At 71.3% G+C, this 54,164-nt stretch carries 56 protein-coding genes and 5 pseudogenes (2 of these 61 running past the window's edge); 30 read left to right on the forward strand and 31 right to left on the reverse strand.

Going from position 1 to position 54,164, the window contains the following annotated elements:
* The 7 genes from ACIQCJ_RS25495 to ACIQCJ_RS25525 form a co-directional block, all read left to right on the forward strand.
* Positions 1-595 carry the end of an FAD-dependent oxidoreductase gene (locus ACIQCJ_RS25495; protein WP_355334782.1) on the forward strand. Its footprint begins 1,043 nt before the window's first position, so only the last 595 of its 1,638 coding nucleotides appear in the window; the start codon falls outside the window, past its left edge; the stop codon is at positions 593-595.
* A gap of 36 nt (positions 596-631) precedes the next feature.
* On the forward strand, positions 632-2,284 hold the full coding sequence (locus ACIQCJ_RS25500) for an NAD(P)/FAD-dependent oxidoreductase (RefSeq protein WP_402712625.1): 1,653 nt from the start codon (positions 632-634) through the stop codon (positions 2,282-2,284).
* The gene (locus ACIQCJ_RS25505; RefSeq protein ID WP_391047680.1) at positions 2,274-2,858 is read left to right on the forward strand and encodes a flavin reductase; all 585 of its coding nucleotides are present in this window, start codon (positions 2,274-2,276) and stop codon (positions 2,856-2,858) included. Before ACIQCJ_RS25500 ends, ACIQCJ_RS25505 begins: the two co-directional genes overlap by 11 nt.
* A 2-nt stretch (positions 2,859-2,860) precedes the next feature.
* Positions 2,861-4,690 (forward strand): fatty acyl-AMP ligase, encoded by a 1,830-nt coding sequence (locus ACIQCJ_RS25510; protein ID WP_402712626.1) that lies wholly within the window; start codon positions 2,861-2,863, stop codon positions 4,688-4,690.
* Positions 4,691-4,724: 34 nt separating this feature from the next.
* The gene (locus ACIQCJ_RS25515; protein ID WP_391162578.1) at positions 4,725-6,326 is read left to right on the forward strand and encodes a carboxyl transferase domain-containing protein; all 1,602 of its coding nucleotides are present in this window, start codon (positions 4,725-4,727) and stop codon (positions 6,324-6,326) included.
* Positions 6,323-6,553 (forward strand): acyl-CoA carboxylase epsilon subunit, encoded by a 231-nt coding sequence (locus ACIQCJ_RS25520; protein ID WP_391047672.1) that lies wholly within the window; start codon positions 6,323-6,325, stop codon positions 6,551-6,553. Before ACIQCJ_RS25515 ends, ACIQCJ_RS25520 begins: the two co-directional genes overlap by 4 nt.
* A gap of 106 nt (positions 6,554-6,659) precedes the next feature.
* Complete coding sequence (locus tag ACIQCJ_RS25525) at positions 6,660-8,420, forward strand: acetyl/propionyl/methylcrotonyl-CoA carboxylase subunit alpha (protein WP_402712627.1); 1,761 nt, start codon at positions 6,660-6,662, stop codon at positions 8,418-8,420.
* Between the two features lie 25 nt (positions 8,421-8,445).
* Here the strand turns inward: ACIQCJ_RS25525 and corA are convergent, their stop codons facing one another.
* Positions 8,446-9,429 (reverse strand): magnesium/cobalt transporter CorA, encoded by a 984-nt coding sequence (gene corA, locus ACIQCJ_RS25530; RefSeq protein ID WP_355347640.1) that lies wholly within the window; start codon positions 9,427-9,429, stop codon positions 8,446-8,448.
* A 193-nt stretch (positions 9,430-9,622) separates the two neighbouring features.
* Here corA and ACIQCJ_RS25535 point away from each other — a divergent pair, with 193 nt between their 5' ends.
* The 3 genes from ACIQCJ_RS25535 (at position 9,623) to ACIQCJ_RS25545 (ending at position 12,073) form a co-directional block, all read left to right on the forward strand.
* Positions 9,623-10,819, forward strand: a complete 1,197-nt coding sequence (locus ACIQCJ_RS25535; RefSeq protein ID WP_402712628.1) for an AAA family ATPase — start codon at positions 9,623-9,625, stop codon at positions 10,817-10,819.
* A 118-nt stretch (positions 10,820-10,937) separates the two neighbouring features.
* Positions 10,938-11,579 carry an HAD-IIIA family hydrolase gene (locus tag ACIQCJ_RS25540; protein WP_355347634.1) on the forward strand — a complete coding sequence of 214 codons (642 nt, stop codon included), beginning with the start codon at positions 10,938-10,940 and terminating at the stop codon, positions 11,577-11,579.
* 152 nt (positions 11,580-11,731) lie between these two features.
* A complete protein-coding gene (locus ACIQCJ_RS25545) occupies positions 11,732-12,073 on the forward strand; it encodes a hypothetical protein (protein WP_391164284.1) in 342 nt (113 codons plus the stop codon).
* 64 nt (positions 12,074-12,137) lie between these two features.
* On the opposite strand, the gene ACIQCJ_RS25550 is transcribed toward ACIQCJ_RS25545, so the two are convergent.
* Together ACIQCJ_RS25550 and ACIQCJ_RS25555 are read right to left on the reverse strand one after the other, a co-directional pair.
* A complete protein-coding gene (locus tag ACIQCJ_RS25550; RefSeq protein WP_402712629.1) occupies positions 12,138-12,764 on the reverse strand; it encodes a TetR/AcrR family transcriptional regulator in 627 nt (208 codons plus the stop codon).
* 113 nt (positions 12,765-12,877) lie between these two features.
* Positions 12,878-13,129: a hypothetical protein gene (locus ACIQCJ_RS25555; protein ID WP_355347625.1), complete on the reverse strand. Its 252-nt coding sequence runs from the start codon at positions 13,127-13,129 to the stop codon at positions 12,878-12,880.
* Between the two features lie 213 nt (positions 13,130-13,342).
* Here ACIQCJ_RS25555 and ACIQCJ_RS25560 point away from each other — a divergent pair, with 213 nt between their 5' ends.
* The gene (locus ACIQCJ_RS25560) at positions 13,343-13,936 is read left to right on the forward strand and encodes a hypothetical protein (protein ID WP_402712630.1); all 594 of its coding nucleotides are present in this window, start codon (positions 13,343-13,345) and stop codon (positions 13,934-13,936) included.
* Positions 13,937-14,090: 154 nt separating this feature from the next.
* Here the strand turns inward: ACIQCJ_RS25560 and tkt are convergent, their stop codons facing one another.
* The 6 genes from tkt to ACIQCJ_RS25590 all read right to left on the reverse strand — a co-directional run bounded on the left by tkt (position 14,091) and on the right by ACIQCJ_RS25590 (position 20,690).
* A complete protein-coding gene (tkt, locus tag ACIQCJ_RS25565; RefSeq protein WP_402712631.1) occupies positions 14,091-16,205 on the reverse strand; it encodes a transketolase in 2,115 nt (704 codons plus the stop codon).
* Between the two features lie 52 nt (positions 16,206-16,257).
* The gene (locus ACIQCJ_RS25570; RefSeq protein ID WP_355347616.1) at positions 16,258-17,025 is read right to left on the reverse strand and encodes a glucose 1-dehydrogenase; all 768 of its coding nucleotides are present in this window, start codon (positions 17,023-17,025) and stop codon (positions 16,258-16,260) included.
* Positions 17,022-17,732, reverse strand: a complete 711-nt coding sequence (locus tag ACIQCJ_RS25575) for a nucleoside/nucleotide kinase family protein (RefSeq protein ID WP_355347614.1) — start codon at positions 17,730-17,732, stop codon at positions 17,022-17,024. The genes ACIQCJ_RS25570 and ACIQCJ_RS25575 overlap by 4 nt, the downstream gene beginning before the upstream one ends.
* On the reverse strand, positions 17,729-18,514 hold the full coding sequence (locus ACIQCJ_RS25580) for an ATP-binding cassette domain-containing protein (RefSeq protein WP_391128062.1): 786 nt from the start codon (positions 18,512-18,514) through the stop codon (positions 17,729-17,731). The genes ACIQCJ_RS25575 and ACIQCJ_RS25580 overlap by 4 nt, the downstream gene beginning before the upstream one ends.
* A gap of 137 nt (positions 18,515-18,651) precedes the next feature.
* A complete protein-coding gene (locus tag ACIQCJ_RS25585; protein ID WP_355347608.1) occupies positions 18,652-19,665 on the reverse strand; it encodes an ABC transporter permease in 1,014 nt (337 codons plus the stop codon).
* Positions 19,662-20,690, reverse strand: a complete 1,029-nt coding sequence (locus ACIQCJ_RS25590) for a substrate-binding domain-containing protein (RefSeq protein WP_355347605.1) — start codon at positions 20,688-20,690, stop codon at positions 19,662-19,664. Before ACIQCJ_RS25590 ends, ACIQCJ_RS25585 begins: the two co-directional genes overlap by 4 nt.
* Positions 20,691-20,868: 178 nt before the next feature.
* Here ACIQCJ_RS25590 and ACIQCJ_RS25595 point away from each other — a divergent pair, with 178 nt between their 5' ends.
* Positions 20,869-22,101 carry an ROK family protein gene (locus tag ACIQCJ_RS25595; RefSeq protein ID WP_402712632.1) on the forward strand — a complete coding sequence of 411 codons (1,233 nt, stop codon included), beginning with the start codon at positions 20,869-20,871 and terminating at the stop codon, positions 22,099-22,101.
* A gap of 16 nt (positions 22,102-22,117) precedes the next feature.
* Here the strand turns inward: ACIQCJ_RS25595 and ACIQCJ_RS25600 are convergent, their stop codons facing one another.
* Positions 22,118-22,672, reverse strand: coding sequence for a TetR/AcrR family transcriptional regulator C-terminal ligand-binding domain-containing protein (locus ACIQCJ_RS25600; protein WP_355347598.1), 555 nt, complete (start codon positions 22,670-22,672; stop codon positions 22,118-22,120).
* Between the two features lie 75 nt (positions 22,673-22,747).
* Between ACIQCJ_RS25600 and ACIQCJ_RS25605 the strand changes: the two genes are divergently transcribed.
* A complete protein-coding gene (locus ACIQCJ_RS25605) occupies positions 22,748-24,046 on the forward strand; it encodes an MFS transporter (protein WP_402712633.1) in 1,299 nt (432 codons plus the stop codon).
* 67 nt (positions 24,047-24,113) lie between these two features.
* On the opposite strand, the gene ACIQCJ_RS25610 is transcribed toward ACIQCJ_RS25605, so the two are convergent.
* The 4 genes from ACIQCJ_RS25610 to ACIQCJ_RS25625 are packed head-to-tail and all read right to left on the reverse strand — an operon-like array spanning position 24,114 to position 28,821.
* A complete protein-coding gene (locus ACIQCJ_RS25610; RefSeq protein WP_402712634.1) occupies positions 24,114-25,709 on the reverse strand; it encodes a glycoside hydrolase family 3 protein in 1,596 nt (531 codons plus the stop codon).
* Positions 25,710-25,716: 7 nt separating this feature from the next.
* The gene (locus ACIQCJ_RS25615; RefSeq protein ID WP_355347589.1) at positions 25,717-26,553 is read right to left on the reverse strand and encodes a carbohydrate ABC transporter permease; all 837 of its coding nucleotides are present in this window, start codon (positions 26,551-26,553) and stop codon (positions 25,717-25,719) included.
* Complete coding sequence (locus ACIQCJ_RS25620) at positions 26,550-27,530, reverse strand: carbohydrate ABC transporter permease (protein ID WP_402712635.1); 981 nt, start codon at positions 27,528-27,530, stop codon at positions 26,550-26,552. The genes ACIQCJ_RS25615 and ACIQCJ_RS25620 overlap by 4 nt, the downstream gene beginning before the upstream one ends.
* 1 nt (position 27,531) lies before the next feature.
* Entirely contained in the window at positions 27,532-28,821 is a 1,290-nt protein-coding gene (locus ACIQCJ_RS25625; RefSeq protein WP_402712636.1) for a sugar ABC transporter substrate-binding protein, read from the reverse strand.
* A 264-nt stretch (positions 28,822-29,085) separates the two neighbouring features.
* Between ACIQCJ_RS25625 and ACIQCJ_RS25630 the strand changes: the two genes are divergently transcribed.
* Entirely contained in the window at positions 29,086-30,108 is a 1,023-nt protein-coding gene (locus ACIQCJ_RS25630; RefSeq protein ID WP_402712637.1) for a MurR/RpiR family transcriptional regulator, read from the forward strand.
* A gap of 186 nt (positions 30,109-30,294) precedes the next feature.
* Here ACIQCJ_RS25630 and ACIQCJ_RS25635 read toward each other — a convergent pair whose 3' ends face one another.
* Both ACIQCJ_RS25635 and ACIQCJ_RS25640 read right to left on the reverse strand, forming a co-directional pair.
* On the reverse strand, positions 30,295-30,762 hold the full coding sequence (locus tag ACIQCJ_RS25635; RefSeq protein WP_391052476.1) for a MarR family transcriptional regulator: 468 nt from the start codon (positions 30,760-30,762) through the stop codon (positions 30,295-30,297).
* Between the two features lie 142 nt (positions 30,763-30,904).
* Entirely contained in the window at positions 30,905-31,834 is a 930-nt protein-coding gene (locus ACIQCJ_RS25640) for an AraC family transcriptional regulator (RefSeq protein ID WP_402712638.1), read from the reverse strand.
* A gap of 143 nt (positions 31,835-31,977) precedes the next feature.
* Between ACIQCJ_RS25640 and ACIQCJ_RS25645 the strand changes: the two genes are divergently transcribed.
* Entirely contained in the window at positions 31,978-32,730 is a 753-nt protein-coding gene (locus ACIQCJ_RS25645; RefSeq protein WP_402712639.1) for an SDR family NAD(P)-dependent oxidoreductase, read from the forward strand.
* A 139-nt stretch (positions 32,731-32,869) separates the two neighbouring features.
* Here the strand turns inward: ACIQCJ_RS25645 and ACIQCJ_RS25650 are convergent, their stop codons facing one another.
* Entirely contained in the window at positions 32,870-33,058 is a 189-nt protein-coding gene (locus ACIQCJ_RS25650) for a hypothetical protein (protein ID WP_402712640.1), read from the reverse strand.
* An 81-nt stretch (positions 33,059-33,139) separates the two neighbouring features.
* Positions 33,140-33,730 (reverse strand): TetR family transcriptional regulator, encoded by a 591-nt coding sequence (locus tag ACIQCJ_RS25655; RefSeq protein WP_402712641.1) that lies wholly within the window; start codon positions 33,728-33,730, stop codon positions 33,140-33,142.
* 213 nt (positions 33,731-33,943) lie between these two features.
* Here ACIQCJ_RS25655 and ACIQCJ_RS25660 point away from each other — a divergent pair, with 213 nt between their 5' ends.
* Positions 33,944-34,867 (forward strand): zinc-binding dehydrogenase, encoded by a 924-nt coding sequence (locus tag ACIQCJ_RS25660; RefSeq protein WP_402712642.1) that lies wholly within the window; start codon positions 33,944-33,946, stop codon positions 34,865-34,867.
* 81 nt (positions 34,868-34,948) lie between these two features.
* Here ACIQCJ_RS25660 and ACIQCJ_RS25665 read toward each other — a convergent pair whose 3' ends face one another.
* From ACIQCJ_RS25665 to ACIQCJ_RS25675, 3 genes and pseudogenes are all read right to left on the reverse strand, one after another.
* Positions 34,949-35,359 carry a (4Fe-4S)-binding protein gene (locus ACIQCJ_RS25665; protein WP_402712643.1) on the reverse strand — a complete coding sequence of 137 codons (411 nt, stop codon included), beginning with the start codon at positions 35,357-35,359 and terminating at the stop codon, positions 34,949-34,951.
* 37 nt (positions 35,360-35,396) lie between these two features.
* A complete protein-coding gene (locus ACIQCJ_RS25670; protein WP_391127975.1) occupies positions 35,397-35,705 on the reverse strand; it encodes an N-acetyltransferase in 309 nt (102 codons plus the stop codon).
* Positions 35,706-35,944: 239 nt separating this feature from the next.
* Positions 35,945-36,989 (reverse strand): annotated as a pseudogene (locus tag ACIQCJ_RS25675) (alpha/beta hydrolase); the annotation flags it as partial.
* A gap of 438 nt (positions 36,990-37,427) precedes the next feature.
* Here ACIQCJ_RS25675 and ACIQCJ_RS25680 point away from each other — a divergent pair.
* The 4 genes from ACIQCJ_RS25680 to ACIQCJ_RS25695 all read left to right on the forward strand — a co-directional run bounded on the left by ACIQCJ_RS25680 (position 37,428) and on the right by ACIQCJ_RS25695 (position 41,004).
* Positions 37,428-38,498, forward strand: coding sequence for an Atu2307/SP_0267 family LLM class monooxygenase (locus tag ACIQCJ_RS25680; RefSeq protein ID WP_391127969.1), 1,071 nt, complete (start codon positions 37,428-37,430; stop codon positions 38,496-38,498).
* Positions 38,495-39,154, forward strand: a complete 660-nt coding sequence (locus ACIQCJ_RS25685; RefSeq protein ID WP_401314553.1) for an NADPH-dependent F420 reductase — start codon at positions 38,495-38,497, stop codon at positions 39,152-39,154. The genes ACIQCJ_RS25680 and ACIQCJ_RS25685 overlap by 4 nt, the downstream gene beginning before the upstream one ends.
* A gap of 135 nt (positions 39,155-39,289) precedes the next feature.
* On the forward strand, positions 39,290-40,075 hold the full coding sequence (locus ACIQCJ_RS25690; protein WP_402712644.1) for a glutaminase: 786 nt from the start codon (positions 39,290-39,292) through the stop codon (positions 40,073-40,075).
* A gap of 86 nt (positions 40,076-40,161) precedes the next feature.
* Positions 40,162-41,004: an alpha/beta hydrolase gene (locus ACIQCJ_RS25695; protein WP_355347567.1), complete on the forward strand. Its 843-nt coding sequence runs from the start codon at positions 40,162-40,164 to the stop codon at positions 41,002-41,004.
* Between the two features lie 107 nt (positions 41,005-41,111).
* Here ACIQCJ_RS25695 and ACIQCJ_RS25700 read toward each other — a convergent pair.
* Positions 41,112-41,387, reverse strand: a pseudogene (locus ACIQCJ_RS25700) (MarR family winged helix-turn-helix transcriptional regulator); the annotation flags it as partial.
* Between ACIQCJ_RS25700 and ACIQCJ_RS25705 the strand changes: the two are divergent.
* Entirely contained in the window at positions 41,352-41,705 is a 354-nt protein-coding gene (locus ACIQCJ_RS25705) for a VOC family protein (protein ID WP_402712737.1), read from the forward strand. The pseudogene ACIQCJ_RS25700 and the gene ACIQCJ_RS25705 overlap by 36 nt on opposite strands.
* Before the next feature lie 115 nt (positions 41,706-41,820).
* Here the strand turns inward: ACIQCJ_RS25705 and ACIQCJ_RS25710 are convergent, their stop codons facing one another.
* Positions 41,821-43,020: an anhydro-N-acetylmuramic acid kinase gene (locus ACIQCJ_RS25710; protein WP_402712645.1), complete on the reverse strand. Its 1,200-nt coding sequence runs from the start codon at positions 43,018-43,020 to the stop codon at positions 41,821-41,823.
* An 89-nt stretch (positions 43,021-43,109) separates the two neighbouring features.
* Between ACIQCJ_RS25710 and ACIQCJ_RS25715 the strand changes: the two are divergent.
* Together ACIQCJ_RS25715 and ACIQCJ_RS25720 are read left to right on the forward strand one after the other, a co-directional pair.
* Positions 43,110-43,295, forward strand: a pseudogene (locus ACIQCJ_RS25715) (sensor histidine kinase); the annotation flags it as partial.
* A pseudogene (locus tag ACIQCJ_RS25720) lies at positions 43,283-43,484 on the forward strand (response regulator); the annotation flags it as partial. The pseudogenes ACIQCJ_RS25715 and ACIQCJ_RS25720, both read left to right, overlap by 13 nt.
* Before the next feature lie 84 nt (positions 43,485-43,568).
* Here the strand turns inward: ACIQCJ_RS25720 and ACIQCJ_RS25725 are convergent.
* The 3 genes from ACIQCJ_RS25725 to ACIQCJ_RS25735 form a co-directional block, all read right to left on the reverse strand.
* Positions 43,569-44,474, reverse strand: coding sequence for an aminoglycoside phosphotransferase family protein (locus tag ACIQCJ_RS25725; RefSeq protein ID WP_402712738.1), 906 nt, complete (start codon positions 44,472-44,474; stop codon positions 43,569-43,571).
* A 147-nt stretch (positions 44,475-44,621) separates the two neighbouring features.
* Positions 44,622-45,515, reverse strand: coding sequence for a virginiamycin B lyase (locus ACIQCJ_RS25730; RefSeq protein ID WP_355347561.1), 894 nt, complete (start codon positions 45,513-45,515; stop codon positions 44,622-44,624).
* 203 nt (positions 45,516-45,718) lie between these two features.
* Entirely contained in the window at positions 45,719-46,585 is an 867-nt protein-coding gene (locus ACIQCJ_RS25735; RefSeq protein WP_402712646.1) for a haloalkane dehalogenase, read from the reverse strand.
* Between the two features lie 91 nt (positions 46,586-46,676).
* Between ACIQCJ_RS25735 and ACIQCJ_RS25740 the strand changes: the two genes are divergently transcribed.
* Positions 46,677-47,171 (forward strand): MarR family winged helix-turn-helix transcriptional regulator, encoded by a 495-nt coding sequence (locus ACIQCJ_RS25740; protein WP_401314568.1) that lies wholly within the window; start codon positions 46,677-46,679, stop codon positions 47,169-47,171.
* 36 nt (positions 47,172-47,207) lie between these two features.
* Here ACIQCJ_RS25740 and ACIQCJ_RS25745 read toward each other — a convergent pair whose 3' ends face one another.
* On the reverse strand, positions 47,208-47,738 hold the full coding sequence (locus tag ACIQCJ_RS25745) for a GNAT family N-acetyltransferase (RefSeq protein ID WP_402712647.1): 531 nt from the start codon (positions 47,736-47,738) through the stop codon (positions 47,208-47,210).
* A 183-nt stretch (positions 47,739-47,921) separates the two neighbouring features.
* Between ACIQCJ_RS25745 and ACIQCJ_RS25750 the strand changes: the two genes are divergently transcribed.
* Positions 47,922-48,365, forward strand: a complete 444-nt coding sequence (locus ACIQCJ_RS25750) for a glutaredoxin domain-containing protein (RefSeq protein WP_355347549.1) — start codon at positions 47,922-47,924, stop codon at positions 48,363-48,365.
* Here the strand turns inward: ACIQCJ_RS25750 and ACIQCJ_RS25755 are convergent.
* Both ACIQCJ_RS25755 and ACIQCJ_RS25760 read right to left on the reverse strand, forming a co-directional pair.
* The gene (locus tag ACIQCJ_RS25755) at positions 48,355-48,840 is read right to left on the reverse strand and encodes a GNAT family N-acetyltransferase (protein WP_355347546.1); all 486 of its coding nucleotides are present in this window, start codon (positions 48,838-48,840) and stop codon (positions 48,355-48,357) included. The two genes, ACIQCJ_RS25750 and ACIQCJ_RS25755, sit on opposite strands and share 11 nt — an antisense overlap.
* Before the next feature lie 80 nt (positions 48,841-48,920).
* Positions 48,921-49,181 carry a hypothetical protein gene (locus ACIQCJ_RS25760; RefSeq protein WP_402712648.1) on the reverse strand — a complete coding sequence of 87 codons (261 nt, stop codon included), beginning with the start codon at positions 49,179-49,181 and terminating at the stop codon, positions 48,921-48,923.
* Between ACIQCJ_RS25760 and ACIQCJ_RS25765 the strand changes: the two genes are divergently transcribed.
* Positions 49,180-49,485, forward strand: coding sequence for a hypothetical protein (locus ACIQCJ_RS25765; protein WP_402712649.1), 306 nt, complete (start codon positions 49,180-49,182; stop codon positions 49,483-49,485). The two genes, ACIQCJ_RS25760 and ACIQCJ_RS25765, sit on opposite strands and share 2 nt — an antisense overlap.
* Before the next feature lie 64 nt (positions 49,486-49,549).
* On the opposite strand, the gene ACIQCJ_RS25770 is transcribed toward ACIQCJ_RS25765, so the two are convergent.
* Positions 49,550-50,473 (reverse strand): NmrA/HSCARG family protein, encoded by a 924-nt coding sequence (locus ACIQCJ_RS25770; protein ID WP_402712650.1) that lies wholly within the window; start codon positions 50,471-50,473, stop codon positions 49,550-49,552.
* 109 nt (positions 50,474-50,582) lie between these two features.
* Here ACIQCJ_RS25770 and ACIQCJ_RS25775 point away from each other — a divergent pair, with 109 nt between their 5' ends.
* Entirely contained in the window at positions 50,583-51,149 is a 567-nt protein-coding gene (locus ACIQCJ_RS25775; RefSeq protein ID WP_391052431.1) for a TetR family transcriptional regulator, read from the forward strand.
* Positions 51,150-51,387: 238 nt separating this feature from the next.
* Here the strand turns inward: ACIQCJ_RS25775 and ACIQCJ_RS25780 are convergent, their stop codons facing one another.
* Positions 51,388-51,810: a winged helix-turn-helix transcriptional regulator gene (locus ACIQCJ_RS25780; RefSeq protein ID WP_402712651.1), complete on the reverse strand. Its 423-nt coding sequence runs from the start codon at positions 51,808-51,810 to the stop codon at positions 51,388-51,390.
* Between the two features lie 101 nt (positions 51,811-51,911).
* Here ACIQCJ_RS25780 and ACIQCJ_RS25785 point away from each other — a divergent pair, with 101 nt between their 5' ends.
* The 3 genes and pseudogenes from ACIQCJ_RS25785 to ACIQCJ_RS25795 all read left to right on the forward strand — a co-directional run.
* On the forward strand, positions 51,912-52,766 hold the full coding sequence (locus tag ACIQCJ_RS25785) for an alpha/beta fold hydrolase (protein ID WP_402712652.1): 855 nt from the start codon (positions 51,912-51,914) through the stop codon (positions 52,764-52,766).
* 349 nt (positions 52,767-53,115) lie between these two features.
* A pseudogene (locus tag ACIQCJ_RS25790) lies at positions 53,116-53,484 on the forward strand (hypothetical protein); the annotation flags it as partial.
* Positions 53,485-53,619: 135 nt separating this feature from the next.
* Positions 53,620-54,164, forward strand: partial view of a chitobiase/beta-hexosaminidase C-terminal domain-containing protein gene (locus ACIQCJ_RS25795; RefSeq protein WP_391164289.1) — the 5' portion only. It continues 1,333 nt past the right edge of the window; only the first 545 of its 1,878 coding nucleotides appear in the window; its start codon is at positions 53,620-53,622; its stop codon lies off the right edge, out of view.

The raw sequence follows: 54,164 nt of genomic DNA on the forward strand, positions 1-54,164 counted from the left end.
CCTGGGCTACCGGCTGCTCGACGCGATCCGCGACGACGACTTCTCCCGCGAACGCTTCGCCTTCGTCGAGCAGTTGGAGCAGGGCCTGCTCAGCGCCAACGACGACCTGGTCAACAGCTCCTTCATCGCCTTCCGCGACTACGAGATGTGGAACGCGGTCTTCAGGACCTGGGCGATCTCCACTGTGCTCGGCACCTTCCACCTCGAAGGCGTCTACGACCGGCTGCGGCGCGGCGGCGACACCGGCCCGCTGCGCGAGATGGAGCACTCCAAGTACCTCGGCTCGCCCTTCCCCACCCACGACGGCTGCAACGAACTGCTGCGCCACACCACCGCCGTCAGCGAGCAGGTGGAGAACGGCACCATCACACCGCAGGAGGCGACCCGGCGGCTGTTCGCGCAGCTCTCCGCCGCCGACTTCATCCCGCCGCCGCTCAACCTCGACAAGCCGGGCAACCACTTCTTCCACGCGACCCCCGCGCGCATGGCGCGCACCGTCGCCTGGGCCCGGACCAAGGCACCCGCCGACATCGCGGGCACGGTGACCCACGCCATGCGCGGCTTCGCCATGGAACGCGTCGCGCACGGCGGCTGACCCATCCGTATCCGACCCGAACAGGTGATGGGCACCATGAGAACCGACCCCGACCACATCGGAGACGACCAGCGTGACCCGGACGTCACCGTCCTGGGCACCGGGATCACGGCCACCTCGCTGGCCGTGATCCTCGCCCGGCACGGCCTGCGCGTCCTGCTGCTCGGCGAGCACGACACGTCCGGCAGCGAGCCGGGTGAGATGACGCTGCCGTGCACCTCGTTCCTCTACGAGGTGATCGCCGAGCGCTTCCGGGTGCCGGAGATCGCGCTGCTCGCCGACGCGGGACGGGTCGGACGCGAACTGTCGTACAACTGCGGCGTGCAGCGCACCCTCGGCTTCGTGCACCACCACGAGGGCGCCGGGCACCGGCGGGCCGACTCCCTCCAGTTCAACATCCCCTCGGAGCACGGCGAGAGCCGCTTCTACCGGCCCGACCTGGACGCCTGGATGCTCGCCGCGGCCGTCGGGTACGGCGCCCGGGTACGGCAGCGGGTCCGGGTCGACAAGGCCGTCCCCGAGGACGACCGGGTACGCCTGACCCTGGCCTCGGGCGAGGAGATACGCACCCGCTTCGTGGTCGACACCGGCGGCCCCGACTCGGCCGTGGCCCGCGCGCTCGGCGCCGAGCGGGTCTCCGGGGGCACCGGCACGCGGGTGATCGGCGCGCACGCCGTCGGCGTACGGCCGTACGAGCGGGTCGCGCCGGTCCTCAAGGGCTCGCACCCCTGGTCGCAGGGCACCTTGCACCACGTCTTCGACGGCGGCTGGATACAGGTCGGCCACTTCCGCAACGGCTCGGGTACGCCGGCCGGCTCCGCGCTCGCCACCGTCACCCTGTCGCTGGACGCCGCCCGCTTCCCCCGGCAGGGGACCGACGGCTGGGAGGAGATCCTCGCCCGCGCCGCCCGCCACCCGGCCATCGCCGCCCAACTCGCCGACGCCCAGCCGATGTTCTGCTGGACGGCCGACTCCGGCCAGTGGCACGCCTCGCGCACCGTGGGCGACCGCATGCTGCTGCTCGACGGCTCCGCGCTCGGCGGCGACCCGGTCCTCGGCCGCGACCTCTACACCTCCGCCCAACTCGTCTACTCCGCGGCCTCCGACATCCTCGCCGCGGCCAGGGACGACGACTGGTCGGCGGGCCGCTTCCGTTATCTGGAGCGTTTGCAGCACGGCATGGCGGACCGTCAGGACCGCCTGGTGGACGCCGCGTTGACCGCCAGCTCGCACCCCGCGCTGTGGAGTGCGACGGCCAGGGTCTGGCTGCTGGGCACCATGTTCGACGCGCTCTCCCTCAAGCGGAGCGCCAAGACGATGGCGTCGGGCGCCGCCGAGGCCGCCCTCACCTCGCTGCGCGCCGACCCCGCCACCGGTGTCTGCCACGAGACGCTGCCGGAATACCGCGAGCTGCTCGACTTCACCCTCGCCGCCTGCCGCGACACCGCCGAGGGCCGCGCCACCGCCCGCCAGAGCGCCGACCGGATCTTCGTCCGCCTGCGGAACGAGGCGATGGTGCCGCCGATCTACGGCTTCGGCGACCCCACCGACCGCGAGTACGTCCTCACCACCCCGCAACGGGTGCGCACCCTGCTGTGGGCGCGCAAGGAAGCACCACCGGGAGTGCTGCGCCTGGTGCGGCCCTACGGCGCGCGCGGCGGCGGAAAAGACCTCGGCCATGACGACTGACCAGGAACAGGACATCCGACGCAGACTCGCCCACCTGGGGATCGTGGACATGGAAGCAGACACCGGAACCAAGAGGTTCCCCGCCCAGGCCCTGCCGCCGGAGCCGTCCGCCATGCGCCAGGTGTGCGGGCACTTCACCACCGGCATCACCGTCGTCACCAGCGTGATCGACGGGCAATGGGTCGGCGCCACCGTCAACTCCTTCACCTCCGTCTCGCTGGAACCGCCCCTGGTGCTGTTCTGCCTGCGGCACGACTCCCGGCTGCTGGCGGCCGTCCGCGCCACCGGGACCTTCGCCGTGAGCATCCTCGGCGCGGCACAGGGCCCGGTCGCCATGGGCTTCGCCGCACCGGGACCGACTCGCTTCGACGGGCTGGACTGCCTCAGCGGCAGCGCAGGCGCGCCCATCTTGCGCGACGCCATCGGCTACCTGGAGTGCAAGGTCGCCGACGAGTACCACGGCGGTGACCACCGGATCGTGGTCGGCGCCGTCACCTCGCTCGGCACGCTGGAGGACGACGGCCCGCTCACCTTCTACCGCGGACGGCTCGCCCGGCTCGACAAGGAGCGCTGACCATGAGCATCGACCTGACGCGACAGCCCGTCGCCGAGGCCGTGCCCCCGTACCCCGACCCCTCCGCGCCGCTCGACCTGCGCACCCTGCCCGAGGTGCGCACCCTGGTGGACGCGCTGCGGCTGCGCGCCGCGACACGGCCGGACGACACCGCCTTCGTCTTCCTGCACGACGGCGAGGAGCCGCAGGACCCGCTGACCTACGGCGCCCTCGACGCCGACGCCCGGCGGCACGCCGCCGCGCTCACCGCGGCGGGACTCGCCGGCCGCAACGCCGTACTGCTCTACCCCTCAGGATTCGATTTCGTCCGCGCCCTGCTCGGCTGCATGTACGCGGGCATCGCCGCGGCGCCGGTCCAGGTGCCCAGCCGGGTCAGCGGACTCCAGCGGCTGCGCGGCATCGCCGACGACGCGGACACCCACGCCGTCCTCACCACGGCCGCCGTGGCACGCGAGCTGCGGGAGCGGTTCGGCGACCGCCCGGAGCTGACCGGCCTGACGCTGATCCACACCGACGAACTGCCCGAGGACGCCGCCGGGGGCGCGGACCCGGAGCAGTGGCACGGCACGCTGCCGGGACCGGGCGACACCGCGCTGCTCCAGTACACCTCGGGGTCGACCGGCGACCCCAAGGGCGTGATGGTCACCCACGCCAACTTCATGGCCAACGCGCGGGAGACCGACGACCTGTGGCCCTGCGGCCCCGGCGCCACCGTGGTGTCCTGGCTGCCGCTCTTCCACGACATGGGCATGCTGTTCGGGATCGTGCTGCCGCTGTGGGCGGGCCCGACCTCGTACCTGATGACACCCGAGGCGTTCATCCGCCGCCCGGCCCGCTGGCTGGAGGCGATCTCGCGGTTCCGCGGCACGCACGCCGCCGCGCCCGGCTTCGCGTACGACCTGTGCGTGTCAGCCGCCGCGGAAGGCCGGATCGGCCCCGGCCTCGACCTGTCCAGTTGGCAGGTCGCGGGCAACGGCGCGGAACCGGTGCGCTGGCGGACCATCGAGAACTTCGCCGCCGCCTTCGCCCCCGCGCGCTTCGACCCGCGCGCGATGTGCCCCGGCTACGGGCTCGCCGAGAACACCCTGAAGGCCACCGGCGACCGCGTCGACCGGGAACCCGCCGCCCTGTGGGTCTCCGACGACGCCCTGCGGGACGGCGTGGTCCGGCAGGTCGACGCGGACGCGCCCGGCGCCGTGCCGATCGTCGGCTGCGGCGCGCCGGAGCCCGGGACCCGGATCAGGATCGTCGACCCCGCGACCCTGAACCCGCTGCCAGACGGCCGCGTCGGCGAGATCTGGATCAACGGACCCTGCGTCGCGGCCGGCTACTGGGGCCGCCCGGAGGCGAGCAAGGAGACCTTCTGGGCCCGCACCGCCCCCGCCGCCGACGACAGCCACGAATACCTGCGCACCGGCGACCTCGGCTTCCTCCACGACGGCACCCTGTACATCAACGGGCGGCTCAAGGACCTCGTCATCCGCGCGGGCCGCAACCACTACCCGCAGGACATCGAACTGTCCGCCGAGACCGCCGCCCCCGGCCTGCGCCCCAACTGCGCGGCGGCCTTCTCCGTGGACGACGGCAGCACCGAGAAACTGGTCGTCGTCGTGGAGGCCGACGGGCGGACCTTGCGCGAGACCGGTACGGAACGGCTGCACAGGCTTGTACGTGAGGCGGTCTGGGACAATCATCGGCTGGAGGCGGACGACGTACTGCTGGTGCGGCGCGGCACTCTGCCCAAGACCTCCAGCGGCAAGGTGCGACGCCGCGCCTGCCGACAGCTCTACACGGACGGATCGCTGGCCGACGCCGTCGTACGAAGCGGCTGACGTCCGGGCCCCGCGACGCCCGCACGGCCAGGTCATGACGCACCGAGGAGACACCGTGTCCGCAAGCCCAGGAAGAGGAACCACCGCCGAGCGGCTGTCCGAACTCACCCGCAGGCGGGCCGAGTCGGCGCGGCTGGCGACCGACGCACCAGCCGTCGCGCGCCAGCACGACAAGGGCAAGCTCACCGCCCGCGAACGCATCGACGCCCTGGTCGACCCGGGCAGCTTCGTCGAGCTGGACGCCATGGCCAGGCACCGCTGCCACGACTTCGGCATGGACCGCCAGCGTCCGCTCGGCGACGGCGTGATCACCGGATACGCCACGATCGACGGCCGCCGGGTCTGCCTGTTCGCCCAGGACTTCACCGTCTTCGGCGGCAGCCTCGGCGAGGTCTACGGCGAGAAGATCCTCAAGGTGATGGACCTGGCGCTGCGCACCGGCTGCCCCATCATCGGCATCAACGACTCGGGCGGCGCCCGCATCCAGGAGGGCGTGGTCTCCCTCGCGCTCTACGCCGAACTGGTCAAGCGGCACGTCCAGGCGTCCGGTGTCATCCCGCAGATCTCCCTGATGACCGGCCCCTGCGCGGGCGGCGCCGTCTACGCTCCGGCGATCACCGACTTCATCGTCATGGTCGAGGGCATCTCCCACATGTTCGTCACCGGGCCCGACGTGCTGAAGACGGTGACCGGCCACCAGATCGACCGCGAGGAACTGGGCGGCGGCTACAGCCACAACGCCGTCTCGGGCAACGCCCACCACCTCGCGCGCGACGAGAAGGAGGCGTTCGAGTACGTCCGCCTGCTCCTCGGCTACCTCCCGTCGAACAACATGGACGACGCGCCCGACTACGAGGTGCGCGCCGCGGAGGAGTACACCGCCGCCGACCTCGCGCTCGACGAGCTGATCCCCGACGAGGCCAACCGGCCCTACGACATGCACCAGGTGATCCACACCGTCCTCGACGACGGCGAGCTCCTCGAAACGCAGGAACTGTTCGCCCGCAACATCATCTGCGGTTTCGGCCGGGTGGAGGGCCGCAGCGTCGGCGTGGTCGCCAACCAGCCCTCTCACATGGCCGGGGCACTCGACATCGACGCCAGCGAGAAGGCCGCCCGCTTCATCCGCACCTGCGACGCCTTCCACATCCCCGTCCTCACCTTCGTGGACGTCCCCGGCTTCCTGCCGGGCCTGGAGCAGGAACGCGGCGGCATCATCCGGCGCGGCGCCAAGCTGATCTACGCCTACGCCGAGGCCACCGTCCCCATGGTCACGGTCGTCACCCGCAAGGCGTACGGCGGCGGGTACGGCGTCATGGGCTCCAAGCACCTCGGCACCGACGTCAACCTCGCCTGGCCCACCGCCGAGATCGCCGTCATGGGCGGCGAGAGCGCGGTCACCGTCCTGCACCGCCGCGCCGTCGAGCAGGCCGAGGACCCGGCCGCCGAGCGCGACCGGCTGCGCGCCGAGTACGAACAGGCGCTGTGCAACCCGTACGTCGCCGCCGAGCGGGGCTACGTGGACGCGGTGATCATGCCGCACGAGACCCGCGGGCAAGTGGCCCAGGCGCTGCGGGCGCTCGCCGACAAGCGGGTGACGCGGCTGCCGCGCAAGCACGGGAACATCCCGCTGTGAGCGGCGCGCGCGACCCCGACATCCGGGTGGTGCGGGGCGAGCCCACCGCCGAGGAGCTGGCCGCGCTGCTCGCGGTGTGGGCGGGCGCCGGCGCCGCGCTCGGTGACGAGCCCGCGGCGCGGCGGTCACCTTCGCGGCGATCGTGGCGGCGGGGCACGGTGCCCGCCCCGGACCGCGGCCCCGGCCAGTGGCGGCGCGGCGGCCGGAGCGGCGGCTGGACGCCGTGAGCGCGGCCGGCCGTCGCGCGGCCCCCTGACCGCCGCGGGGCGTCGGAGCCGGGAAGCCGCCGGGGTCGGGGAAGCCGAACCAGCCAAATGAGCCAAGGGAGCCATCGTGCGCAAGGTGCTCATCGCGAACCGCGGTGAAATTGCTGTCCGCGTTGCCCGTGCCTGCCGGGATGCGGGGATCGCGAGTGTGGCGGTGTACGCCGATCCGGACCGGGACGCGGTGCATGTCCGGGTGGCGGATGAGGCGTACGCGCTGGGCGGTGACACTCCGGCGACCAGTTATCTGGATGTCGCCAGGGTGCTGGCCGCCGCGGCGGAGTCGGGTGCGGACGCGGTGCATCCGGGGTACGGATTCCTGTCGGAGAACGCGGAGTTCGCGCAGGCGGTCCTGGACGCGGGTCTGACGTGGATCGGTCCGCCGCCGCAGGCGATCCGGGATCTGGGTGACAAGGTCGCGGCGCGGCATATCGCGCAGCGTGCGGGTGCGCCGCTGGTCGCGGGGACCGCTGATCCGGTGTCGGGGTCGGATGAGGTGGTGGCGTTCGCTGAGGAGCACGGGCTGCCGATCGCGATCAAGGCGGCGTTCGGCGGTGGCGGGCGGGGTCTGAAGGTGGCCCGGACGCTGGAGGAGGTGCCGGAGCTGTACGACTCCGCGGTGCGTGAGGCGGTCGCGGCGTTCGGCCGCGGGGAGTGCTTCGTGGAGCGCTATCTGGACCGTCCGCGGCATGTGGAGACGCAGTGCCTGGCCGACACGCACGGCAATGTGGTGGTGGTCTCCACGCGTGACTGCTCGTTGCAGCGGCGTCATCAGAAGCTGGTGGAGGAGGCCCCTGCCCCGTACTTGTCGCAGGCGCAGGTCGACCAGCTCTACAGTGCGTCGAAGGCGATCCTGCGTGAGGCGGGGTATGTGGGTGCGGGTACGTGTGAGTTCCTGGTGGGCCAGGACGGCACGATCTCGTTCCTGGAGGTCAACACCCGGCTGCAGGTGGAGCACCCGGTGACCGAGGAGGTCTCGGGGATCGATCTGGTGCGGGAGATGTTCCGGATCGCCGACGGTGAGGCGCTGGGGTATGACGACCCGGTGCTGCGGGGGCATTCGGTGGAGTTCCGGATCAACGGTGAGGATCCGGGGCGGGGTTTCCTGCCCGCGCCGGGCACGGTGACGCGTTTCGACGCGCCGACGGGTCCGGGGGTGCGGCTGGACGCGGGTGTGGAGTCCGGCAGTGTGATCGGTCCGGCGTGGGATTCGCTGCTGGCCAAGCTGATCGTGACCGGTGCCACGCGTGAGCAGGCGTTGCAGCGTGCGGCGCGGGCGCTGGGCGAGTTCACGGTGGAGGGGATGGCGACGGCGATCCCCTTCCACCGTGCGGTCGTCACCGACCCGGCGTTCGCACCGACGGACGGGAGTCCGTTCACGGTGCACACGCGGTGGATCGAGACGGAGTTCGACAACACGATCCCGCCGTTCGCGGGTGCGGTCGTGGAGGAGGACGACGCGCCGGGCCGGGAGACCGTGGTGGTGGAGGTCGGCGGGAAGCGTCTGGAGGTGTCCCTGCCCGCGTCGCTGGGGATGACGCTGGCGCGGACGGCGGCCGCGGGGGGTGCCAAGCCCAAGCGGCGGACGGCGGCGAAGGCGGGTGCGGCGGTCTCGGGTGACGCGCTGCCCTCGCCGATGCAGGGCACGATCGTGAAGGTCGCGGTCGAGGAGGGCCAGCAGGTCACCGCGGGTGATCTGATCGTGGTCCTGGAGGCCATGAAGATGGAACAGCCCCTGAACGCCCACCGGTCGGGCACCGTCATCGGCCTCAAGGCCGAAGTCGGCACCTCCGTCTCCTCCGGTGCCGTCATCTGCGAAATCAAGGAGTGAACGGGACCGCCCGACCCGCACCGGCTCAGAGCCAGCCGCGCCGCTTGAACAGGAAGTACAGGAAGGTCACCACCGACGCCATCAGGCCGAGCACCGCTGGATAGCCCCAGACCTGGCGCAGCTCCGGCATGTGGTCGAAGTTCATGCCGTAGATCCCGGCGATCATCGTCGGGGCCGCCGCCATGGCCGCCCACGCGGAGATCTTGCGCATGTCGTCGTTCTGCCGCACACCCACCTGCGTCAGATGCGCCGCCAGGATGTCGGACAGCAGCCGGTCGAGCCCTTCCTCCGCCTCGTTGACGCGCGCCAGGTGGTCGGCGACATCGCGGAAGAACGGCTTGGTGCGCGCGTCCACGAAGGGCGCGTTGCCGCCGGCCAGCCGGGCCATCGGCTCCGAGAGCGGACTGATGGCCCGGCGGAATTCCAGCACCTGGCGCTTGAAGGAGTAGATGACGCCCGCCACCCGCGAGGAGTCGCCGCCGGTGGGGGAGAAGACCTGCTCCTCCAACTCCTCCAGATCCACTTGCAGCTCCGCGGCGATGTCCAGATAGTCGTCCACGACCGCGTCGCAGATCGCGTAGAGCACGGCCACCGGACCGTGCCGCAGCACCTCGGGGGACTTCTCCAAACGGGAACGGGCGTCGGCGGCCGTTTTCGCGTGCCCGTGCCGCACCGTCACCACGAAGGAGTCGCCGATGAAGATCATCAGCTCGTCGGCCGTGACGCGGCTCTTCTCGTCGTCGTAGCGCAACGGCCGCACGACCGTGAACAGCGCCCCGTCGTACGCTTCCATCTTCGGCCGTTGACGGGCCTTGAGCGCGTCCTCGACGGCCAGCGGATGCAGGTCGAACTCGGTGGCGACCCGGTCGAACTCGCTCGTCGTCGGCTCGTGCATGCCGATCCAGACGAAGCAGTTCCCCGACGCGCGGGCCTCGGCGAGCGCGTCGGACAGGTCGTCCGGCGTCTTCTCGCGACGACCGTCCCGGTAGATGGCGCAATCCACGATCACGCGGTGATCCCTTCGGTGAACGTCCGCGGCCGTACCACCCACGCCCGCGCGGCTCCCGGGCCCGTCCGGCCCTGGCCCGCTCCTGCCCGGAACGCGCCGCTTCATGGCCGGATCGCGCCTCCGCCGCGCCACGCCACCGCGCGACCCGCCCGGTCGGCGCGGAACCCGGCGGCGCGGCTGACAGACTGGCCGCATGCAGGACACCTCCTTCTCGCTGACCCGTGTCCGGCTGCGGCAGTACCGCAGCATCCCGGAAGCCGACGTGGCGCTCGGCCCGCTCGTCTTCCTGATCGGGCCCAACGGCTCGGGGAAGAGCAACTTCCTCGACGCCCTGCGCCTGGTCTCCGAGGGACTGCGGACCTCCCTCGACGAAGCGCTCGACCGGCGCGGCGGCGTCGCGCAGGTCCGCCGCAGGTCGGCGGGACACCCGACCCGCTTCAGCGTCGACCTCGACTTCCGCGGCCCGCACGGCGACGGCGGCTACGGAATCCAGGTCGCGGCCGAACGCGGCGGCGGCTTCCGTATCGTGCGCGAGCACTGCACCGTACGGCCCGCCGCCGCCCGCGACGGCGCGGCCGCCTACCGGGTGGACGACGGGGTGCTGACCTCCAGCACCGAGTCCGGTATGCCCGCGGCCGACCGTCACCGCCTGCTGCTCGCCGACCTCGCCACCCGCAAGCCCTTCAAGCACGTCCACGACGGCCTCGCCGACATCGGCGTGTTCACCCTCAACCCGGAGGCCATGCGCGAGCCGCGGACGCCCGGATCCGGTCAACTCCTCCAGCGCGACGGCTCCGACATCGCCGCGGTACTGCACCGGCTGGGCCGGAGCGCGCGCGGCCGGGAGGACAAGGCGCGGATCGAGAGCTATCTGCGGCAGATCGTGCCGGGCATCCACGGCGTGACCCGGCGCACGCGCGGGGGCCGCGAGATCCTGGAGTTCACCCAGGACGTGCCCGGCGCCAAGGCGCCCTGGCGGTTCGGCGCGCCCTCCGTCTCCGACGGCACCCTGCGCGCACTCGGCGTCCTCACCTCGCTGTTCACCCCCGCGGGCGGCGCCTACAGCACGGTGGCCGTCGAGGAGCCCGAGACCGCCCTGCACCCCACGGCGACCGGCGCGCTGCTGGCCGCGCTGCGAGACGCCAGCGACCGCCGCCAGGTCATCGCGACCAGCCACAGCCCCGACCTCCTCGACACCGACGAGATCGACCCGGCGGAACTGCTCGCCGTCCGCGCGCCCGGCGGCCGTACCGTCATCGCCCCGCTCGACGCGCCCGCCACCTTCGCGCTCCGCGCCCAGCTCCACACCCCCGGCCAACTGCTGCGCGCCGACCAGCTCCTGCCGCACCCGTCCCCGCCCGCGGGGGAAGAGCGCGCGCGTGTGAGGTGAGACGGGCCGCCGTCCGCCCGCCCCGCGCGTCCACCGGTGAGCCGACGGCCGCCACGACGGAGTGAAGGACCGGTCGTGGCGCGCCGGGCGGCGCGGCGGCTGCCCTAGGGTGACGACGATGACTACCACGATCGTGTTCGACATCGGCGAGACCCTGATTTCCGACGCGCGGCACTGGGCGGGCTGGGCCGACTGGCTCGGCGTCCCGTCACACACCGTCTCGGCCCTGGTGGGAGCGGTCGTCGCCGAAGGGCGCGACGACGGCGACGCGCTGCGGCTGATCACCCCCGGCCTCGACATCCCCGCCGCCTACGCCGCCAGGGAGGCGGCCGGGCGGGGCGAGCACCTGGACGAGACGGATCTGTACCCGGACGTCCGCCCCGCGCTGGCCCGGCTGCGGGAGGCCGGCATCAAGGTGCTCGCCGCCGGCAACCAGACCGCCCGGGTCGGGGAGCTGCTGCGCGGCCTCGACCTGCCGCTCGACCTGGTCGCCACCTCCGCGGAATGGGCCGTCGCCAAACCGAGCCCCGGCTTCTACGCGAAGGTCGTCGAGGTCGCGGGGGCCGAACCCGAAGAGATCCTTTACGTCGGCGACCACCCCGGCAACGACGTCTTCCCCGCGAAGCGCGCGGGACTGCGCGTCGCCCACCTGCGCCGCGGGCCCTGGGGCCACCTGTGGGCCGACGACCCCGACGTGGCCGCCGCCGCGGACTGGCGGATCAATTCCCTGACCGAACTCGTCGCCATCGCGTCCCGCTGACCGGCATCGGCACCGGCACCGGAACCGGAGCCGGCATGGGCATCGGAACCGGCCTGGGCACCGGCATCGGAAGCCGTACCGCGCGCGGACCGCGACGGGATTGATCATCCGTTCCGTGGGGAGGCGGAGGAATGACGAGAGAGGGCGGGGACATGAGCACGAGCTACCAGGACGGCTGGATCGAGTGCACACCTGACGCGCTCCGGATCCGCGGCTACTACTTCCCCTGGGGCACGAAGACGATTCCGTACGCGTCGATCCGCACGGTCACCCGCGTGAAGATGGGCGTGTTCAGCGGGCAGGGCCGCATCTGGGGCACCGCGAACCCCCGGTACTGGGCGAGCCTCGATCCGCGGCGGCTGTCCAAGACGGAAGGTCTCGTCCTGGACACCGGGAAATTCGTCCGGCCCTTCATCACCCCGGACGATCCGGCGGCCGTCGAGAGCATCCTGCGCGAGCGCTCCGGCGCCGGACCGGACGACCGGGCTTCCTAGGGCCTGTAGGGCCTGACCGATCCCGTACGCCTGTCCCCTGCGGGGGCCGGTCGTACGGAGGGCGTCAGCCGAGCGCGCCCGCCACCGTCACGGCGGGCCCGGTCCGGCCGACGTCACCGGTCCCCGCCGCGATCAGCGCCGAGGCGGCGGCCCGGGCGGCGACGGCCGCCGAGGGGTCGCGGTCCATCCGGGCGGAGATCCCGGCGCCGTCGTAGAGCAGATGGAGCTGGCGGCCCAGCGACCGCGGGTCGGCGGCGCCCGCCTCACCGGCGAGGCGGGTGAACAACTCCCGCAGCCAGGCACGGTGGTTGTCCGCGGCCTCCTCCACGAGACTGCCGGGACCGGCCTCCGCGCCGGCCCGGACGAAGGCGCAGCCGTGGAAGCCCGGTTCCCCGAAGAGCGCGCCCTGCGCCTCGAAGACCGCCAGCAGCCGCTCGCGCGGAGTGTCGCGGCTGTCGACCGCGTCGGTGATCCGCTGGGTGATGCCCGCGTGGCGGCTGTCGAGGTAGGCCCGGATGAGCTGTTCCTTGCCGCCGAAGGTGTTGTACAGCGACGCCTTGGCCACGCCCGCGTGCTCGATGACCCGGTCGATGCCGACGCTCCGCACGCCCTCGGCGTAGAACAGCTCGTCCGCGGCGGCGAGTAGTCGCTCACGCGCCGACGGCTTCGTGGTGGTCCGGGAAGTCGCCATGGCCGTCACCTTTCGGACAGATCTGTCTGCATTATGCCCCGGCGGCGGGACAAGCCCGGGGGCGACGAGCCGGGACGGTCGGGGGGCGGTCGCGCCCGGCCCGGAGTCCGAGGTCACACGGCCGGCCGGGGGGACTGCTCGGAGGCGGCCCAGGTCAGTTGCTTGAGCTCCATCCGGGCGGCCGGAGCCGTTCCGGGCAGCGACGCCCAGTAGGGATGGGTGGAGATCCGGACGGAGAGCCTTTGCAGGCGGCGCCGGAGCACGGTGGTCTGCGTACCGGCGGGAGCGTCGGCGAGCAGGCGGTAGGTGATGTACCAGTCGCGCTGCGCCTCGATGAGATCAGCGGGGAAGTCGTGCTGCTTCATGGGGGCAATCCTGGCACGTGTTCGAATATTTGTGCGAGTCCATCTCGTCACGTTCGTACGACAGCCGCCCCTCCGCCGCCGGTGGCCGGGGACACGGCCGGGTGGAGAGGCGGTGGAGGGGCGGAGAATGGGGGAGAGGGGGACAATCGGGGTGTTCGCCCGCGTGTCGCGGCTCACGCGCCGCGGCTCGCCCTCGGTGGAGGAGGTCCGGACATGAACGAGGCAACGCGACGGCAGGGCTCGACCGTGTGGGACCCGGCGACGGACGGCGGCACCGCGGGCCATGGCATGGGGGACCGGCCCAAGGGGCCGCACAACATCCAGAACCACTCCGAGGAGTTCGACCAGTCGGTCCGGGACGCGGAGACCGAGGCGGCCACCGCCGATCGGGCCCGCTTCCACGGCGTGTCCGTCCGGCTGCTGGAGTCGGGCACGGCGGTGCACGACATGATCCAGGCGCTGTTCAACAAGGAGACGACCGCCCCGGCCGATCTGCGGCCGGTGGCCGACGCCTTCCGTCGGCACTGCGCCGCCAAGGACGCCACGGCGGGGCGCGCGCTGGAGTCCCACCCGCCGGTCGCCGAGGCGGTCAGGCGCGACCGCGAGGAGGGCGCGTACCTCCTCGCCCTCCTCGACGGCTCCATCGCGTCGCCGGGTCCGGCCGGAACGCGCGCCCAGACCGTCAACGGTGTGCTGGCCGACATCGACCAGTTCCTCGGCCACGAACAGCGCGACTTCATCCCGCTGATCGAGCGCGAACTCCCGGTCTCGCAGAGCAACCGCCTGGCCGCCTCCTTCGACGGCTGACGGCTGACGGCTGACGGCTGGCTGCTGGCTGCTGACGGCTGGCTACTGACGGCCGGAGGACGACGCGTACGCCTGACGCCTGCGACGCCTGCGCCTCACACCTGCGGGTACGCCCGAACCCCGCGCTCCGACCGGCGGCCCCGCTGCCGCCTCACTACCTGCCCATCAGCTCCCGCGCCGCCGACGCGACCGCGTCCGCCGTCAGCCCGAAGTGCTCGTAGAGTTCGGCGGCCGACGCCGACGCGCCGAACTCCTGGACGCCGATCGACCGGCCGTCGAGGCCGATCAGGTCGTACCAGCCCTGACCGACGCCCGCCTCGACCGCGATCCGGCGGCGTACGCCCGGCGGGATGACACTGTCGCGGTACGCCGCGTCCTGCGCGTCGAACCACTCACGGCACGGCATCGACACGACGCGCGCCCGTATCCCGTCCGCGGCCAGCGCCCGCGCCGCGGTGACGGCGAGCTGCACCTCGGACCCGGTGGCGATGACCACGACGTCCGGGTCGGCCGGACCGGCCGACGGGTCCGCGACGGGCGCCTCGTACCGTACGTAACCGCCCCTGACCGCCTCGGCGGCCGAGCCGAACCCGTCCGTGCCGTCGGGGAAGACCGGCAGGTCCTGACGGCTGAGGCTGAAACCGGTCGGCCCGGCGGACCCGGCCGCGCCGAGCACCTTCCACAGGGCGACGGCCGTCTCGTTGGCGTCACCGGGCCGCACGATGTCCAGGCCCGGAATCGCGCGCAGGGACGCCAGGTGCTCGACCGGCTGGTGGGTCGGGCCGTCCTCGCCGAGACCGATGGAGTCGTGCGTCCACACGTAGAGCGTCGGCAGCTTCATCAGCGCGGCGAGCCGTACCGCCGGGCGCATGTAGTCGCTGAAGACGAGGAAGGTGCCGCCGTAGGGACGGCTGAGGCCCGACAGCGCGATGCCGTTCATCGCGGCGGCCATGAAGTGCTCGCGGATTCCCCAGTGGACGGTGCGTCCCGCCGGGTCGGCGCCGGGCTGCGCGCTCGACGCCGGAAGGAAGGACGAACTGCCCTCCACCGTCGTGTTGTTGGAGTCGCCGAGGTCGGACGAGCCGCCCCACAGCTCGGGCAGTTCCGCCGCCGCCGCGTTCAACGCCCGCCCGAACGCCTTCCGCGTGGCCACCTGGGTGTCCGCCGCGAAGACCGGACGCGCGTCCTCGAAGGCGGCGGGGAGCCCCTTGGCCGTCAGCCTGTCGAGCAGCGCCCGCCCGTCCGGATTCCCGCGCGCCCACGCGTCGAACGCCGCGTCCCACTCCCGGTGGGCCGCCGATCCCGCCGCGCGCGCCGCCGACGTCAGCCGCTCGTGGAGATCGGCCGATACGTCGAAGGCGGTGTCCGGGTTCACGCCGAGGACGGACTTCGCCGCGCGGACCGCGTCGGCCCCGAGAGCGGAGCCGTGCGACTTCGCGGTGTTCTGCGCGCCGGGCACCGGCCAGGAGATGATGCTGCGCATCAAGACGATCGACGGCCGCGTCGTCTCGGCGGCGGCTTCCTCCAGCGCCCGCGACAGTGCGGACACGTCGATGTCGCCGTCGGCCGCGAGGCCGACCCGCTGCACGTGCCATCCGTACGCCTCGTAGCGGGCGCCGACGTCCTCGCTCGTGGCCAGGTCCGTGCTGCCCTCGATGGAGATCCGGTTGTCGTCGTAGACGACGACGAGGTTGCCCAGGCGCTGGTGACCCGCGAAGGAACCGGCCTCGGCGCTGATGCCCTCCTGGATGTCGCCGTCGGAGCACAGGACGAACACCCGGTGGTCGAAGGGGCTTGTCCCCTCGGGCGCGTCGGGGTCGAGCAGGCCGCGCTCGCGGCGGGCGCCCATCGCCATGCCGACCGCGGTGGCGATGCCCTGGCCGAGCGGCCCGGTCGTGGTCTCCACACCCGGCGTGTGCCCCCACTCGGGGTGCGCAGGGGTGAGGCTGCCGCGCTTTCGGTAGGCGCGCAGGTCGTCCAGCGTGAGCGGATATCCGGCGAGGTAGAGCTGGATGTACAGCGTGAGGCTGGAGTGACCGCAGGACAGGACGAACCGGTCCCGCCCGCGCCACCGGGGGTCGGCGGGGTCGTGGCGCAGGAAGCGCCGGAATATCAGATGGGCGGCGGGCGCCAGGCTGACGGCGGTGCCGGGGTGACCGTGGCCCGCCTCCTGCACGGCGTCCATGGCCAGGACGCGGGCGGTGGTCACGGCCCGCTGGTCGTCCTCGGTCCAGGGTATGTGGGCATGCTGAACGTACGTGCTCGTCACGAGCGCTCCTTCGACACGAAAAGAGGGTGCGGGCGGGGCGGGGCCCGCCGGCTCACCAGAGGGTGTAGCCGCCGTCGATGACGAGGATCTCGCCGGTGACGAAGGACGAGGCGGGGCTGGCCAGGTAGAGCGCGGCCGGGGCGATCTCCGACGCCTGCGCGTACCGCTGCATGGGCACTTCGTCGATCCAGTAGTGCTTGTACTCGGGCAGGTCGATGTCCGAGATCTCGGTCTTCGTGTAACCGGGCGCGATCGCGTTGACCCGTACCGACCTCGGCGCCCACTCGGCGGCCAGGGACTTGGTCAGGTGGTGCACCCCGGCCTTGGACACGGCGTAAGGGGCGTGCCACTGCGGGCGGTTGATGATCATGCCGGACATGGAGCCGACGTTGACGATCGATCCGGTGCCGCGCTCGACCATCGACTCGCCGACGACCTGGCTGACCTTCCAGACCGCGTCGAGGTTGGTGGCCATCACACGGTCCCAACTGTCGTCGTCGATGGTCAGGGACTCGCCGTGGATGCCGATGCCCGCGTTGTTGATCAGGACGTCGACCGGGCCGAGCTCCGCGGTGACCCGCTCGTTCATGGCCACGATGTCCGCGCGGCTGGTGACGTCGGTCCTCGTCGAGATCGCGGTGGCGCCCAGCGCGGTGAGTTCGGCGACCGCCTCGGCGTTGCGCGCCTCGTCCCGGCCCGCGATGGCGACGGACGCGCCCGCTTCCGCCAGCGCGGTGGCGATGGCCTTGCCGATACCGCGGTTTCCGCCGGTGACGACGGCGACCTTGCCGTTCAGCCGGAACTGATCCAGGACACTCATGCCGATTGCTCCTCGGTTGACGTCGGCGCTGACTGCGCGTCGGGCACCCGGACGATCCGGTCCGCGCGAGTGCGGGTTGCGTGAATGAGTTCTGCGTTGCGCTGGTCGGAGCCGTGCGACCGCTCGTACGCCTCCGCCGCCGACCGGCCGTACCGCATGTGCCGGGCGATCAGCCGTTCCATGCGCACGTCCTCGTCGGGGTCGACGTACCAGCACGCGTCGAGCAGCGGCTGTACGGCTCCCCACCGGGGCCCGTCGACCAGCAGGTAGTTGCCCTCGGTGACGACCAGCGGGACGTCACGGGGGACGGGCACCGCGCAGGCTATGGACTCCTCGATGGCGCGGTCGAAGAACGAGGCGTAGACGACCTCCTCGTCGCGGGCGCGCAGCCGGCGCAGGAGGTTGATGTAACCGGCCGCGTCGAAGGTGTCGGCGGCCCCCTTGGAGGCATGGCGGCCGAGCCGGTGCAGTTCGGCGTTGGCCAGGTGGAAGCCGTCGAGGCTGACGAGCACCGCCTGGTCACCGAGCGCGTTCACCAGGGCTTCGGCGAGAGTGGACTTCCCGGAGCCGGGCGCGCCCGTGATTCCGAGGATCCGGCGCTGCCCGGAAGTGATCAGCGCCCGGGCCGAGTCGATGAGGGCGTCGTAGTCCGCGCCGTCGGCCCCGGGATTGTGCTGGGGGTCGGCGGCCGGTCCTGGGGGGTTCAATTTTCGCCTTTCGAGAGATCCGTCGGTGCCGCGTGCGCGCCCTGCGGGGCGGAGTCCCCGGCGGGCGCTTCCACGCCCACGAGGGTGTCCGGCGCCTTGGCGCCGGTCATGACGGCGACGGCTTCTTCCATGCTGGTGTCGTTCTTGTCGACCAGGGCGATACGCCGCCCCAGCCGGTGGATGTGGATCCGGTCCGCGACCTCGAAGACGTTCGGCATGTTGTGGCTGATGAGCACCACCGGCAGGCCGTTGTCGCGGACGCGCAGGATCAGGTCGAGGACCTGGTTCGTCTCGCGCACGCCGAGCGCGGCGGTCGGTTCGTCCATCACCACGACGCGGGTCGCCCACGCGGCGACGCGCGCCACCGCGACGGCCTGCCGCTGCCCGCCGGAGAGCGTCTCGACCTTCTGCCGGATGGACTGGACGCGGATGCCCAGGTCGGCCATCTGCTGGGCCGAGCCGCGGCGCATGGCGCCCTTGTCCAACTGCCGGAAGACCGTGCCGAGTACGCCGCGACGGCGCTGCTCCCGGCCGAGGTAGAGATTCTGCGAGATGTCCAGGGCCGGGGCCACGCCCAGCTCCTGGTACACCGTCTCGATGCCCGCCCTGCGCGCGTCGAGCGGGCTGCGGAACTGCACTTCCTCGCCGTTCAGACGCAGGGTGCCGGAGCCGGGGACGACTGCGCCGGTCAGCGATTTGATCAGCGTCGACTTGCCCGCGCCGTTGTCCCCGATGACGGCCAGGATCTCGCCGGGCCGCAGGTCGAAGTCGGTGTTGTCCATGGCCACGACGTGGCCGTAGTGCTTGGTGAGGCCGCGGCCCTCCAGCACCTTCGGCTGGGACCCGGACTCGGCGGGCTGGGACCCGGTGGGGGTGTACCTGCCGGGAGCGGACCCGTCGGGCAGGGATGCGGAGTGCGTCATCGCGACTGCCTCCTTCGTACGAGTTGGTCGACGCCGACCGCGACGACCACCAGGACACCGGTGGCGACCTGCTGGTAGAGCGAGTCGATACCGGCCTGGGTGAGGCCGTTCTGCAGCACGGTCACGATCAGCGCGCCGATGAACGTTCCGATGACGCCGCCGCGACCGCCGAACAGGCTGGTGCCGCCGATGACGACCGCGGTGATGCTGTCGAGGTTGGCGGTCGAGTAACCGCTCGGGTCGGCGGTCGGGGTGCGGCCGAGCGCCTGCCAGGCGGCGAAGACGTAGACGACCGCGGCGACCATGTACACCCCGAGGAGCAGGCGCTTGACCTTGATCCCGGCGAGTTCGGCGGCCTTGTGGTTGTCACCGAGTGCGTAGACCCGCGTGCCCCAGGAGGTCTGTCCGAGGGCGTAGGCCAGGACGGCGGTGAGGCCGATCCAGAGCATCACGCCGTAGGTGATCGTCACCCCGCCGACCGTCACACCGTTGTTGAGGCAGGTCAGCAGGCTGGAGTTGATCGGGTACGTCTGCGACGAGGTGTAGAGCCTGGCCGCCGCGGCCACCACGGACATCACGCCGAGGGTGACGATGAACGGTGGCAGTCTCAGCAGCGAGACCAGCGCGCCGTTGACCGAGCCGACCGCCACGCACACCACCAGGCCGACCAGCAGCGCCAGGGCCGGGTTGTTGTGGACGGCGATCTTGCCGATCACGACAGAACCGAGCACCATGATCGCGCCGTTGGCCAGGTCGATCCCCGACGTCAGGATGATCAGGGTCTGTCCGAGGGCGAGGGTGCCGACCACGACGGACTGCTGGGCGATCAGCGACAGATTCTCCGAGTTGAAGAACGTGCTGGTCGACAGCGTGAAGACGATCACCGCGACGATCAGGGCGGCGAGCGGTCCGGCGATCTGGTTGCCGGCGAAGGCGCGGAGCAGGCTGCCGCGCGAGATCCCCGTCTCCAGCGCCTCCGCGTCCGCGTCATGCGTCGTCGTTCCTGTCACTTCGGACCCCAGCAGTGGTCGAGGCCCCAGGCGGAGGTCTCGGAGGCGATGCCCTTGACCGGCTTGTCGGTGATCAGGACGGTGCCCGAGTCGGTGACGCCGGCCTTCGGCTTGGTGCCGTCCTTGATGTAGGCGGCGGCGGCCTCGACGGCCATCTCACCCATCTTGCTGGGGAACTGCATGGCGGTGGCGCCGATGACGCCGTTCTTCACGTCCTGGACGCCGGAGCACGCGCCGTCGACCGAGACCAGCGTGGTCTTGCCCGCGAGGCCCTTGTTCTTGATGGCGGTGTAAGCGCCGTGCGCGGTCGGCTCGTTGATCGTGTAGACGACGTTGATGTCGGGGTGGGCCGACAGCAGGTTCTCCATCGCGGACTGCCCGGTGTCGATCGTGCCCTGGGTGAGCGCGGTGCCCGCCACCTGCGGCGACTTGGCGGTGATGCCGTAGCCCTCGAGGAAGCCGTCGTGGCGTCCCTTGGCCGGACCGTCGGACAGGTCGAAGTCGAGCATCGCGATGTGCGGGTCCTGCGGCGAGGACGCCTTGGCCCACTGGCCGATGAGCTTTCCCGCGGCGACGTTGTCGGTCGCGTAGGTGGCGTCCGCGGCGCTCTCCGGCGACAGCGGCGAGTTGACGGTCATCACGAGGATGCCCTTGTCCCTCGCCTGCTTCACCACGCCGTTGAGCGCGGTCGCGTTGGCCGGGGTGAGCACGATGGCCTTGACCTTGTTGGCGATCATGTTCTCGATGGCGGTCACCTGGGTGGCGGAGTCACCGGGCACCTTGGCCTCGGCCTTCATGACCTTCCAGCCCTTGGCCTTGGCGGCGGCCTCGGTCGCCTTCTCCAGGGTGCCGAAGAACGGGTTGCTCAGGTTCAGCTCGACGATGCCGATCGTGACCGCTCCGCCGGAACTGCCGGTGGTGCTGCCGCTGCTCGAACTGCACCCCGCGACGGCGAGGGCACAGGTTCCGGCCAGGGCCATGACTCCGAGCTGTGCCGGTCTGCTGGCCCATCGGGTGATCTTCATGGGGTTCCTCCTGGATGCGGGGCCGTTAACTCGGCCAGTCGGCAGAGCACGGGGCGATGACAGAGATATTTCGCAATGTTTCACTGGCTGTCAAGCAGAAATATTTATCTTTTGTCTTTCCACCGACAAAAGAACGTGCTTCACTAAGCTCTGGCCGACGTCCGAGACCGGGAGTGAGATGACTGCGACGACCAGTACGACGACAGGCGGCCCGTCACCGTGGCGGGCCGACGAGGGGCCTGGAAGAATCCTGGAACTCATCACCACGGGCCAGGCCCGCACGCGGTCCGCCCTCACCCAGGTCACGGGCCTGTCCCGGTCCACGGTCGGCCAGCGGCTCGACGCGCTGTTCGCCGCCGACCTGATCCGCGAGGGCGCGGAGAACGTGCCCTCGCGCGGCCGGCCGTCCAAGACGCTCCAGCTCAACCACGCGGCGATGCTGATGATCGGCGTGGACATCGGCGAGGAGCGGACCCGTATCGCGGTCACCGACCTCAACACCAACATCCTGGTCGACCGGGTCGAACGACTCGCCCTCGGCGAGGGCCCCGACGTCCTGCTCGACAAGATCACCGAGACCGTGCGCGACATGATCGTCCAGGCCGGACTGGGCGAAATACCGGTGGCGGGCATCGGCCTCGGCCTGCCCGCGCCCGTGGACTACGACGCGGGCAAGGTGCTCGGCTGGTCGATCATGTCCGGCTGGGACGGCTACGACATCCGCGGCCACCTGCGCAGGACCTGGCAGGTCCCGATCCTGATCGACAACGACGTCAATCTGCTCACCCTGGCCGAGCACCGGCGGTTCTGGCGCGACGAGCCGCACCTGCTCTACATCAAGGCCGGTACGGGGGTCGGCAGCGGCATGGTGATCGGCGGCCAGATCAACCGCGGCGCCCAGGGCGCGGCGGGCGACATCGGCCACGCGCACATCGGCGGCTTCGGCGACCCCCAGTGCCGCTGCGGGAACCTCGGCTGCCTGGAAGCCCTGATCGGCGGCTGGGCCCTGGCCCGCGACCTGCGCAGCCGCCAGCACAGCGACAGCCACGACGCGCGCTATGTCGTCACCCAGGTCAAGCGCGGCGACACCGAGGCCGTCGCCAGCCTGCGGGCCGCGGGCCGCGTTCTCGGCGAGATGGTCGCCTACGCCACCAGCCTGCTCAACCCCGACGTCATCGTCCTCGGCGGCATGCTCGGCACCACCGGCGACCACCTGCTGGCAGGCGTGCGCGAGGTGATCTACCAGCGCTCACTCCCGCTGGCCACCCGGCAGTTGCGCATCGTGCCCACCCGCTACAAGTCCCGCGCCGGGATCGCAGGCGCGGGCTATCTCGTCCGCGACCACGTCCTGAATCCCGCTACCCTCGACATCACCCTGGCAGCCGGAGGCTCCCCGATCGCGGTGACGTGACCTCCGGCCCCCGCGGCTACGTGGTCGCCAGCAGCGTGGCGACCAGGCCGCGCGCCCATGCGCTGGAAGCGGGCCGGGCGCTGAAGATCGCGCGGTAGTACAGCGGGCCGAGCAGCGTGTCGACCGCGCGCTCCAAGGACGGGACCTTGCCGCCGCGCGCCTGCTCGCGCTCGATGATCGCGCGGAGCTGGTCGTGCCGGTCGGCCGTGCACGCGCAGCCGCCCTCCGGGCCCGAGCCGATCGTCGCGCGCATCAGGGCCAGCACGTCGGGGTCGGCGAGGTCGGTGGCGACGTCGCCCATCCACCGCTCCAGGTCACCGGCCAGCGAGCCGGAGTCGGGTACGACGATGTCGCCGCTGAACCTGCTGGTCGCGACGTCGGCCAGGAGCTGCGCCACCGAACCCCAGCGCCGGTAGACGGTGGTGGGGTGCACCCCGGCGCGCGCGGCGACGGCGGGAATGGTGAGCGCGTCGCCCGGTTCCGTGGCGAGCGATTCCTCGACGGCTCGGTGCACTGCGGCCCGTACGCGTGCGGAACGGCCACCGGGACGGGTCTGGACTGCTTCGGTCATGCGGAAATTATCGCACCAATCGCTGCGTTAGCATGAACGTCGCTAACGCAACGATCACTGCAATCGGAGAGTCGTATGACCGGCGCGCTGACGCCCCAAGAGAAGAGCCCCGCGTCCCCGGGTGTCACGTCCCGGGGCGCCGAGCCCGTGGCGATACCGGGCGCGGGGAACGGCTCCCGGCGGCGCGGCCTGAGCCGTCCCGTCGCCTTCGCCGCCATCGCCGCGATCTTCATCCTGTTCATGGCGGCGTCGAGCGCGCCGTCCCCGCTCTACGTCGTCTACCAGCACGAATGGAACTTCTCCGCGTCCATGCTGACCACCGTCTTCGCGGTGTACGTCGTCGGCATGATCGGCGCGCTGCTGGTGCTCGGGGCGCTGTCGGACCACATCGGCCGCCGCCCCGTCCTCGTCTCGGCCATCGCGCTCGAAGCCGTCGCGATGCTGCTGTTCATCGTCGCGGGAGACGTCTCCGTGCTGCTGGTGGCCCGCTTCGTCCAGGGCATCGCCACCGGCGCGGCCATGACGACACTCGGCGCGACCCTGGTCGACCTCAACCCACCGCACGCACCGCACCGCGCCGGAGTCATCAGCGGCGCGGCCCCCACCTTCGGCCTCGGCGTGGGCGCGCTCGGATGCGGCTTCCTCGTGCAGTACGGCCCGCACCCGACCCGGCTGGTCTACGTACTCCTGCTCACCGGTCTGGTGCTCGCGGGCCTGCTCGTCTCCCTGCTGCCCGAGACCTCGCAGCGGCGGCCCGGCGCGGCGCGCTCGCTGCAACCGCGCCTCGGCGTCGCCCCCCGGCTCCGCGCCGACCTCGTCGGACTCGTGCCGATCCTCGTCGCGAGCTGGGCGCTGGGCGGTCTGTACCTCGCGCTCGGCCCCTCGGTCGCGGTGGGACTGTTCGGCCTGTCCAGCCACGTCATCGGCGGACTCGTCGTCACCCTGCTGTGCGGACCGGCCTCGATCACCGCCTTCGCCCTGCGCGGCTGGCCCACCGAACGCACCCTCGCGCTCGGCGCCGCCCTGCTGGTCACCGGCACCGCCGTCGGCCTGGCCGGAGTGCAGGCCGAGTCGGTCACCACGGCCGCCCTCGGCACCGCCGTCGCCGGTGTCGGCTTCGGCGCCGCCGGTCTGGCCAGCTTCGGCACCCTCGCCCGGATCGCCGAACCGGCCGAGCGCGGCGAACTCTTCGCCGTCGCCTTCGTGATCTCCTACCTCGCCTTCAGCATCCCCGCCGTGGTCGCCGGATTCGCCACCACCGACGTCGGCCTCCACCGCACCGCCGTCGTCTACAGCGCGGCCGTCATCGTCTTCGGCGCCCTCGCCCTGATCGCCCAACGCGTCCGTATCAGCCGCACGGCGGCGAACGCGTAGCACCGACGCGCGGCACCCACCCGCAGCACCCGCGGTCCTCGGCCCCACGGCCGAGGACCGACGGGCGTCAGCGGGTGAGCAGCGCGGCGACCGCCCGGGCGGTGGGGAGGGATTCGCCGTGGGTGAAGACCGCGTTGACCGCCTCGGGCAGGACGTCCTCGGTGCCCGGCCAGCCGAGGCACACGACGACGGCGCCGGGGGAGAGGGCCAACTGCCGTGCGAGCGCCGCGTCCTGGGCGGGATCGCTGCCGGGCGTGCCGACCAGGACCACATCGGCCGGGATATCGGGGGAGGCCGTACCGTCCTGCGCCTCGCCCGGTGTCAGGTCCCCCTGCTGGGCCCGGCCCTCGACGGTGGCCGTCCGCGCGAAGACCGCCTCGACGGTCGAGCCGGGCAGCCGTTCGAGCAGGGCGTCCGCGACCAGGTCGGAGAGCCGCCCGGTCGCCACATTGCGCCGCCTGCGCACGTCCACGACGCGCACCGCCCCGCTCAGCGATCCGGCGACCTGTCCGCGTACGCGCAGTGCCCGCCGCGCCGCGGCGGCGTTGGCGTCGGTCACGTCCGACGTCACCGAAGCTTCCGAGACGTCGCCGCCTCGGGCCCCTTGAGTCCAGTCCGCGAGGGCGTGGACGCGGGCCGCCGCCTCTTCGAGCCGGGCTACCGGCAGGCGGCCCTCGGCGACCGCCCGCGTCACCGCGTCCAGCACCGCGCGGAATTCCTCCTCGTCGGTGGGCGTGCCACCGGTCAGCGGCAGGCCCGGATTGCCCAGGCACACCAGATCGACGCCCGCGGCCAGCGCCCGTACCGCGCTCTCGGCGAAGCCGATGGTCTCGGCGACCGCCAGCATGCTGATCGCGTCGGAGACGATCACGCCGTCGAAGCCCAGACCGTCGCGGAGCAGGGCGACGACGGCGGGACTGACCGTCGCCATGGCGCTGTCCAGCGCGGGGAAGACGATGTGCGAGGTCATCACGCAGCGCACCCCGGCCTCCATCGCGCCCGCGAACGGCACGAGGTCCCGGCTCCGCAGCGTCTCCAGATCGACCCTCACGACCGGCAGGCCCACGTGCGAGTCGACCTTCGTGTCGCCGTGGCCGGGGAAGTGCTTGGCGCAGGCCGCGACCCCCTCGGCCTGCATCGCGGTCACGAACGCGGCCGTGTGCGTGCCGACCAGATCGGGGTCCGCGCCGAAGGAGCGCACCCCGATCACCGGGTTGGCGGGGTCGGAGTTGACGTCCGCCACCGGCGCGAGCGCCAGGTCGATGCCCGCTGCCCGTACGTCACGGGCGATCCCGCGCGCGACCGCCGCGGTCAGCGCGAGGTCGTCGGCGCGGCCGAGCACCGCCGCGCCGACGTGCGGAGAGCCGCCGCGCACATGCAGCCGGGTGACACCGCCGCCCTCCTCGTCCATCGCGATGACCGCCCGCCCGGCCGCGTGGATCCGCTCCGACAGCGCCGCGGTCTGCTCGGGCGACTCCAGATTGTGCCCGAAGTAGCAGACGGAGCCCAGGCCGTCGCGCAGGGCGTCGAGCAGCCACGGCGGCGCCGACGTACCGGTGAAGCCCGGCATGAGAACGGCGTGGACCAGCCGCCGGGTCCGGTCGTCCACGGCGGGCGCCGTGCTCGTGGTGCTCCCGGAGGTCCCGGTGTTCACAGATGACATGGAGTCCTCACTTCACGGCGCCGGCCACCAGGCCCATGGTCAGCCGTCGTTGGGCCAGCACGAAGACGATCACGACCGGAATCGTCACCAGCGTGGAGGCCGCCATCAGGCCGCCCCAGTCGTTGGTGTTCTGGCCGAGGAACTCCGCGAGGCCGACGCCGACGGTCATCCTGTTCTGGTCGGACAGGAAGGTCAGCGCGAAGGTGAACTCCTCCCAGGCCAGGACGAAGGAGAACGCGCTGGTGGCGATGAGTCCCGGCACGACCAGCGGCAGCAGGATCGAGCGGAACATCCGCCACCAGGAGCAGCCGTCCAGGTAGGCGGCCTCCTCCAACTCGACCGGCACCGCGGCCACGAAGCCCCGCAGATTCCAGATCGCGAACGGCAGCGCGAAGGCCGTGTAGACAACCGCCAGGCCCAGCAGCGAGTTGAGCATCCGCAAGTCCTTCATCTGAAGGAACAGCGGGATGACCAGCGCCTCGGCGGGCAGCATCTGCACCACGAGGATCAGCACCAGCACGGTGGTGCGCAGCCGGAACCGGAAGCGCGCCATGGCGACCGCGCCGAGCAGCGCGAGCACACCCGAGGCGACCACCACGATCACGGTGACGATCGCCGAGTTGACCATGTAGCGGCCGAAGCCGCCCGAGGCCCCCGAGGACATCACCTTCGAGAAGTGCCCCATCGTGAAGTGCGTGGGGAACAGGCTGTCCGTGCCCGAACTCGCCCGCCCGTTCAGCGCCGTGGAGAGCATGAAGTACACCGGGAACAGCGTGAACAGCAGGACCAGCGCCGTGGCCGCGAACTTGCCGGTCCTGACCCAGTTGGAGGATCTGGCAGTCATCGGATCTCATCCTCTTTGAACAGCACCCGCAGGTACACCGCGGTGATCGCCAGCAGGACGACGGTGAGCAGGACGGCGATGGCCGCGCCCAGCCCGTACTGGTTCTGGTTGATCGCCTTCATGTAGGACCACACACCGAGGTTGAGCACGTCCGGGTTGGAACCCGCGCCGCCCGGCATCAGGTAGATCTGGGTGAAGACCTTGAAGTCCCAGATCGTCGAGAGCACGGTGACCACGGCGAACACCGGCCGCATCACCGGCACCGTGACGTGCCAGAACCGCTGCCAGGCGCTCGCGCCGTCCAGCCGGGCCGCCTCGTGCAGTTCCTGCGGCACCGTGGTCAGCCCGGCGAAGACGGTGATGGCGACGAACGGGTAGCTGTGGTGGATCACGTTCAGCTCGGCGATCGAGTAGAACGACAGCCGGTCGGTGAACCAGTTGTACCCGTCGGGACCGAGCAGCCCGACACTCTGGAAGGCCCGCCGGGCCAGGCCCGAGTCCGGATCGAAGATCCACACCCAGACATAGGTGCCGGTGACCGCAGGCAGCGCCCACGCGATGAGCGCGGAGGCGATGACGGCGGCCCGCGACTTGGGACCCAGGGTCTGGAGCAGCAGCGCCACCAGCGTCCCGAAGACGATGGTGCCCGCGACGGCGACCAGCGCGAAGAGCACGGTGTTCGGCAGCACGGTGTGCCACAGATACGAGCCCGCCAGCGCCTCGCGGTAGTTGTCCACACCGATGTACGTCGGGTGGCCGGAGATGATCTCCTTCAGGCCGTAGCGCTGGAACGACAGATAGGTGACGCGCACGATCGGGTAGAGCAGCAGCGCCGCGATCACGGCCAGCGGCGCGGCGAGCAGCAGCCACGGCCGCAGCCGGGCCACGAGCGGCGGCGTGCGCCGGACCGGACGGCGCACGTCCTCCGCGAGTGCGGGGACGGTGCGCACGCCGTCGGTCACGGTGACGTCCTCCACGTCAGCTCCCCTGGAGCGTCTTGGTGATGGAGTCAGAGGCTGTCGTGGTGGCCTTCTGCACCGAGGTGCCGGTAAGGATCGACTGGAGCATCTGCGTCACGGTCTGGTCGCCCTCGACGGCGCCCCACTGCGGCGCGCTCGGCACGTTCTTGCCCGCTTCGAGCATCGTCTTGGCGAACGGCGCCACCAGCGGGTCGGGGCTGTTGGCGTACTGCTTGAGCTGCGTGGTGGTGCTGGGGAAGTAACCCGCCTGGTCCGCCCACTGCTTGCTCAGGCCGCCGGTGGTCATCATCTTGATGAACTTCCAGGCCAGATCGGGGTTCTTGCTGGTCTTGAGGACCGCGAGATTGGAGCCGCCGAGGAACGCGGGCGCGATGCCGCCGTCCTTGCCCGGGATCGGGAAGGCGCCGATCTTGTCCTTGAGGGTGGGGTCGGTGGCAATCGCGGTCTTCGGGGTCCAGTTGCCCTGGATCACCATGGCGGCCTTGCCCTTGACGAAGGAGTCGAGCAGGTCGGTCTCCTTCCAGGTCGAGGCGCCGACGCTGGAGGAGTCGTCCTTGAGCGCGAGGTTGGTGTAGAACTCCAGGCCCGCCCGGGCCTGCGGCGAGTCGAGGGTGCCGGTCCACTTGCCGCCGCTGTCCTTGGCGAAGTCACCGCCCGCACCCCAGATGAAGGGCGCCGAGGCGTACGAGCTGGCGCCGGCGATCGGCATGGGCATCATGTCGGGCTTCTTCTGCTTGAGCGTCTTCACGGTCTGCTCGAGCTCGGCCCAGGTGGCCGGGGTCTTCAGGCCCAGCTCGGTGAAGACGTCCTTGCGGTAGACGATCGCCCGCACACCGGCGTACCAGCCGACGCCGTACTGCTTGCCGTCGTAGGTCGCGGAGTCCTTCAGCGCGGGGATCAGATCCTTGGAGATGCCCGCGGAGTCGATCTGCTGGGTGAGGTCGGTGAGCCCGCCCGCGGCGGCGAACTCCGGGGTCCAGGTGGTGCCGATCTCCGAGACGTCGGGACCGCCGCCGCCCGCGAAGGCGCGGACCAGCTTGTCGTGGGCGTCGGCCCACTGCACTTCCTGGATCTTCAAGGTGGCGCCGGTCTCGGCGGCGAACTCCTTCTTCGCCGCGGCGTAGAAGGCCGTCGCGTCCGGGTTGGTGCCCTTCATGACCCACCAGGTCAGCGACTTGCCGTCGGCCGAGGAGGGGGAAGAGGAGGACGAGCCGTCGTTCCCGCACGCGGTGAGCAGGAAGACGGCCGCGGTGAGCCCGGCAATGCCTGCCTTGCACATAGATCTCATCGAGCTGTGTCTCCTTCGCGGTGCGGTGCCAGAGGTGTCGGACGGGGACCCCGGCGGCGCCGTCCCCCGTACGCGCAGCCCCGCCCGTCGGGCGTACGGCATGGCCGGACGGTCCGGCTGCGGACCGCCCTTGGGCTGCGGTGATTCGGCAAGTATGGAGATGACGGCCTGACGCGTCAATAACTACCGCGAGCGGCGGTCATAGTGTTCGTTTTTAACATCATCTCCGAGCTACGCTGTCGCTGACGTCATCTGGAGGAAGCCATGGCCAAGCGCGCACTGTTGCCCGTGCCCACCGCGCAGGACGCGTCCGCCGCGGTCCCTCCGACCGCGGCGGCCCCTCCCGTCTCCGGCGTCACGGCGCACCGGGCGCCCGACGACGCGCTCGCCGGTGACGTACTGGTCAGGATCCGCGGCGCCGTCCCCTCCCTCCAGCCCGCGGAGAAGCGGGTCGCGGCGGCGATCCTGAGCGATCCGGCCGGGGCGGCGCGGCTGTCCAGCACGGCGCTGGCCGGGCAGGCGGAGACCTCGGTGACGACGGTGATGCGCTTCTGCCGGACGATCGGGCTGCGCAATTACCCGCACCTGCGCGTGGCGCTGGCCGGAGCGGCGGCGCGCGAGGACGCGCAGAGCGCGGACCGGCTACGGGCCAGCGGCGACATCAGCGAGGCGGACACCCTCGCCCAGGTCGTGGACAAAATCGTGTACAACGAGGCGCGGGCGCTGGAGGAGACCGGCGCCAACCTCGACCTCGACACCCTGGAACTGGCCGTACGGGCGATATCCCAGGCCCGCAGGATCGACATCTTCGGCATCGGGGCGAGCGGCTTCGTCGGCCAGGACCTGCACCAGAAACTGCACCGCATCGGCCTCATGGCGTTCATCTGGACGGACGCGCACGCGGCCCTGACCGCCGCCGCCCTGCTCGGCAAGAACGACGTGGCGGTCGGCATCTCCCACTCCGGCGCCACCGTGGACACCGTCGACCCCCTGGAGGCCGCCGCCGAGCGCGGGGCGACCACCATCGCCCTCACCAACTTCGCGGGCTCGCTGCTCACCCGGTCCGCCGACCTGGTGCTCACCACCGCGGTCCGCGAGATGCCCCTGCGGTCCGGCTCCACCGCCAGCCGGATCGCCCAACTGGCCGTGGTCGACTGCCTGTTCGTCGGAATCGCCCAGCGCTCGTACGACCGCACGACCGCCGCGCTCGCGCAGACCTACGGCGTGGTGCACCAGCGCCGCCCCCACCCCCACCCCGGCCGACGCGCGTCAGCCGAGGACCACTGACCCCGCCACACCGCTCGACTCGCCCGCCGCCACCGCCCTGCCGCCTTCTACGCCGACGCCCTCCGTGCGCGGTACTGCCCTCAGCCCAGCGCTCCGGTGCCGGCTCCGCGGCCGTCCGAGCCCCCTTCGAAGCACCTGACGAGGCCATGGCGGCCGGGCAGGACGTGAACTGACGGTGACGCCCGGTCAGTCCGGCTGCTTCTCGATGTGGTCCAGGATTCTCTTGGAGATCAGAGCGAGCGTGCTGAGCTGACTCGGGGTCAGGGCGTCGACGAACAGGCGCCGTACGCGCTCCACGTGCATCGGCGCGGCGTCTTCGATCGCCTTGTAGCCGGCGGGAGTCGCGACGACGAATGCTCCACGGCCGTCGTCGGGGCATTCCTCCCTGACGGTGAGCCCGCGTTTCGTCATCCGCGAGACCTGGTGGGACATCCGGCTCTTCTCCCACTCCACGGATTTGGCCAGATCCAGGAACCGCATGCGCCCCCCGCCCCTTTCGGTGAGGCTGGAGAGCACGATGTAGTCGGACGCGGACATTCCGGAGTCGGTCTGGACGTGGCGGGACAGCCGTCCGATGAGGGTCTCCTGCATGCGGATGAAGCTGTCCCAGGCGGCCTTCTCTTCCGGCTCGAGCCAGCGTGGCGTCACGTCCATGCGCACAGTCTATCGATGTTGTTGACATCTCACCTGCTTCCGTGGCAAGCAGGACGCGACCCGATGTCCCCATGTCAGGCCCGCGGATCCGCCGTATGAGTCGCGAGCGCGGGCGGTGTCGGCTGAGCGTGGGACGGCTCCTTCAGTTTCCGTTCGCGGCCGAGCGTGATGACTGCCGTTCCTGGTTCCGGAACTGTGCGGGCGATGAGCCGACGACGCGGCGGAACGCGGTGCTGAACGCGCTCTCGGACCGGTAACCCGTGGCGCGCGCCAGCTCGGAGATCGACAGAGTGTCGCGGGCGAGGGCGTCGCGGGCGAGGCTGATGCGCCATTGGATCAGGTACTCCAGCGGCGGGACACCGACGTGGCTCTTGAAGGTATGGGCGAACGCGGAACGTGACATGTGGCTGATCTCGGCGAGCTCCTTGAGGGTCCAGGAGTGGGCCACGTCCGCGTGCACGGCGCGCAGGGCGGCACCGATGCCGTCCTCGTTCAGGGCGCCCAGCCAGCCGGTGGGCCGGTCGGTCTGACCGGCGTGGGCGCGGAGCATGTGCACGAGCAGGATCTGCGCGAGGTGGTTCTGCACCAACGGGCCACCGGCGGCGGTGATCCCGACCTCGGTGGCGAGGAGATCGATCAGCTGGGCGAGCCGCCCGCCATGAGGATCGCCAACGCGGACGATCACGAGCGGCGGCAGAAGATCGGTCAGGAGTGCCGCGTTCCTGTCGTCGAACGCGATGTGCCCGACGCAGAGGCAGAGGTCCTCCTCGGACTCCGGGCCGATCCGCACGAATCCGTCGTCGGCGCCCGCCCATACCGGCTCCGCGGGGCGCGGGCTTGCGTCGAGCGTGCTGGCCAGCACGTAAGGCTGCGGGTTGCCCAGCATGAAGGTGTCACCCTCCCGCAGGAGCACCGGCTCGTGCCCTTCGAGGATCAACCAGCACGTGCCGCGTACGAGACCCCCGACCCGCACGTGAGGAAACGTGTCGAAGCGCAGAGCCCACTTTCCCGAGGCCCGGAGATTGGGCCCGATCACCGTGCGGGGCCGGAGCAGGCTGATCGCGTCGGCCACCGGATCCCCGAACCCGAGCATCGACGACACCTCCTGGACGATACGTAAACAATGGAAGACTATCCGTCATTGATCGTACTCCACTGCTCCCGCAGTATCGATGTCGTACAGATGGGCACCGGGACGGTGAGGGAGACATCCACATGGGACAGCTGGAAGGCAAGACGGCGGTGGTCACCGGGGGCAGCACGGGTATCGGTCTGGCCACCGCGGTACGGCTGGCGGACGAGGGCGCGTACGTCTTCGTCACCGGCCGCCGCGCGTCCGAGCTGGAGGCCGCCGTCAAGACCATCGGAGCGGACCGGGCCACCGCGGTCGTCGGCGACATCGCGAAGCCGGAGGACCTGGACCGGCTCTACGCCGCCGTCCGGGCGCGAGGCAACGGTCTGGACGTGCTCGTGGCGAACGCGGCGATCGGCGCGTTCGTGACACTGGAACAGACCACCGAGGAGCACTTCGACCAGACCTTCGGGGTCAATGTCCGAGGCACGCTGTTCACCGTGCAGAAGGCGTTGCCGCTGCTCAACGACGGAGCGTCGGTCGTCCTGGTCGGCTCGACGGCCGGCGACCGCGGCGTGGAAGCGTTCGGCGCCTACGCGGCGTCGAAGGCGGCCGTCCGGTCCTTCGCGCGGACGTGGTCCAACGAGCTCAAGACCCGCGGCATCCGGGTCAACGTGGTCTCGCCGGCATGGATCGAGACGCCCGGGGGCACCGCCGCCTTCGGCGACGAGGAGACCGCCCGGGCCGTCAAGGAGAACGTCGCCGCGACCGTGGCCAAGGGCCGCATGGGCCAGCCCGAGGAAGCCGCCGCGGTCGTGGCCTTCCTCGCCTCGGAGCAGAGCAGCTACGTCGTCGGCGCGAACATCTACGTCGACGGCGGCACCAACCAGATCTGACGTGGACGGGACGACCCCGAGGTCGCCTTCGGCGACGCAGCCGACGAGCCCGTACGGAAGCGCCACCGGGCGTGCGATGTCGGCCCCCAAGGCCGAAGCGGCCGAGACGTGCGGCGGATCGACAGTGCGTCGGGGTCGGTCACCAGGTCGACCGGGAACGGTCCGTCGTGCGAGAGCGCCCGCCTCCGCAGTACCCCTGCATCTGCTCGGAGGTGCTGATCATCTCGCGGTATTCGCCGCACTCGACGAACAGCCGTTCCAGGTGGTTCTCCTGGAAGAAACCGGTGCCGATCTGACGTGACGGGATATGTGAGGCGAGTGCCAGCACGGGCGCGCCGGAGCGGTGCGCGTTCCTGGCGCGAGCCGAGCCACGGGCCGGAGGGAAGGGTCGGCGTGGACGCGTGAGCGATCAGACTTGAGGCGCCTTGAGTTCGAGACTCGCCGGGAGCGCGGCGACGGTGCGGTTGAGGAGAAGGACGAGACTCTCCGCGCTGTCGCCGTCTTCCGGGCGCCGCATCCAGACTCGTTGGGCGTCACGCGAGGCGACGAGGAAGAGGTCGAGCAGGAGCCTGGGCCTGGGATCGTCCGTATCCGAAATGCCCAGGACCGGTGCCAGGGTGCTCAGCGCAGCCTGAACGGCCTCGTCGCAGAACCGGAGATTGTGCGCGGTGAACGACGGGTGGACGGCGTCGAGCCCGAGCGCAAGGAGCGTGAGCCGGGTCCAGTTCGCGTCCCGAGCCGCACATTCGCGGATGGAGGCGACCAGGGTGTCGCGCAGGACGGAGAGGACTGTCGCGTCGGCGTCGCGGGACTGCGGCTCCGAATCCAGCCGCCGCAGGAACTCGCGCCACAGATCCTGCAACGGCGTCATCGCCGCGTCTTCCTTGCTGGTGAAGTACCGGAAGAACGTGCGCTTCGAGACGCCCACCTGAAGGCACAAGTCGTCGAGGGTGACGGCGTCCGCGCCGTGAAGGGTGAAGGATTCCAGCGCATGGACCACCAGGTCCCGGCGGGTCTGCGCCTTCTTGCGCTCCCTGAGTGTCTCCGGCCGGGCTCCGCCCTGCCCTCCGACCGGTCTGGCGCCATCCACGCGTGCAGCCTACCGTGAAACCCTCGATGCGCCACTTGGTAGCATGTGCCTCTCAGTGGCACATCGAGGAGGGCTTCCGTGAGAGCACTGATGGTCGACCACACGCGCGGTACGGCGCTCCGGGTGGGCGAGGCCGAACCACCTCGGCCCGGCCCTTCCCAGGTCCTGGTGAAGGTAGACGCGTTCTCGCTCAACTACGGGGAGATCGTGACCGCGCGCGAACTGCCCGACGGTGCCATTCCGGGGTGGGAAGCGGCCGGACATGTCGTCGAAGCCGCACGCGACGGCTCCGGGCCCCCGGTGGGTACGCCTGTCATCACACTCGACGAGGCGAACGGCTGGGCCGAGTACAGGGTCGCGGACACCACGATGATCGGTGTGGTTCCCCGGGACGCGGATCTCGGCGGAGTGAGCACCATCCCGGTCGCCGCCAACAGTGCTCTGCGCGCGCTACGGCGCATCGGCCCCATCCTCGGCCGAACCGTCATGGTCACGGGCGCCACCGGGGGAGTCGGACGCTACGCGGTGCAACTCGCGCGCATGGGCGGGGCCACGGTCGTCGCCGTCACCGGCTCGGCCGCGCCGTACGCCGACGAGCTGCGCTCTCTCGGTGCCGCCGAGGTGGTCTCTCGTCCCAGTGAGTACGCCGGATCCGTGTACGGAGTCGTCGAGTGTGTCGGTGGCGCGCTCCTCGTGGAGGCGTTCGACCTCCTGGAGCGGGACGGGGTGCTCGTCGCCCTGGGGCACGTCGCTCCCGAGTCGGAGTCGTTCCCGCCGGGTGCCCTCATCGCCGGCCCGGCGCGTCACAACCGCAGCATCGTCACCTTCCACCAGCTCGACGGCGCTCCGCTGCCTCCTGACCTCAGCTGGTTGAGCGAGCGGGTCGCCATGGGGGACCTGACTCCGTCAGTGGCGTGGCGCGGCTCCTGGCACCGCGTCGACGAAGCGATCGACCGGCTCCTCACGCGCACGCTCCACGGCAAGGCGGTGGTCGAAGTCGGCCGCACAGAGGCTGACGGAAGCATCCGGCCGACCTCTGGCGCGTGAGGCGGGCGGAGTCGTTCTCGGCGCCGCTGACGAGAACTCAGCCGAGCGGTGTCCCCACTGCGCGCCGGGGCACCGGTCGTGTCACTGACCGCAGGGCCCCGCGTGGTCGCAGTACGGCTGGAGGCGGCTCTGACCGCAGCCGCACAACACGGCCCTGGTCTCAGCGCGCACCCCTTGCGGCGTCTCCACGCTCAGCTCCCCGCGGACGGTCAACTGCCCGGTGGAACTGTGCGTGACCGTCGTGGGCCGGTCGGGGGTTTCCGCCCCACCCTCGACGAGTCGGTACTGGAGCGCGCCCGAGGGGCAGCGCCGCACGACTTCCGCCAGGCGCTCGGCCGTGGCGTTGTCCGGCTGAATCCACGGTCGTTTCTCCAGGTCGAAGACCTCGGGCAGACCATGGACGCATTCGGCGGCGTGGAGGCAGCGCCGCGCCTCGAACGTCACCGTGATCGACTCCGCCCGGTACGCCTTTTGCTCGGATCCACTGTTCATCCTCGCGCCCGTCTCCGTTCCTGCCGTACTCGGCTCGTCAGTCACTGACCTTGCTGCGGGACTGGTACAGCAGGTCCTGATACTCCGGGTGCCGGCTGATCCAGCCCGCGTAGAAGGGGCACGTGGCCAGAACCCGCAGGTTCGCTGCACGTGCCTCGTCGAGCGAGGTACGCACCAGCGCGGATCCGACTCCCGCCCCCTCGTGCTCCGTTCGGACCTCGGTGTGCACGAACGCGATGAGCTCCGCCGTACGGATGTACTCCGCGACGCCCGCCACTTCGGCGTCTCCGTCGACACGGGCCTCGTAGCGCTTCGCCTCGGGCGCGTCCCTCACTTCGACCGCCATGTGTCCTCCTCGTGGTATCCGGTTACGCCACCTCTGCTCCGGAGGGCCTCCGGCAGCGCACCGGCCGCTCGACACCGCGCGGTGGGAACGGCGGCGGACGGGCGGGACCGGAAGAATGTGGTTGACGCGTCATCTACACTAGAAGGTCATAGTTGACGCGTCAAGCAGTCCTGAACGTCACAGGTACAGGATCTGAGAGGGCTGATCGCCGCCCGAACCAGCTCGGGCCCCGGCACCATTCAGCCTGTTGTAGGTGTTTTCCATGAGGCTCGCTCGGCCGCACAGGTCGTGTCGTGGGTCGGAAGCTTCCCGGCGACCAGGTAGGTCGTCACGACGTCGTTCGCGCACGTATCGCGGCCGAAGGGGTAGACACCGTGTCCGCCTTCGTCGGCGGTCACCATCGTGGCCCGGCCGCTCAGCGCCCAGCGCAGCTTCTTGGCCCCGATCAGCGGGGTTCCGGGGTCGCGCGTGTTCTGCACGAGGAGGATGTTCGAAGGGCCGCGGTCGCCGATCTTCACCGGCTGCTCGTAGGACGTGTGCGGCCAGAAAGCGCAGGGCCCGATATTGGCCGTGGACCCGCCCAGCTTCGAATACAGGAGCCGGTCCATCGCCACGTCACGCTGGTACTCCCCGATCTTCGTGGGCCAGCGGGTGTCCGCGCAAAGGACGTAGAGACGGGCCGCCATGGAGTTCTCCGCGTTCGGCGGCACGGCCGGGGGCACGGGCGTGTCCTGGTCGAGGGACTGCCAGGTCTTCGCCAGATCCGGCCACAGCGTGTCGGCATAGGGACCGTCGAGTGTCCTGCCGCAGAACATCGTCCCGGCGACACCCCCGACCGGATGGTCGTCGAGCCGCTTGGCGAGGTCGAAGAACTTCGCGGTCACCTGACGGGACGTGGTGCCCAGGCCGTATCCGGGATGGTCGGCCACGAAGTCCGCGAAGTCTGGGAAGCGCTCCTCCATGCCTTTGGCGACCAGCCGGAAAGCGCCGGTGTCGTAGCCCTGGGGCCCCAGATTGCTGTCAAGGACGATGCGGTCGCCGCGTGTGGGGAACAGGGTGGTGTAGACCGAACCCAGCGAGGTGCCGTATGAGGCTCCGAGGTACGAGAGCTGCGCTCGCCCAGGGCCGCCCGGATGCGGTCCATGTCCCGCGCGGTGTTGGCGGTGGTGGTGTGCGGCAGCATCGACGCGCTGCGCGAGCCGGTGCACTGCCGGCGACGGTACGCGCGTACGTCGCCTCCCGGATGACGTGCGCGGCGCGGCGGCTTCTTTCGGGCACGGTCCCCACTTCAGGGGTGCCGCGGTGTCCTTGGGCGTGTCCGTCGTCGCCGCGGAAGCGGCCGCGAGCGCGGTCGCCGCGACCGCGACGACGGTGAGGCTGAGAGCGAGTACCTTCCTGCGGGGCCGCAGCGGCCCCTGCCGGTGGGCGGCACGGCCATGCGGGCCCGCGTCAGGCGAGGAATCCTCGTCAGGGGCCGGAGGTCTGTGCCCGGCCTCCCCTCCATCCACTGCTGGCGAGGGTGTCGCACCGGAATCTAGTTGACATCTCAACCATGAGAGTGACATGGTTTACATGTCAACTAAAGCGACGGCGATGCGGTCGCTGCACCTGACCGGCGGGGAATCCGCGCACAGGTCGCCCGGGACGGATGTCCCGCCCGGCGGTCACGAACCACGCATCGCCATGCCCCGACCCGACGAAAGCGTTGAGCGAGTGAGCACGATGGACGTTTCGCAAATCGAGTTCGGCATCGACAGCTTCGGGGACCGGCCCCGGGACGACCAGGGCGTCATCGTCTCGCACGCCCAGGCCATCCGCGCCGCGGTGACCGAAGCGGTCCTCGCCGACCAGGTCGGTATCGACGTCGTCGCGTTGGGCGAGCACCACCGACCCGAGTACGCGATCTCCAGCCCCGAGACGGTGCTGGCGGGCATCGCGACGGCCACGAGGCGCATCCGGCTCGCCTCGGGCGTGACCGTGCTGTCCTCGGACGACCCGGTGCGGGTGTTCCAGCGGTTCGCCACGGTCGACGCGCTCTCCAACGGCCGCGCCGAGGTGATCCTCGGGCGCGGTTCTTTCACCGAGTCGTTCCCGCTGTTCGGGTACGACCTCAAGGACTACGACGTGCTGTTCGAGGAGAAGATCGACCTTTTCCATCGACTCCTGGACGAGAAGCCGGTCACCTGGGACGGCACCACGCGTGCCGCCCTGCGCGATGCCGACGTGTACCCGAAGACGGAGTCGGGACGTCTCAACACCTGGGTAGGGGTGGGCGGGACACCGCAGTCCGTGCTCCGCACCGCGCGATACGGCTTCCGGCTCATGCTCGCCATCATCGGCGGCGCTCCCGACCGGTTCGCTTCCTACGTGGATCTCTACCGGCGGGCCAGCGACGAGTTCGGCACAACGGCCCAGCCGATCGGGACCCATTCGCCCGGCTTCGTCGCCTCCACCGACGAAGAGGCCAAGGAGCTCTTCTACCCCGGGTACAAGGAGATCCGCGACCGCATCGGGAGGCAGCGCGGCTGGCCGCCGCTCCGCCGGGAGGAATTCGACGCGGAGGTGGACCGCGGGTCGCTGTACGTCGGCTCGGCCGAGACGGTCGCGGCGAGGATCGCCCATGCCGTCCGGGTCCTGGACGCGGGCCGGTTCGACATGATCTACTCCGCCGCCGGCACCGTTTCGGCCTCCGCGCGCCTGCGTTCGGTCGAGCTGTACGGCACCCAGGTCATCCCTCGGGTCCGTGAACTTCTGTCCGAGCGGCCCGCGGCCTCGGCGGGAGCCACGCGATGACTGACCCTGTCACCACGATCGGAATCCTGGGAGCCGGGAAGGTCGGCACTGTCCTGGCACGCCTGGCGGTCGCCGCCGGCTATCGAGTCCTGATCTCCGGGTCCGGCGACCCCTCCAAGGTCGCGCTCACCGCCAGGGTCCTCACGCCCGGAGCGACCGCCGTATGGCCGGCCCGGGCCGCCGATGCCGCCGACGTGGTGGTCCTGGCCCTCCCGCTCGGCAAACACCGTGACCTCCCGGTCACGGAGCTGAAGGGCAAGCTGGTCGTCGACGCGATGAACCACTGGTGGGAGGTCGACGGTCCCCGCGACGAGATCCTCCCGCCCGACACGTCGTCGAGCGAGGCCGTTCAGCGGTTCCTGACGGGCGCACGTGTCGTGAAAGCCCTCAACCACATGGGCTACCACGATCTCGAGGACGGGGCCCGTCCGGTCGGCTCCGTCGGACGCAAGGCCATCGCGATCGCCGGGGACTCGCCCGAGGATCTCGCCGTCGTCGCTGACCTGATCACCGCACTCGGATTCGACCCCCTCGCCATCGGCGGCCTTGCGGCGGGCGTCCGGCTCGAGCCGGGAACCCCCGCCTTCGGAGCCAACGTCGACATCGACCGGCTCCGCGCGCTCACCGCCGCCCCCGAGTCCGGCACGGCTGCTTGAGCACTCGTCGCAGAAGAACAGCGGCGCCTCGACCGGACCGGAGAACCGCGGTCATCTCGTCGCCTTCCGCGCGGATGGACAGTCAGACACACCGTCGTGCGGCGGTGCCCGACGCCGATTGCGCATGGAGGACGAATGCGGCCGATCATTCCCGACTATCCGGCAGAGGCACTGCGCCCTCTCAATCCCATGATCAACGTTGGTGCGATCACCGTGCACGCACTCGCCGGTGCGGAGAACCTGCTTCCGGCAGAGCGCGTGGCCTCACCGAGGACCCCGAGGCCGTCGTGGACGGTTACATCCGGCAGTGTTCCGTACTCGTCACCACGCGGGGTCGGCATTCTGGCGAAGAGCGGGATGGCAGGGGGCCTGATCGGCGCGCTCCCCGGACAGATCGGCATGGCCACGTTCTCACCACGCCTGGATCGTCACGGGAACAGCGTTCGCGGGGTGTCCCTGTTCGAACGATTCTCCGGGGGCATGGGCCTGCGTGTGATGGAGGTCCCCGCCGCCGCGCGTGCGGTGGCGCGGTCCCACCATGACGTGGGCAGCGGACCGAACGCGCTCCGGGTCCTGCGACTGCAAGGCCGCATCGGCTTCGCCATGGCCGAGAGGGTCGTTCAGGAAGCCATGGCCGTTCCGCCTTCGGCCGTAAGGGTGGCCTTGGACCTGACAAGGGTCCATTCGATGGACGGCGCGGCGCGGCGCGTGCTGCTGGAGGTCGTGCGTCGGCTGACGCTGAGTGGTCACGAGGTGTATCTCGCCGACCCGGAATCGATCATGCCCGATCCCGATCCCGGCGACGGTGGCCGCGTCACCGTCGTGGACACCGTGGACCAGGCCGTGCGTCCGCCGAGGGGCGGCCCGGCACGGGAAGCGGTCGGCGGCGGAGCGGGGAATCATCCGACTCGCCGCCGGTGAAACGGAGTTCTCGCACAGAAATCGAGCCATCGGGCTCAAAGACACGGGTCGGCGTTCGGTTCGTCGGCCGGAAAGGGAAAGAGACCATGGGTTACATCACCGTCGGCACGGAGAACAGCACGCCGGTCGAGCTCTACTACGAGGACCAGGGTTCCGGGCAGCCGGTCGTCCTGGTCCACGGCTACCCGCTGGACGGGCACAGTTGGGAACGTCAGACGCGCGAACTGCTGGCCCAGGGTTATCGGGTCATCACCTACGACCGCCGAGGCTTCGGCCAGTCCTCGAAGGTGAACTCCGGTTACGACTACGACACCTTCGCCGCCGATCTGAACACGGTCCTCGAGACCCTCGACCTGCGGGACGTCGTCCTTGTCGGTTTCTCGATGGGCACGGGGGAACTCGCCCGCTACGTGAGCCGGCACGGTCATGAGCGTGTCGCGAAGCTCGCCTTCCTCGCCTCACTGGAGCCGTTCCTCGTCGCCCGCGACGACAACCCCGACGGCGTGCCGCAGGAAGTGTTCGACGGCATCGCGGCGACCGCGAAGGCGGACCGGTACGCCTGGTTCAAGCAGTTCTACGCGGACTTCTACAACCTCGACGAGAACCTCGGCACCCGTATCAGCGAGGAGGCGGTGACCGGTAGCTGGAACGTCGCGGTCCTCAGCGCTCCGGTGGCCGCGTACGCCGCGGTCCCGGCATGGATCGAGGACTTCCGCGCCGATGTCGAGGCGGTCCGTGCGAGCGGCAAGCCCGCGCTGATCCTGCACGGAACGAAGGACAACATCCTCCCGATCGACGCCACTGGCCGCCGATTCCACAAGGCGCTCCCCGAGGCCGACTACGTCGAGGTCGAAGGAGCACCGCACGGCCTGCTCTGGACCCACGCCGACGAGGTCAACACCGCGCTGCGCGACTTCCTCTCGAAGTGACGGTGGCCTGACGGACGCGGCGCGGGAGCCGAGGCGCTGGAAGGCGTGGCCAGGAGCCGCGTCTCCCAGACGATGTTGCGTCAACCAGCGCCGCATGGGCCGTCGGCTTAGGTGTCGCGCAGGGAATGGATCATGCTCTGCAGGATTCGGAACGCGCCTGACTGCTCGGTGTCGGTCAGGCCGGCCAGCATTCTCACCTCTACGGAACGGACGGCCACGGTCGCCTTCTCCAGGCTCCGTCGGCCGCGCGGTGTGAGCCGCGTGGGGAGGACCTTCCCGACGGGCGCCGCCGCGGGCCTGGTCACGTAGCCGTCCCGTTCCAGGGTCTGGAGCAGCACGTTCATCGACTGCCGTGTGACGAACGCGCCGCGCGCGAGGTCGGCGCCTCGCAGGCGTTCTACGAGCAGTACCTCGGCCTCGTCCGCTCGCAGGCCGGACCTCCGCACGCCGTCGTCTTCGAGACGAAGCCGATCGCGTTCGCACTGCGCGACATCGTTCCCGGCACCGATCTCGCGTCCGTCGCCCAGCCCGGCATCGGTGCCGCGATCTGGCTGCACGCCACCGACGTCCAGGCCGTCCACGACGCTCTCGTCGCCGACGGTCACACCATCGTCTCCGCGCCGGTCGACGGCCCCTTCGGCCGGACGTTCACCTTCGCCGACCCCGACGGGTACCAGATCACGCTCCACGACCGGGCCTGATCGGCCGCTCATCGGCGCACGGCTCAACGGCGCACGCCTCAACGGCGGTACGCACAAGGCGATGCCGCCCAGCGTGTCCCACCGCGGGCCGTCGGCCGTCGCCAGGCGGTACGGGTCAGACCGGCGGCAGGACGGCGAGGCGGCGCGGGCTCGGGGCCGGTTCCGGCAGCCGGAGCGGCGCGTCGCCCGGAGTGATCCGGCCCAGTACCCGCGGGGTCGCGGAGCCGGTCGCGCCGGGGACCACACCGGGAATCCCGTGCCAGGTGAGGAAGCCCAGCAGCGCCATCAGATACGCCTCCTTGTCGCCCGCGGGCAGCCCGCGCTCGTCACTGGTGACGAGGACCGCGGGGCTCAGCCGCTCGCGCAGCGCCGCCATCAGCGCCGGATTGCGCACCCCGCCCCCCGAGGCGACGACCTCGGTGAGCCCGTACCGGCGGCAGGCGTCCGCGACGGTCACGGCCGTCAGCTCCGTCAGCGTCGCCATCAGATCCTCGTCCGACAGCGGCGGCAGCCCCGCGCACCGCGGCTCGACGTAGTCGGCCCTGAACAGCTCGCGGCCGGTGGACTTCGGCGCCTCCCGCCGGTAGTACGGCTCGTCCAGCAGCCGGGCCAGCAGGTCCGGGCGTACGGTCCCGGCCAGCGCGAGGCGGCCGTCGAGGTCGCTCCCGGCCCGGCCCCCGGTGACGCGGTGGGCGGCGGCGTCGAGCAGGCAGTTGGCCGGACCGGTGTCGAAGGCGACGACCGGCTCGTCCCGGCCGCCGACCACCGTCACATTGGCGATGCCGCCGAGGTTCAGCGCGGCCCGGCGGGTCGGTACGGTCCCGGCACCGGCCGACGTGTCGTCCGCGAGCCACAGCGTGTCCAGCGTGCTGGCGAGCGGCGCGCCCTGGCCGCCCGCCGCGATGTCGCGGGCCCGTACGTCCGAGACGACAGGGAGTCCGGTCGCCTCGGTGATCCACGCGGGCTGGCCGAGTTGCAGGGTGCCGAGGGCGCGGCCGTCGGTGATCCAGTGGAACACCGTCTGGCCGTGCGAGGCCACGAGGTCGGCCCGGCCGCCCGAGAACCGCTCGATCGCCCTGACGACCGCCGCCGCGGACGCCTGCCCCACCAGCGTGTCCACCTCGCACACCTCGGCGAGTCCGACAGCGGACGGCGGCAGCAGCCCGAGCAGCCGCTCCCGCGTCTCGGGCGGCCACGGGTACTCCTCGGCCCCGAGCGGCCGCAGCGTCAGCACCTCCCCGTCGAAACCGAACTCACCGACGGCGACATCCAGGCCGTCCATCGAGGTGCCCGACATGAGACCGACGACGATCACGTGACTTCTCCAGGAGTGCGGGGTCTGCGGTCGCCCCAGTATGAGCGGACGTGTCCTCCCCGCTCACCCGGGGTTCCGCGCCGTCACGCGGCCGACGCGCGCGGCGGCACGAGGGCCGAGGCGGCGTGGACGAGCGGACGGCGAGCGGAGAGCACGGCGGCTCGGGTCTGCTCGGCACACGCCGCCGGGTCGCCGCGCTCGACGGCGAGGTCACCGCGTCCAGTCCGGTCGGCGGACCGACCGTCATCCAGGCGGAGTTGCCGTGCGTGTGGTGATCGCCGAGGACAACGCGCTGCTGCGCCAAGGTCTTGTCCTGCTGCTCACCTCCTCGGGGCACGAGGTGGTCGACGTCGTCGGCCCCGGCCCCGAGGCGCTCCCCGCGCTGCTCGAACACCGCCCGGCCATCGCCGTGCTCGACGTCCCGGATGCCGCCCGGCTTCCGGGACGAGCGCCTGCGCGCGGCGTGCGAACGCGAAGTCCTCGCACTGATGGCGGAGGGCCACGACAACACCACCCTGCGGTCGTAGCGAGGCGGCCCTGTGCGGGACCTAGCCGGTGAGGGCCTGGGTGATCTGGCGGGTGGTCTGTGCGGCGACTCTCGGATCGTCGGCGGCGTAGGACACGTAGGCGTTCAGGCCGGTGGCCAGTGCCCAGCCGCGACCGCGTGTCCAGGTGGCGTCGTCCACGCCGAGTGTGGCGCGGAAGGCGGCCCGGCTCCCGGCCGACATCAAGGTGAAGGCGACCATCAGATCGCAGGCCGGGTCACCGAGGGCGAGGCCGCCGAAGTCGATGACCGCGCTGAGGCGGCCGTCGACGGTCAGCAGATTGCCGGTGTGGAAGTCGCCGTGCACCCAGACCGGCGGCCGGTCCCACGCGGGGGCGCGCAGCGCCGCGTCCCACAGGCCGGTCATCGCCGCCGCGTCGAAGGTGTCGCCGACCCTCGCGACGGCGGCCCGGGTCGCGCGGTCCCGCGCGGCCAACGGGCTTGCCGCAAGGCCCGTTGGCCCGTCCGCGACCGCGTCCGGCGGCGCGAATCGCTGAAGGGCCAGCAGGAACTCCGCCAACTCGACCGCCGCACCCACCGATTCGCCGAGCCCCTCGACGGTCGCCACCTCGCCGTCCAGCCACCGGGTGACCGCCCACGGCCACGGATAGCCGAGGTCGGGCCGTCCGACAGCTACGGGTACGGGGACGGCCAGCGGAAGGTGCGCGGCGAGCCGGGGCAGCCACCGCGCCTCCTTCGCGGCCTGGCCGATGGCGCCGCGGTGGCGGGGGAGGCGGACGGACAACTCCCGGCCCAGCCGGTGGATCACATGATCGGAACCGGCCGCGCCGAGCGGTTCCAGGGGAAGTCCGGCCCACCGCGGGAACTGTCTGTCGACCAGCCGTCGTACCAGCGCGGTGGCGATCGCGGGGCGGAAGTCCGCGGTGTCCGGGGTGTGCTGCGTGGTCAGGACGGCTCCTTGAGGCGGTGCGATCGATGTGGCTGGCGATCTCGGACGACCGCGACTGTTCGAGCGGGCGACGCGCGGTCCGCCGACCGGATTTTCCGCGCGGGCCCGGTGACGACCCGCCCGGCCCCGCCGAGGCGGCGGTTCACCTCAGGGCGCGAGCCGTGCGACGGCTCCCACCTCCAGGGCCGCCCAGACAGCGCCGTCCGGACCCACGGTGATGCCGTGCGGCTCCGATGTAGCGGTCGGCAGGTCGTACGCGGTGATCTCGCCGCTCGCCGCGCGGTGACCGATGCGGTTGGCTCCCCATTCGGTGAACCAGCAGTCCCCGACGCCGGCCGCGACGACGGCGTGCGGCTTGGCCGTACGGTCGGGGAGCGGGAACTCCTCGATCCGCCCGTCCGTCGTGATCCTGCCGATCTGCCCCGCCGCGATCTCGACGAACCACAAGGCGGCGCCGTCACTGGCGATGCCGACCGGCGCGGCACCCGGAGTCGGCAGGGGGTACAGGTCGACCGCGCCCTCGACGGTGACGCGGCCGATCGCGTTCGCCTGGTTGAGGGTGAACCACAGCGCCCCGTCCGGGCCTTCGGTGATCGCCGAGGGACAGCCGCCCTGTACGGGAAGGGCGTACTCGGTGATCTCTCCCTCGACGGTGATCCGGCCGATCCGGTCGGTGTTCATCTGCGTGAACCACAGCGCGCCGTCGGGGCCGGTGGTGATGCCGAAGGGGCCGTTGTCGGGCGTCGGCAGCCGGTAGGAGCGCAGTGCGCCGTCGGTGCCGACGCGGCCGATCGCGCTCGCCAGATGGAGGGTGAACCACAGCGCGCCGTCCGGGCCCGCAGTGATGACCGTGGGGCGGCTCTCGGGCGAGTCCAGCGGGAATTCGCTGAATTCGCCGTCGAGGGTGAGGCGCGCCACGCTGCCGTTCTGCGCGAGGGTGAGCCACAGGGCGCCGTCAGGTCCTGCCGCGATGCCGTAGGGGCCGGCGTCCTTGCCCGCCACGGGGATCTCCGTGACGGCCGGGCTTTCAGAACGCTGCACGGCGAATCCTCCTGCGGAAGCGAATGCGGGTAGCGCATACGGTTGGCGGATACGGAGGGGACGCCGATACGGTCGCGGCTCGACCGACGTCCGTGGCCGGTGCGGTCCCCGTTCCGATCACCCCCGCACCCTGCTGACACGAGGCCACCGGGCGCAACTGATTTCCCGTACGGGCCCGGCGCGGGAACGGCCGGGCAGCGCGCTCAGCGGCCGGTGACCACCGCGTGCCGCCGCGCCCACGCGGTGATCGCGTCCGCGATGGCCAGCGGCTGGTCCTCCGGGGCGTGGTGCCCGGCGGGACCGCAGTGCCGGGTCTCCAGGGCCGCGATGTTCGCCGCGCACCAGTTCGCCGTCTCCGGGCCGATCAGCAAGGTGGGCGAGGAGTCGAAGGTGAGCAGCAGTTTGGGGACCTGATCGCTGCTCGCGAGCCACTTGTCGTACTGCTCGACGCGCTCGGTGACATCGGCCGGCTCGCCGTCCAGCGGCAGTGAGCGGGCCCACGCGAGGATCGGGCGGCGGCTCTCGGGCGTCGGGTACGGCGCCCGGTAGGCCCGCAGGTCGTCCTCGCCCACCGGGTGCAGCACCCCGCCGGTGAAGGCCGACTCCAGGAAGACGTTCCGGTCGAGCACCAGGGCTTCGCCCTGCGGCCCGCGCATGGTCTCGGCGCGCGAGCGCGGTCCCTCGCCCAGTTCGCTCCAGGACATCGGCCGCACGATGGTCTCGAAGAAGGCCACACCCAGGACCCGGTCGTGGTGGTGGGCCGCCCAGTCGAAGGCGAGGGCCCCGCCCCAGTCGTGGCCGACGAGCACCACCTTGTCCAGGTCCAGCCGGTCGAACCACGCGTCCACGTAGCGCGCGTGGTCGGCGAACCGGTACGGCACGTCGGGCTTGCCCGAGCGGCCCATGCCGATCAGGTCGGGCGCGAGCAGGCGGGCGGGCAGGTCGATCGCTGGCAGCACCTTGCGCCACAGGTGGGACGAGCCGGGATTGCCGTGCAGGAAGACGACGGGAGTGCCGCTGCCCGTCTCCTCGTAAAACATCGTCGAATCGAGCACCTTCGTCACGGGCATGACTCTTCTCCGCATCGCTAGTCACACTAACGGTTATCTCGTGTCGAAGATAATCCGTTAGTGGCACTAACGCAAAGGGTATGATCACGGCATGAGCAACGGCGCACGTGACACGGCACCCCCGACCGCACCGCAGGCCACCGTCGCGGCCACTCCGGCGCGGCTGCGGAATCTGCGGACCCGGCTCCTGTCGCTCGCCGCGATCCGTTCGGACCGCCTGGTGAACGAGGAGCTGACGCGGGAGGGCGCCCGCAAATGGCACTACGCGGTGCTCGCCACCCTGGAGGAGTTCGGGCCCGCCAGCCAGGCCGAACTGAGCGGCCGTACGGGCATCTACCGCAGCGACATGGTCGCGGTCGTCAACGAACTGGCCGAGAGCGGGCTGCTCGAACGCTCGCCCAACCCCGCCGACCGTCGGCAGAACATCATCGCGCTCACCGGGCCGGGCCGCCGCCGGCTCCTGAAGCTCGACGGACTGCTGACCGAGGTGGAGGACCAGGTGCTCGCCCCGCTGTCCGAACCGGAGCGCGCCGAGCTGGCCCGGCTCCTCACCGCCGTCGTGGACCACCACGGGCAGCACATGTGAAACCGGCCCGTGCCCGCGCCCTCTAGCGGCCCCTGGCTACGGCTTCCAGTCCGCGGCCAGGAGCCCGAGCAGGACCTCGTCCAGGAACTCGCCCATCACCCACGCGGATGAGCGCAGCACGCCCTCGCGGACGAAGCCGTTCCGCTCGGCGGAGCGCAGCATCGCGTCATTGTCCGCCAGCGTCTCGATCTGCAACCGGTGCAGGCCGCGCACGACGAAGCCGTACTGGCACAGGGCCGCGACCACGTCCGTCCCGTAGCCCTTCCCGCGAGCGGACGGCAACAGGCCCAATCCGATGTGCGCCGACCGGTTGTGGGTGTCGATACCCCAGAGCGTCGCGGTGCCGATCAGGGCGCCGCCGTCCAACTCCACGACGGAGAAGGCGACGTGCCCCTCCTCCTTGTCGTCCACGAACAGCCGCGGATCCTTCGACTCGGGCGAGACCGGCCGCCACGGGCCGCCCTCCGCTCGCGCGGCGTTGACCACGTCGTTGTAGAGCTCGGTCCGCAGGACCGGGATGTCATCCGCGTGCCGAGCCCTCAGCCCGACCTTGTTCCCCTTGAGCATGCACGTTTCCTATCCGAGCCCGTCGGCCGACGGCAAACCGAATACCGGCGTCATCGACCGAAGGCGACGCGTCGCGCGCGAGGCCGACTCCGGTTGTCCGGTTGTCCGGTTGTCCGGGGGGTACGCGAGCGAGCCGCGGCCTGGCCCGAGAGGCGGTTCACCGCACCGATAAGCTGCCTGATCATGATGCGTGCGTGGTTCCTGCCGATGCTGCTGGTCCTCTGCGGCGTGGCCGCCGCGACCGGGCTGATCCTCGGCGGGAGCCCCGGCCGGGCCGCGACCTTCCTGCTGGCCTTCGTGCTGCTCGCGGGGCTGAACTCGCCTCTGGTCTTCCCCCGGTCGATCGGCGCGTCCGAGGCGCAGCGCCTCAGCGCCGCCGACGGCCGGCCGATCGTCTACTGGCGGCCGGGCTGCAAATTCTGCCTGCGCCTGCGCTTCCGACTCGGCCGCAGGGCCCGCCGGTTGCACTGGGTCAACATCTGGCGTGACCCGGCCGCGGCGGAGGCGGTGAGGGCGGTCAACGAGGGCAATGAGACCGTCCCGACCGTCGTCGTCGCGGGCCGGCCGTACACCAACCCCGATCCCGCGTGGGTGCGCGAACAGCTCTCCCCGTCCGCTACGGCGTGAGGGCGCGGCGGTACGTCAGGCCGGGGCGGCCGGAGAACTGGTGCTCGCCGACGACGGTGAAGCCCGTACGGGCCAGTACGGCTCGGGAGGCCGCGTTGTCGAGGGTGGTTCCGGCGCGCAGGACGGTCAGCCCGTACTCGGTGGCGGCCGTGCGGCACAGTTCCCGTACCGCCCAGGTGGCCAGGCCCCGGCCCGCGGCGCGTTCGGCGATCCGGTAGCCGAGGTCGGCGCCGCCGTCGGCGACGTCGACGAGATTGATCCGGCCGAGGACGTCGCCCTCGGTACCGGTCACGACGTGGAAGTAGCAGGCGCCGGTCTCCTGCTCGGCCAGCCGGTCGCGGAGGTGGTCGTCGAAGCGGGCGAAGAAGTCGTCGCCCCGGTCGGGGATCGTCGCGGCGAAGTAGGCCCGGTTCTCCCGCTCGAAGGCGAGCAGCGCGGGGGAGTGGTCCGGATGGAGCAGTTCGATCTGGGGCATGGCCAGGAATATAGGCAGTTGGGCCGCCGCGCGGCCTGTGGTTTTCCGCCGGCCGAGGCGCGCGGGGCCATCGGGGTCGGTCACGGCTCACGCCGCGGGCCTCGCAGACAGGTCGCCACGAGGCGGCGGCAGGTGCCGTCCCAGCCGGGTCGGACGGCCGGAGCACGTGCGCTCCGGCTGGGCAGGACGAGTTCTTCGCCCCCGTCGGTGGGCCGGTCGCGACCAGGACGCAGCCGCCGCAGCCGCTCGACGCGGCGGCCCCTGATGTGGAAGTGCTCGCCCTGCGGGCCGAGGACGCTGAGGAGTTCCACCGGGCGGGCGGTGCCGACAGGGGTGGCCATGCGGGACGTACGGGAGCAGCTTCTCGACGCCGCCGAGCGCATCCTGCTCCGGGACGACCTGCGCGCCCGCCTGCGCCGGTCCATGCCGACGGCGGTCTCCCTGCTGCATCAGGCCACGGAGATGATCGCCGCCTGCCTCCGTGCCGAGCGCGACCTCGGCCGCCTCGCGCCGGACGCGGACGTCGACTCCCTCGCCTCGACCCTGATCGGCGCCGGTCATCTGCTGTTCGCCGACCGCGACGGACCGCCGCCGACACCCGCCGCGATCCGCAAGGTCGTCGCGGCCGTCCTCCCCGGCGCCTGAGGGGACGGCTCACCGCGGGCTCCGGCCGGTCGCGGTGCGGGCCCGCTCGCCTCGCGGGCGCGGTTCAGGCCGCGGCCACCATGCGCTGCCGCGCCCACTCCTCGAAGCCGGTGAGCGGGATGCCGAGGTCCCGCGCGTACTGCGGGCGGCCCGGCTGGTCGACCGCGTTGAGCCATTCATGCGAGGCGCCCATGGCCGGCATTCCGGCGGCGAGCGCTTCCTGCTCTGTCATGTCCGGCGCGGGCAGGTGCGTGCCCAGGGCCCGCGAGAGGACGTCGGCGATCTGAGTCATCGACAGATAGTCGCCCGCCAGCTCCAGTTCGACCCGGTCGAACCGCTCCGGATCGGCGAAGGCCGCCGCCGCGGCGCGGCCGATGTCGTCCACCGCGATCAGCGACAGATGGGTGTCCGGCCTGAGGACGCTCACCAGGCCGCCCTCGATGCCGCGCGGGAACAGGAACGCCATGGACGGAAGGAAGTTCTCCATGAAGAAGCCGGGCTTGAGCAGCGTCCAGTGGGGGAAACCCGCCGCGCGGACCGCGTCCTGGATCGCGCTCTTGGCGCCCAGGACGGGTTCCATGTAATGCCAGCGGCCCTCGGCCCAGCCGGGCGCCTCGGTGTGCTGACCGGCGCCGGTCACGGAGGTGTGCACGAACTGCGGCACTCCTGCGGCCTTCGCGCCCTCGACGAGGTTGACGCCTTGCGTCACCTCTCCCTCGAAGTCGAAGCTCTCCGCCGTCATCTCGGGCATCTGTACGGAGAAGACGGCGCGGACTCCCTCGGCGGCCCGGACCACGGAGCCGCGGTCGCGCAGGTCGCCGGTGACCAGTTCGGCGCCGAGCGCCTCGACGGCCTTGGCCCGGTCGGCGGCCGGATCGCGGACCAGGGCGCGGACGGGGACGCCGGACGCGAGCAGGGCGCGGGCGGTGGCGCCGCCCTGCCGGCCGGTGGCGCCGGTGACCAGGACCGGTGCGGGGCGTGCGGACATGATGCTCCTCGGGTGCTCGTGCGGGGAGACGCTAAACGGCGGGGCCCGCCGTTTCTCTTCCGGGTACGATATGGCGGACCCCGCCACTTGGCAACCATGGAGGTAGGCCATGCCGGATGGCCAGCGCGCAGACGCCCGGCGCAACTACACGCGCATCCTCGCCGTGGCCCAGCAGGAAGTCGCCGCCCACGGCGCCGACGCCTCGCTGGAACAGATCGCCCGCACGGCGGGAGTCGGCTCCGCGACCGTGCGGCGGCACTTCCCCACCCGCCAAGCGCTGCTGGAGGCGGTCTCCCGGGAGCGGATCGAGGCCCTGCGCGTCCGCGCCCACGAGCTGACCGGCGAAGGCGAGAGCCGCGGCGCGCTGCTGGAGTGGCTCGGCGACGTCCTCACCTACTGCGTCTCCGCCCGCGGCCTGGCCACCGCGCTGTCCTACAACGCCGCCGGAGTCGACCCGGTGCACAACAACAGTTGCTCGGCCACGCTCGAAGAAGCGGCGGGCCCGCTGCTCCGCCGCGCCGCGCGGGACGGCGCGGTGGCCAAGGACGTCACCGCCCTCGACCTGATCACCCTGCTGGTCGGCATCGCCCTGGCCACGGAGCACGCCCCCGACCCGGCCGCCCGCGCCCGCCAACTCTTCGACCTGTCGGTGGCTGGCCTGAGCCCCCAGCGCTGAGCAACGGCGCCTGTCGCCGTCGTCCGCGCGGGCGCTAGGTCAATACGACGAGGGCGTGTCCGGCGGATCGGGAACGGCCCCTTCGGCGCCTGGCACGCACGCCCGTCGCGTTGCCGGAATACCCGGATACCTCCGCTGTGCGGGCATCCCGGCGCCTTCCGCTCAGCGGGTTCCCCCGGCCGGAGTCCGGGGGAGCACCGGTCGCCGCCTGGACCGCCCATGTTCCGCCGGACAGGCCCTAGTCGGGAGACGGCCCGTCGGCGAGCCGGTTGTTGCGGTCGATCTCCGGCATGTGGGTCTCGGCCCAGTCGCGCAGGGCGGCGAGGGGGTGTTCGAGGGACAGGCCGAGGTCGGTGAGGCGGTAGTGGACGGCGGGCGGCACCGTCGGTTCCACGCGGCGCGTGACCAGGCCGTCGCGGACCAGGCTCTGCAAGGTGGCGGACAGCATCTTCTGCGAGATGCCGGGGATGCGGCGCCGCAGTTCGGCGAAGCGGACCTCGCCCGGAGCCTGCTCGGCCAGCGTCTTGACCGCCATCGACGTCCACTTGGTGCCGATGCGGTCGAGCAGTTGGCGGGTCGGGCAGCGCGGATCCAGCAGGTCACCGCGGTCGCCGGGCCGCGGCCCGTACGTGCCCGGTGCGTCGGGCCCGGACGTGGTCACCTGGGGCTCACCACCTGAGGGGAAAGTGCCGTCTTGGGCGGACCAGCTTAGTTCCCTAGCGTGATCTTGTCACCATTGGTTACCACTCCTGGAGTCCCGTCATGCCCGAACTGCGCCGCGTGCCCGTCAACGGTGTCGAACTGAACGTCGCCCTCGCCGGATCGGGTCCCGCCGTCCTGCTGCTGCACGGCTTCCCGCACACCTGGGAGGTGTGGACGGACGTCATGGCCGATCTGTCCGGCCGCTACCGCGTCATCGCGCCCGACCTGCGCGGCTTCGGCGCGAGTGGTCCTGCCCCGTCCGGTTACGACGCGGGCACCCTGGCCGAGGACGCCGCCGCGCTCCTCGCCGCGCTCGGCGTGTCGTCCGCCGCGGTGGTGGGCATCGACGCGGGCGCCCCCGCGGCCTTCCTCCTCGCCCTGCGCCACCCCGGCCTCGTCCGCCGCCTGGTCGTCATGGAATCCCTGCTGGGCGCGCTGCCCGGCGCCGAGGACTTCCTCGCCGCCGGACCGCCGTGGTGGTTCGGCTTCCACCGCGCGGCGCCCGGCCTCGCCGAGACCGTGCTGGAGGGTCACGAAGCCGAGTACGTCGACTGGTTCCTGCGCTCCGGCACGCTCGGTGAGGGAGTGCGCCCCGCACTTCGGGACGCGTTCGTGCGCGCGTACACCGGCCGCGAGGCGTTGAGCCGCGCGTTCTCGTACTACCGCGCCCTGCCCGAGAGCGCGGCGAGGATCGGTGAGGCGGTCGCCGCCCACCGCCTGACGGTGCCGACGATGGCCCTGGGCGCCCAGCCGGTCGGCGACGTGCTCGCACGCCAACTGCGCCCGCTGGCCGACGATCTCACCGCACACCTCATCGAGGACTGCGGCCACATCATCCCGCTGCACCGGCCGCGCGCCCTGCTCGCGCTCCTGCGCCCGTTCCTGGCCCGCGACGACGCGGCGGGCAGGGCGTGACCGGGGCGGGCGTGAGCGGGGCGGGCGTGAGCGGGGGCAGGGATGACCGCGGACGAGGCGTGACCTGGGCGGCGCACCACGGATCCCACGCCTCCCGCACGCCCCACTCGAATCGTTCACTGTGTGAATCCGGTGCATGTGCTTGACGGCTCGCCATGGCCACTTGACACTGCCTTACGGATTCGGGATTACCGCCATCCGCAGATTGAGAGCGTTTTCAAGAGACTGAATCAAAGGGCCAAGGCGGGACCTTGGCTCTGAATGTGCAGTGCCGAGCGCGATCCACCCCCACATCTCCGCGCTGACCCTGGTGTTCACTTCGCGAACCCAGGCGAAAGGACCCCCACACATGCGCAGATCCATCCTCCCGGCCCGTACCGAGGGCACGCCGCGTCGGCAGCGACGCGTGGTCGCCCTGCTCGGGGCCCTCGTCCTCGTTCTGGCCGGGATCATCGGCCTCACCCAGACCGTCGGAACCGCCTCGGCGGACGCGTCCGACTACACGCAGAGCGTCGCCCAACTGAACTCCACGCAGGCGCAGATCACGTTCAAGCCCACCACGGCCGCCGCCTACGTCGACGTCCACTACCTGGTCAACGGCGCGAATCAGCAGAACGTCCGGATGACCAACAACGCGGGCGTCTGGACCCAGACCGTCAGCTCGCTGACCACCGGCACCGTGCTCGACTACTGGTTCACGTACGAGAAGAGCGGCCCGCAGTACGACACTCCGCACTTCTCGTACACCCAGGGCAGCGGGAGTACGACCGGAGGCGGCACCGGCGGCACCGGAACGACCGTCGCCACGCCGACGTTCAGCCCGGCGGGCGGCACCTTCAGCTCGGCGCAGAGCGTGACGATATCCGACGCCACCTCGGGCGCGAGCATCCGCTACACGCTGGACGGCTCCACGCCGACCGCCTCCTCCACGCTCTACAGCGCGCCGCTGAACATCTCGGCGAGCACCACGGTCAAGGCGATCGGCATCAAGTCCGGGTCCACCAACTCGGCCGTGGCCACCGCCAGTTACACCATCGGCTCGACCTCGGCGAGCTGCCCGACGCAGTCGGACACTCCCAACTTCGGGTCGAACGTCCACATTTACGACCCGTCGATGTCCAGCGCCACCATCCAGGCGCAGCTCGACGCGCAGTTCGCGCAGCAGAAGGACACCCAGACCGCGCAGTTCAGCAACAACCGGGTCGCGCAGCTCTTCAAGCCGGGCACGTACAACGTGTCCGACAACGTCGGCTTCTACACCTCGGTGGCCGGTCTCGGCCAGAACCCCGACGACGTCACGATCAACGGTGACGTGACCGTGGACGCCTTCAACGCCTCCGACGCGGGCAACGCGACCCAGAACTTCTGGCGGTCTGCGGAGAATCTGGCGATCAACCC

This window comes from Streptomyces sp. NPDC093221 (assembly GCF_044753885.1).
In the GTDB taxonomy this organism is placed as follows: Bacteria; Actinomycetota; Actinomycetes; order Streptomycetales; family Streptomycetaceae; genus Actinacidiphila.

Excerpts from the sequence above, each read along its gene's own strand:
- ACIQCJ_RS25500 (WP_402712625.1), top strand. The coding sequence starts at position 632 with ATGAGAACCGACCCCGACCACATCGGAGACGACCAGCGTGACCCGGAC.
- ACIQCJ_RS25505 (WP_391047680.1), top strand. The coding sequence starts at position 2,274 with ATGACGACTGACCAGGAACAGGACATCCGACGCAGACTCGCCCACCTG.
- ACIQCJ_RS25510 (WP_402712626.1), top strand. The coding sequence starts at position 2,861 with ATGAGCATCGACCTGACGCGACAGCCCGTCGCCGAGGCCGTGCCCCCG.
- ACIQCJ_RS25515 (WP_391162578.1), top strand. The coding sequence starts at position 4,725 with ATGACGCACCGAGGAGACACCGTGTCCGCAAGCCCAGGAAGAGGAACC.
- ACIQCJ_RS25535 (WP_402712628.1), top strand. The coding sequence starts at position 9,623 with ATGCAGGACACCTCCTTCTCGCTGACCCGTGTCCGGCTGCGGCAGTAC.
- ACIQCJ_RS25540 (WP_355347634.1), top strand. The coding sequence starts at position 10,938 with ATGACTACCACGATCGTGTTCGACATCGGCGAGACCCTGATTTCCGAC.
- ACIQCJ_RS25545 (WP_391164284.1), top strand. The coding sequence starts at position 11,732 with ATGAGCACGAGCTACCAGGACGGCTGGATCGAGTGCACACCTGACGCG.
- ACIQCJ_RS25550 (WP_402712629.1), bottom strand. The coding sequence starts at position 12,764 with ATGGCGACTTCCCGGACCACCACGAAGCCGTCGGCGCGTGAGCGACTA.
- ACIQCJ_RS25555 (WP_355347625.1), bottom strand. The coding sequence starts at position 13,129 with ATGAAGCAGCACGACTTCCCCGCTGATCTCATCGAGGCGCAGCGCGAC.
- ACIQCJ_RS25560 (WP_402712630.1), top strand. The coding sequence starts at position 13,343 with ATGAACGAGGCAACGCGACGGCAGGGCTCGACCGTGTGGGACCCGGCG.
- ACIQCJ_RS25570 (WP_355347616.1), bottom strand. The coding sequence starts at position 17,025 with ATGAGTGTCCTGGATCAGTTCCGGCTGAACGGCAAGGTCGCCGTCGTC.
- ACIQCJ_RS25580 (WP_391128062.1), bottom strand. The coding sequence starts at position 18,514 with ATGGACAACACCGACTTCGACCTGCGGCCCGGCGAGATCCTGGCCGTC.
- ACIQCJ_RS25590 (WP_355347605.1), bottom strand. The coding sequence starts at position 20,690 with ATGAAGATCACCCGATGGGCCAGCAGACCGGCACAGCTCGGAGTCATG.
- ACIQCJ_RS25595 (WP_402712632.1), top strand. The coding sequence starts at position 20,869 with ATGACTGCGACGACCAGTACGACGACAGGCGGCCCGTCACCGTGGCGG.
- ACIQCJ_RS25600 (WP_355347598.1), bottom strand. The coding sequence starts at position 22,672 with ATGACCGAAGCAGTCCAGACCCGTCCCGGTGGCCGTTCCGCACGCGTA.
- ACIQCJ_RS25605 (WP_402712633.1), top strand. The coding sequence starts at position 22,748 with ATGACCGGCGCGCTGACGCCCCAAGAGAAGAGCCCCGCGTCCCCGGGT.
- ACIQCJ_RS25610 (WP_402712634.1), bottom strand. The coding sequence starts at position 25,709 with ATGTCATCTGTGAACACCGGGACCTCCGGGAGCACCACGAGCACGGCG.
- ACIQCJ_RS25615 (WP_355347589.1), bottom strand. The coding sequence starts at position 26,553 with ATGACTGCCAGATCCTCCAACTGGGTCAGGACCGGCAAGTTCGCGGCC.
- ACIQCJ_RS25625 (WP_402712636.1), bottom strand. The coding sequence starts at position 28,821 with ATGAGATCTATGTGCAAGGCAGGCATTGCCGGGCTCACCGCGGCCGTC.
- ACIQCJ_RS25630 (WP_402712637.1), top strand. The coding sequence starts at position 29,086 with ATGGCCAAGCGCGCACTGTTGCCCGTGCCCACCGCGCAGGACGCGTCC.
- ACIQCJ_RS25635 (WP_391052476.1), bottom strand. The coding sequence starts at position 30,762 with ATGGACGTGACGCCACGCTGGCTCGAGCCGGAAGAGAAGGCCGCCTGG.
- ACIQCJ_RS25645 (WP_402712639.1), top strand. The coding sequence starts at position 31,978 with ATGGGACAGCTGGAAGGCAAGACGGCGGTGGTCACCGGGGGCAGCACG.
- ACIQCJ_RS25665 (WP_402712643.1), bottom strand. The coding sequence starts at position 35,359 with ATGAACAGTGGATCCGAGCAAAAGGCGTACCGGGCGGAGTCGATCACG.
- ACIQCJ_RS25670 (WP_391127975.1), bottom strand. The coding sequence starts at position 35,705 with ATGGCGGTCGAAGTGAGGGACGCGCCCGAGGCGAAGCGCTACGAGGCC.
- ACIQCJ_RS25680 (WP_391127969.1), top strand. The coding sequence starts at position 37,428 with ATGGACGTTTCGCAAATCGAGTTCGGCATCGACAGCTTCGGGGACCGG.
- ACIQCJ_RS25685 (WP_401314553.1), top strand. The coding sequence starts at position 38,495 with ATGACTGACCCTGTCACCACGATCGGAATCCTGGGAGCCGGGAAGGTC.
- ACIQCJ_RS25690 (WP_402712644.1), top strand. The coding sequence starts at position 39,290 with ATGCGGCCGATCATTCCCGACTATCCGGCAGAGGCACTGCGCCCTCTC.
- ACIQCJ_RS25695 (WP_355347567.1), top strand. The coding sequence starts at position 40,162 with ATGGGTTACATCACCGTCGGCACGGAGAACAGCACGCCGGTCGAGCTC.
- ACIQCJ_RS25735 (WP_402712646.1), bottom strand. The coding sequence starts at position 46,585 with ATGCCCGTGACGAAGGTGCTCGATTCGACGATGTTTTACGAGGAGACG.
- ACIQCJ_RS25740 (WP_401314568.1), top strand. The coding sequence starts at position 46,677 with ATGAGCAACGGCGCACGTGACACGGCACCCCCGACCGCACCGCAGGCC.
- ACIQCJ_RS25745 (WP_402712647.1), bottom strand. The coding sequence starts at position 47,738 with ATGCTCAAGGGGAACAAGGTCGGGCTGAGGGCTCGGCACGCGGATGAC.
- ACIQCJ_RS25750 (WP_355347549.1), top strand. The coding sequence starts at position 47,922 with ATGATGCGTGCGTGGTTCCTGCCGATGCTGCTGGTCCTCTGCGGCGTG.
- ACIQCJ_RS25755 (WP_355347546.1), bottom strand. The coding sequence starts at position 48,840 with ATGCCCCAGATCGAACTGCTCCATCCGGACCACTCCCCCGCGCTGCTC.
- ACIQCJ_RS25765 (WP_402712649.1), top strand. The coding sequence starts at position 49,180 with ATGCGGGACGTACGGGAGCAGCTTCTCGACGCCGCCGAGCGCATCCTG.
- ACIQCJ_RS25760 (WP_402712648.1), bottom strand. The coding sequence starts at position 49,181 with ATGGCCACCCCTGTCGGCACCGCCCGCCCGGTGGAACTCCTCAGCGTC.
- ACIQCJ_RS25770 (WP_402712650.1), bottom strand. The coding sequence starts at position 50,473 with ATGTCCGCACGCCCCGCACCGGTCCTGGTCACCGGCGCCACCGGCCGG.
- ACIQCJ_RS25775 (WP_391052431.1), top strand. The coding sequence starts at position 50,583 with ATGCCGGATGGCCAGCGCGCAGACGCCCGGCGCAACTACACGCGCATC.
- ACIQCJ_RS25785 (WP_402712652.1), top strand. The coding sequence starts at position 51,912 with ATGCCCGAACTGCGCCGCGTGCCCGTCAACGGTGTCGAACTGAACGTC.